49 protein-coding genes, 11 tRNA genes, 1 rRNA gene and 1 pseudogene (1 of these 62 only partly in view) are annotated in these 57,671 nt (G+C 52.8%); 6 read left to right on the top strand and 56 right to left on the bottom strand.

Going from position 1 to position 57,671, the window contains the following annotated elements:
* The 15 genes from NST08_RS08085 to cymR all read right to left on the bottom strand — a co-directional run.
* A protein-coding gene (locus tag NST08_RS08085; protein WP_007129263.1) for a methyl-accepting chemotaxis protein crosses the window boundary here: on the bottom strand, positions 1-595 show its 5' end (the start). It extends 1,592 nt beyond the left edge of the window; the window shows 595 of its 2,187 coding nt (coding positions 1-595); its start codon is at positions 593-595; the stop codon falls past the left edge of the window.
* A gap of 226 nt (positions 596-821) precedes the next feature.
* Entirely contained in the window at positions 822-2,165 is a 1,344-nt protein-coding gene (locus NST08_RS08080) for a peptidase U32 family protein (protein ID WP_007129262.1), read from the bottom strand.
* 12 nt (positions 2,166-2,177) lie between these two features.
* A complete protein-coding gene (locus NST08_RS08075; RefSeq protein ID WP_007129261.1) occupies positions 2,178-3,110 on the bottom strand; it encodes a peptidase U32 family protein in 933 nt (310 codons plus the stop codon).
* Positions 3,111-3,123: 13 nt separating this feature from the next.
* Entirely contained in the window at positions 3,124-4,170 is a 1,047-nt protein-coding gene (gene mltG / locus NST08_RS08070; RefSeq protein ID WP_007129260.1) for an endolytic transglycosylase MltG, read from the bottom strand.
* Positions 4,171-4,275: 105 nt separating this feature from the next.
* Positions 4,276-4,587 carry a DUF1292 domain-containing protein gene (locus tag NST08_RS08065; protein WP_007129259.1) on the bottom strand — a complete coding sequence of 104 codons (312 nt, stop codon included), beginning with the start codon at positions 4,585-4,587 and terminating at the stop codon, positions 4,276-4,278.
* Positions 4,587-4,889, bottom strand: a complete 303-nt coding sequence (locus NST08_RS08060; protein ID WP_007129258.1) for a DUF1292 domain-containing protein — start codon at positions 4,887-4,889, stop codon at positions 4,587-4,589. Before NST08_RS08060 ends, NST08_RS08065 begins: the two co-directional genes overlap by 1 nt.
* Positions 4,890-4,901: 12 nt before the next feature.
* Positions 4,902-5,315 (bottom strand): Holliday junction resolvase RuvX, encoded by a 414-nt coding sequence (gene ruvX, locus NST08_RS08055; protein WP_007129257.1) that lies wholly within the window; start codon positions 5,313-5,315, stop codon positions 4,902-4,904.
* 11 nt (positions 5,316-5,326) lie between these two features.
* Positions 5,327-5,587 (bottom strand): IreB family regulatory phosphoprotein, encoded by a 261-nt coding sequence (locus NST08_RS08050; protein WP_007129256.1) that lies wholly within the window; start codon positions 5,585-5,587, stop codon positions 5,327-5,329.
* A gap of 201 nt (positions 5,588-5,788) precedes the next feature.
* The gene (gene alaS, locus NST08_RS08045; RefSeq protein ID WP_210095613.1) at positions 5,789-8,416 is read right to left on the bottom strand and encodes an alanine--tRNA ligase; all 2,628 of its coding nucleotides are present in this window, start codon (positions 8,414-8,416) and stop codon (positions 5,789-5,791) included.
* A gap of 430 nt (positions 8,417-8,846) precedes the next feature.
* Positions 8,847-9,914, bottom strand: a complete 1,068-nt coding sequence (locus NST08_RS08040) for an AI-2E family transporter (RefSeq protein ID WP_007129254.1) — start codon at positions 9,912-9,914, stop codon at positions 8,847-8,849.
* A gap of 167 nt (positions 9,915-10,081) precedes the next feature.
* Positions 10,082-10,291 carry a hypothetical protein gene (locus tag NST08_RS08035; protein ID WP_007129253.1) on the bottom strand — a complete coding sequence of 70 codons (210 nt, stop codon included), beginning with the start codon at positions 10,289-10,291 and terminating at the stop codon, positions 10,082-10,084.
* Positions 10,292-10,302: 11 nt separating this feature from the next.
* On the bottom strand, positions 10,303-10,824 hold the full coding sequence (locus NST08_RS08030) for a PRC-barrel domain-containing protein (protein ID WP_007129252.1): 522 nt from the start codon (positions 10,822-10,824) through the stop codon (positions 10,303-10,305).
* A gap of 140 nt (positions 10,825-10,964) precedes the next feature.
* On the bottom strand, positions 10,965-12,110 hold the full coding sequence (locus NST08_RS08025; RefSeq protein ID WP_341034065.1) for a cysteine desulfurase family protein: 1,146 nt from the start codon (positions 12,108-12,110) through the stop codon (positions 10,965-10,967).
* 442 nt (positions 12,111-12,552) lie between these two features.
* Positions 12,553-12,864, bottom strand: a complete 312-nt coding sequence (locus NST08_RS08020; protein ID WP_028405002.1) for a hypothetical protein — start codon at positions 12,862-12,864, stop codon at positions 12,553-12,555.
* Positions 12,865-13,384: 520 nt separating this feature from the next.
* Positions 13,385-13,804 carry a cysteine metabolism transcriptional regulator CymR gene (gene cymR, locus NST08_RS08015; RefSeq protein ID WP_007129249.1) on the bottom strand — a complete coding sequence of 140 codons (420 nt, stop codon included), beginning with the start codon at positions 13,802-13,804 and terminating at the stop codon, positions 13,385-13,387.
* A 302-nt stretch (positions 13,805-14,106) separates the two neighbouring features.
* Between cymR and mnmA the strand changes: the two genes are divergently transcribed.
* A complete protein-coding gene (gene mnmA / locus NST08_RS08010; RefSeq protein WP_186311204.1) occupies positions 14,107-15,216 on the top strand; it encodes a tRNA 2-thiouridine(34) synthase MnmA in 1,110 nt (369 codons plus the stop codon).
* Between the two features lie 1,686 nt (positions 15,217-16,902).
* Here the strand turns inward: mnmA and nrdG are convergent.
* From nrdG to NST08_RS07990, 4 genes are all read right to left on the bottom strand, one after another.
* Positions 16,903-17,403 (bottom strand): anaerobic ribonucleoside-triphosphate reductase activating protein, encoded by a 501-nt coding sequence (nrdG, locus tag NST08_RS08005; protein ID WP_007133193.1) that lies wholly within the window; start codon positions 17,401-17,403, stop codon positions 16,903-16,905.
* The gene (locus NST08_RS08000) at positions 17,400-19,625 is read right to left on the bottom strand and encodes an anaerobic ribonucleoside triphosphate reductase (protein WP_341341668.1); all 2,226 of its coding nucleotides are present in this window, start codon (positions 19,623-19,625) and stop codon (positions 17,400-17,402) included. The genes nrdG and NST08_RS08000 overlap by 4 nt, the downstream gene beginning before the upstream one ends.
* A 359-nt stretch (positions 19,626-19,984) precedes the next feature.
* Positions 19,985-20,521, bottom strand: a complete 537-nt coding sequence (locus NST08_RS07995) for a PCYCGC motif-containing (lipo)protein (RefSeq protein WP_007133190.1) — start codon at positions 20,519-20,521, stop codon at positions 19,985-19,987.
* 140 nt (positions 20,522-20,661) lie between these two features.
* A complete protein-coding gene (locus NST08_RS07990; protein ID WP_341341667.1) occupies positions 20,662-21,969 on the bottom strand; it encodes a replication-associated recombination protein A in 1,308 nt (435 codons plus the stop codon).
* Between the two features lie 464 nt (positions 21,970-22,433).
* On the opposite strand from NST08_RS07990, the gene NST08_RS07985 reads away from it, so the two are divergent.
* Together NST08_RS07985 and NST08_RS07980 are read left to right on the top strand one after the other, a co-directional pair.
* On the top strand, positions 22,434-22,748 hold the full coding sequence (locus tag NST08_RS07985; RefSeq protein WP_007133188.1) for a hypothetical protein: 315 nt from the start codon (positions 22,434-22,436) through the stop codon (positions 22,746-22,748).
* On the top strand, positions 22,735-22,860 hold the full coding sequence (locus NST08_RS07980) for a hypothetical protein (RefSeq protein WP_007133187.1): 126 nt from the start codon (positions 22,735-22,737) through the stop codon (positions 22,858-22,860). The genes NST08_RS07985 and NST08_RS07980 overlap by 14 nt, the downstream gene beginning before the upstream one ends.
* Before the next feature lie 223 nt (positions 22,861-23,083).
* Here the strand turns inward: NST08_RS07980 and NST08_RS07975 are convergent, their stop codons facing one another.
* The 9 genes from NST08_RS07975 to NST08_RS07935 all read right to left on the bottom strand — a co-directional run bounded on the left by NST08_RS07975 (position 23,084) and on the right by NST08_RS07935 (position 34,290).
* Positions 23,084-25,255 (bottom strand): HelD family protein, encoded by a 2,172-nt coding sequence (locus NST08_RS07975; RefSeq protein ID WP_341341666.1) that lies wholly within the window; start codon positions 25,253-25,255, stop codon positions 23,084-23,086.
* A gap of 230 nt (positions 25,256-25,485) precedes the next feature.
* Positions 25,486-26,241 carry a tRNA threonylcarbamoyladenosine dehydratase gene (locus NST08_RS07970; RefSeq protein ID WP_007133185.1) on the bottom strand — a complete coding sequence of 252 codons (756 nt, stop codon included), beginning with the start codon at positions 26,239-26,241 and terminating at the stop codon, positions 25,486-25,488.
* A 31-nt stretch (positions 26,242-26,272) separates the two neighbouring features.
* Entirely contained in the window at positions 26,273-28,048 is a 1,776-nt protein-coding gene (aspS, locus tag NST08_RS07965; protein ID WP_007133184.1) for an aspartate--tRNA ligase, read from the bottom strand.
* 47 nt (positions 28,049-28,095) lie between these two features.
* The gene (gene hisS / locus NST08_RS07960) at positions 28,096-29,349 is read right to left on the bottom strand and encodes a histidine--tRNA ligase (RefSeq protein ID WP_341341665.1); all 1,254 of its coding nucleotides are present in this window, start codon (positions 29,347-29,349) and stop codon (positions 28,096-28,098) included.
* Between the two features lie 692 nt (positions 29,350-30,041).
* Entirely contained in the window at positions 30,042-30,488 is a 447-nt protein-coding gene (locus NST08_RS07955) for a hypothetical protein (protein ID WP_007133182.1), read from the bottom strand.
* 78 nt (positions 30,489-30,566) lie between these two features.
* The gene (locus tag NST08_RS07950) at positions 30,567-31,073 is read right to left on the bottom strand and encodes a type 1 glutamine amidotransferase domain-containing protein (protein WP_007133181.1); all 507 of its coding nucleotides are present in this window, start codon (positions 31,071-31,073) and stop codon (positions 30,567-30,569) included.
* 199 nt (positions 31,074-31,272) lie between these two features.
* Entirely contained in the window at positions 31,273-31,440 is a 168-nt protein-coding gene (locus NST08_RS07945) for a hypothetical protein (RefSeq protein WP_007133179.1), read from the bottom strand.
* Positions 31,441-31,546: 106 nt separating this feature from the next.
* Positions 31,547-31,993 (bottom strand): D-aminoacyl-tRNA deacylase, encoded by a 447-nt coding sequence (dtd, locus tag NST08_RS07940; protein ID WP_007133178.1) that lies wholly within the window; start codon positions 31,991-31,993, stop codon positions 31,547-31,549.
* Positions 31,994-32,109: 116 nt separating this feature from the next.
* Positions 32,110-34,290: a RelA/SpoT family protein gene (locus NST08_RS07935; RefSeq protein WP_007133177.1), complete on the bottom strand. Its 2,181-nt coding sequence runs from the start codon at positions 34,288-34,290 to the stop codon at positions 32,110-32,112.
* 334 nt (positions 34,291-34,624) lie between these two features.
* Between NST08_RS07935 and uraA the strand changes: the two genes are divergently transcribed.
* Positions 34,625-35,926: a uracil permease gene (gene uraA, locus NST08_RS07930; protein WP_341341664.1), complete on the top strand. Its 1,302-nt coding sequence runs from the start codon at positions 34,625-34,627 to the stop codon at positions 35,924-35,926.
* Between the two features lie 330 nt (positions 35,927-36,256).
* Here uraA and NST08_RS07925 read toward each other — a convergent pair whose 3' ends face one another.
* From NST08_RS07925 to NST08_RS07900, 6 genes are all read right to left on the bottom strand, one after another.
* Complete coding sequence (locus NST08_RS07925) at positions 36,257-36,772, bottom strand: adenine phosphoribosyltransferase (protein ID WP_007133175.1); 516 nt, start codon at positions 36,770-36,772, stop codon at positions 36,257-36,259.
* Between the two features lie 26 nt (positions 36,773-36,798).
* Positions 36,799-39,198 carry a single-stranded-DNA-specific exonuclease RecJ gene (gene recJ / locus NST08_RS07920; protein WP_007133174.1) on the bottom strand — a complete coding sequence of 800 codons (2,400 nt, stop codon included), beginning with the start codon at positions 39,196-39,198 and terminating at the stop codon, positions 36,799-36,801.
* Between the two features lie 60 nt (positions 39,199-39,258).
* On the bottom strand, positions 39,259-40,227 hold the full coding sequence (locus tag NST08_RS07915; protein ID WP_007133173.1) for a cation diffusion facilitator family transporter: 969 nt from the start codon (positions 40,225-40,227) through the stop codon (positions 39,259-39,261).
* A gap of 96 nt (positions 40,228-40,323) precedes the next feature.
* Positions 40,324-41,244, bottom strand: coding sequence for a protein translocase subunit SecF (gene secF, locus NST08_RS07910; RefSeq protein WP_007133172.1), 921 nt, complete (start codon positions 41,242-41,244; stop codon positions 40,324-40,326).
* The gene (gene secD, locus NST08_RS07905; protein ID WP_007133171.1) at positions 41,234-42,484 is read right to left on the bottom strand and encodes a protein translocase subunit SecD; all 1,251 of its coding nucleotides are present in this window, start codon (positions 42,482-42,484) and stop codon (positions 41,234-41,236) included. Before secD ends, secF begins: the two co-directional genes overlap by 11 nt.
* Positions 42,485-42,615: 131 nt before the next feature.
* A complete protein-coding gene (locus tag NST08_RS07900; protein ID WP_007133170.1) occupies positions 42,616-42,876 on the bottom strand; it encodes a post-transcriptional regulator in 261 nt (86 codons plus the stop codon).
* Between the two features lie 204 nt (positions 42,877-43,080).
* Between NST08_RS07900 and spoVB the strand changes: the two genes are divergently transcribed.
* Positions 43,081-44,679 (top strand): stage V sporulation protein B, encoded by a 1,599-nt coding sequence (spoVB, locus tag NST08_RS07895; RefSeq protein ID WP_251537947.1) that lies wholly within the window; start codon positions 43,081-43,083, stop codon positions 44,677-44,679.
* Here spoVB and NST08_RS07890 read toward each other — a convergent pair.
* Positions 44,676-45,623, bottom strand: coding sequence for a DUF421 domain-containing protein (locus tag NST08_RS07890; RefSeq protein ID WP_007133168.1), 948 nt, complete (start codon positions 45,621-45,623; stop codon positions 44,676-44,678). The genes spoVB and NST08_RS07890 overlap by 4 nt on opposite strands.
* Before the next feature lie 408 nt (positions 45,624-46,031).
* Positions 46,032-47,328: pseudogene (locus NST08_RS07885) on the bottom strand (IS110 family transposase).
* Between the two features lie 546 nt (positions 47,329-47,874).
* Here NST08_RS07885 and NST08_RS07880 point away from each other — a divergent pair.
* Positions 47,875-48,264 (top strand): TIGR04086 family membrane protein, encoded by a 390-nt coding sequence (locus NST08_RS07880; protein ID WP_007133167.1) that lies wholly within the window; start codon positions 47,875-47,877, stop codon positions 48,262-48,264.
* 87 nt (positions 48,265-48,351) lie between these two features.
* Here the strand turns inward: NST08_RS07880 and yajC are convergent, their stop codons facing one another.
* From yajC to rrf, 20 genes are all read right to left on the bottom strand, one after another.
* The gene (gene yajC, locus NST08_RS07875) at positions 48,352-48,654 is read right to left on the bottom strand and encodes a preprotein translocase subunit YajC (protein WP_007133166.1); all 303 of its coding nucleotides are present in this window, start codon (positions 48,652-48,654) and stop codon (positions 48,352-48,354) included.
* A 48-nt stretch (positions 48,655-48,702) separates the two neighbouring features.
* Complete coding sequence (gene tgt / locus NST08_RS07870; protein WP_007133165.1) at positions 48,703-49,842, bottom strand: tRNA guanosine(34) transglycosylase Tgt; 1,140 nt, start codon at positions 49,840-49,842, stop codon at positions 48,703-48,705.
* A 19-nt stretch (positions 49,843-49,861) separates the two neighbouring features.
* A complete protein-coding gene (gene queA / locus NST08_RS07865) occupies positions 49,862-50,893 on the bottom strand; it encodes a tRNA preQ1(34) S-adenosylmethionine ribosyltransferase-isomerase QueA (protein ID WP_007133164.1) in 1,032 nt (343 codons plus the stop codon).
* A gap of 6 nt (positions 50,894-50,899) precedes the next feature.
* Positions 50,900-52,981, bottom strand: coding sequence for a SpoIID/LytB domain-containing protein (locus NST08_RS07860; protein ID WP_028404990.1), 2,082 nt, complete (start codon positions 52,979-52,981; stop codon positions 50,900-50,902).
* A gap of 57 nt (positions 52,982-53,038) precedes the next feature.
* Positions 53,039-54,046, bottom strand: a complete 1,008-nt coding sequence (ruvB, locus tag NST08_RS07855; RefSeq protein ID WP_077569201.1) for a Holliday junction branch migration DNA helicase RuvB — start codon at positions 54,044-54,046, stop codon at positions 53,039-53,041.
* A gap of 34 nt (positions 54,047-54,080) precedes the next feature.
* The gene (gene ruvA / locus NST08_RS07850; RefSeq protein WP_210095745.1) at positions 54,081-54,698 is read right to left on the bottom strand and encodes a Holliday junction branch migration protein RuvA; all 618 of its coding nucleotides are present in this window, start codon (positions 54,696-54,698) and stop codon (positions 54,081-54,083) included.
* On the bottom strand, positions 54,695-55,198 hold the full coding sequence (gene ruvC / locus NST08_RS07845) for a crossover junction endodeoxyribonuclease RuvC (protein ID WP_028404989.1): 504 nt from the start codon (positions 55,196-55,198) through the stop codon (positions 54,695-54,697). The genes ruvA and ruvC overlap by 4 nt, the downstream gene beginning before the upstream one ends.
* 339 nt (positions 55,199-55,537) lie before the next feature.
* The gene (locus NST08_RS07840; RefSeq protein WP_007133158.1) at positions 55,538-56,251 is read right to left on the bottom strand and encodes a BofC C-terminal domain-containing protein; all 714 of its coding nucleotides are present in this window, start codon (positions 56,249-56,251) and stop codon (positions 55,538-55,540) included.
* A 135-nt stretch (positions 56,252-56,386) separates the two neighbouring features.
* Positions 56,387-56,460: transfer RNA gene (locus tag NST08_RS07835), tRNA-Pro, on the bottom strand.
* A 10-nt stretch (positions 56,461-56,470) separates the two neighbouring features.
* Positions 56,471-56,550 (bottom strand) — tRNA-Leu (locus NST08_RS07830).
* 49 nt (positions 56,551-56,599) lie between these two features.
* Positions 56,600-56,676 (bottom strand) — tRNA-Arg (locus NST08_RS07825).
* Between the two features lie 3 nt (positions 56,677-56,679).
* Positions 56,680-56,754, bottom strand: a tRNA-Gly gene (locus NST08_RS07820).
* Positions 56,755-56,776: 22 nt separating this feature from the next.
* A tRNA-Lys gene (locus NST08_RS07815) sits at positions 56,777-56,852 on the bottom strand.
* A gap of 13 nt (positions 56,853-56,865) precedes the next feature.
* Positions 56,866-56,942 (bottom strand) — tRNA-Asp (locus NST08_RS07810).
* A 29-nt stretch (positions 56,943-56,971) separates the two neighbouring features.
* Positions 56,972-57,048 (bottom strand) — tRNA-Met (locus tag NST08_RS07805).
* Positions 57,049-57,117: 69 nt separating this feature from the next.
* Positions 57,118-57,193: transfer RNA gene (locus NST08_RS07800), tRNA-Val, on the bottom strand.
* A gap of 4 nt (positions 57,194-57,197) precedes the next feature.
* Positions 57,198-57,272: transfer RNA gene (locus NST08_RS07795), tRNA-Glu, on the bottom strand.
* 17 nt (positions 57,273-57,289) lie between these two features.
* A tRNA-Ser gene (locus NST08_RS07790) sits at positions 57,290-57,381 on the bottom strand.
* Positions 57,382-57,386: 5 nt separating this feature from the next.
* Positions 57,387-57,462, bottom strand: a tRNA-Asn gene (locus NST08_RS07785).
* Between the two features lie 9 nt (positions 57,463-57,471).
* Positions 57,472-57,588, bottom strand: a 5S ribosomal RNA gene (gene rrf, locus NST08_RS07780).
* Positions 57,589-57,671: the final 83 nt, after the last annotated feature.

Here is a 57,671-nt window from a genome sequence, read left to right as displayed (position 1 = left end):
GCTCAAAGACGGTCTGCGATGCCTTCGAGGATTGTCCTGCCGAGAAAATCCGCTCCCCTTGGGCTGGAATCAAATACATCGCCCGGATTGAAGAATCCGAATTGATCTGATTGGAAAGCTTGTCCCGGATTTCCCGCTCCATCGTAAATCGATCATAATCGCTCAGATTCGTGCCCGATACTTCATCAAGCAGCTTCTGCAGTTCAACATCGTAGAATATCGACCGGCCTGCGCTCTCATACTTCTCCAGGATGATGTCGATCTTCTCCGAGGTCTGAATGATGGTCTGCTGGTTGGCATTCGCCGCATTCTTCTCAATCGTGCTTCTCGCCTTGTCATAGGACAACCAGCCTAATACGATAACGAAGAAGACGATGGCCGCAAAAAAGATCAAAAACAGCCGGATCCCGACGGATTTCGATGGATTGACCGGCATCCGCGCTACGGCTGCCCCCATGGAAGAAAACATGGACTTGGCATTATGTATTCCTTGTGAAACCGAAGGGCTCTTCTTGGTCTTATCCCCGTTCTTCTGCTTCCCTCCGGGTTTCTTATCTTTCTTCGGCTTCTGTTCATGCTGTTCTACTCCTGACATTTTGCTGTTCACCTACCACAATCATAGTATTAAATCTTGGATACGTTATCAAAAGGATCCGCGTAACGTATTCGTTACTTTATATTTCGTCAATTGGGGGTGTTTTCCTTTGGCTTTTCGCAAAAAAATAATCTGTTTTTCCTAATTATTTTTAATAAAAAAGAATCCAAGGTCCGTCTAACGACCTTGGATTCTTTTTTGTGTAGTTCCATAGAACCATAAAATTCTAATTTTTGCGTTTTCGCATCATGTCAAAGAAGCGCACCGGCTGATCCACTTTCATCCGCACCAGCTGCAGCGGATGGCGGGCTGCATCCAGTTCTTGACCGTGCTGGTCTTCGATCCGGCCAACAGCCTGTTTAAAGAACGTTCCGTCCGGACCGAAAAACTCGATTTCGTCGCCCGGCTTGAAATGATTCCGCTGCTGGATCACGGCAATTCCGGTCTCCTCGTCATACTCCATGACCAATCCGGCGAAATCGTAAGGGACGGCCTTTTCTTCCGGCTCGTAGATATGATCCTCATGATCCGGCGTGTCGTAGAAAAATCCGGTATTGAGCGGGCGGTTGGCCGCCTTATTAATCTCCTCGATCCATTCCGGCTTCAATACATAATTCTCCGGATCGGCCATGTAGGAGTCGATTGCCTGCCGATAGACGTTCACGACCGTGGCTACATAGTGAATGGACTTCATCCGGCCCTCGATCTTAAAGCTGTCGATCCCCACTTCAATGAGATCCGGAATATGCTCCAGCATGCACAGATCCTTCGATCCCATCGTAAACGGATTGTCCTGCGGCTGAAACAGCGGAATCTGGGTCACTCCCGGCTTGAACGGGGCAGGCGCAGGAGCGGCCTGCTGCATGAGCTGGTCTTCTTCGGATACCCAGCCTGCCGCATCCTCTCTTCCGTCTTCGAACAGATCGTATTTCCAGCGGCAGGACTGGCAGCAGCCTCCGCGATTCGAATCCCGATCGGTGAAATGGTTCGAGAGCACGCAGCGGCCGGAGAACGAGGAACACATCGCGCCATGGATAAAGGCCTCGATTTCGATATCGACATGCTCCTTGATCGTCGCGATCTCTTCAAGGCTCGTCTCCCGGCCCAGAACGACGCGGGGGAGCCCTTCATCCTTCCAGAATTTCACTGCCTGCCAGTTGAGCGTTGATTGCTGGGTGCTCAGATGAACCTCCAGCTTCGGTGCAGCTCGCTTAGCCACCTCTATGATCGCAGGATCGGCGGCGATAATGGCGGCAATACCCGCATCCTGCAAGCTCCGCAAGTATTCCTCGATTCCTTCAATATCTTCATTATGGGCATAGATGTTCGTTGCAACGAACACTTTTGCACCATACTTGGCCGCAAACTCTACGCCTTCCTTCATTTCCTCAAAGCTGAAATTATCCGCATTGGAACGAAGGCCGTATTTCTGTCCGCCAATATATACAGCGTCTGCACCGTAGTGCACCGCAAATTTCAGTTTCTCCAAATTTCCGGCCGGGGCGAGCAGCTCCGGCTTGTCCAGGCGATAGCGTTTGCCTTTGTATTTTGGCTGTGCCATAGCTTCCATGCTGTCCACTCCTTAATAAACTTGTTCCTTATAGAAGAATCCAAACGACAATTCCCGCTCCGGATCCTGCACCTCACGAATCGCATCAAGCCATTCCTCCTGAAACGCATAGCTTGACGGATCGGCTGCGTACGTATCGATTGCCTTGCGATACGTACGGAGGACAATCTCATTGTAGTGTCGGGGTTTCAGCAAAGTCTCTACCTTGAAGCTGTCCACCCCTGCTGCCATCAGCAGATGCAGGTCCTCAAGAATACATATATCTTCGGAACTCATAATATGCGTGCCGTTCATATCCTCATAGATCGGATACTTCTCGTCCTGCCGCTCCGCTTCAATGAGGAACAGCCCCCGCTCTTTGCCGAGGTTCCCTTCCTCCACCGGTCTTCCCTGATGAGCCATGTAGCTCTTGACCAGACGGCGTTTGGAGTGGTAAATATTCGTCATGCCATGAATCTGCACCTGGGCCTCAAGCTCGAGGCGGGGCTTCATTTCGGTTACCTCATCCATATTCAGTTCACGCGCAAGGATGACGCGTGAAGCGCCTTTGTTTCCCCAATAGTTGGCTGTGGAGTAATTGGTCGCCGTCATTTCGGCGTTCCAATGAAGCTTGACCTTCGGAGCATGCTCCTTGACTGCGGTCAACACCGATGGGTCGTTAAATTCAACAGCATCGATCCCGATCTCTCCCAGCGACCGGATATAATCCGGCAGATCATTCAACAGCTCATTGGTCATTAGATTGTTCACGCACACATAAATGCTGCTGCCGCGGCTGTGCGTCAGCTCGGCAGCCTCACGGATTTCCTCTAAGGTCATGCTCCCCGGCAGCCTCATGCCGAAGCGATCCTCGCCTACGACGACAGCGTTCGCCCCTGCATCCAGGTAAGCTCGCACTTCAGCCGTCGAACCGGCTGCAGCCAGTAATTCGGGTTTGTTACTCATTTTAGGATTCCTCCTATTCCTGTTGTCCCATCTTCTTGCTCGTCTCGATGTTCTTCAAATGCTCCTTATACGTCTTCGCAAACAAATGCTCCTGGGTCCCGTCCTTCTTCGTGACATAGAACAGGTAATCGGACTTCTCCGGGTTCAGCGCCGCCTTGATCGATTCCAGACTCGGGCTTGCGATCGGCCCTGGAGGGAGACCTTTCTGGCGATACGTATTATAAGGGCTCTTGACCTCCAGATCGGCATAAAGCAGCCGCTCCTTCGGTTTATCCAGCAAGTACTGCACCGTAGCGTCAATCTCCAGCTTCATGTCCTGCTCCAGGCGGTTATAGATCACGCCGGCCACAAGCGGACGCTCATGATCGACGACCACCTCGCGCTCGACCAGCGAAGCGATCGTCATCAGTTCATGGAACGTCACGCCGCGAGCCTTCAGCTGCTCCTCCCAATTCGGGATTTCTTCAAGACGCTTTTCGGTCTCCTTCAGCATGGTCTCCACGATTCCTTTGGCCGATAATTCCTTCTTCGGGAGCTCGTACGTTGCCGGGAACAGATAGCCCTCCAAATGATGCTTCAGCTCCGGATCCTCAGGAATTTCGGCCGCCACCGGAATGTCCCATCCGGAGGATTGGTCAGCGAGGTCCAGAATTTCTTTCTCATCGATCCCGCTTTCCTCGGATATCTTCTCCGCCATTTGGGCGACCGTGAAGCCTTCCGGTATTGTAAAGCGGACCATCTCCTCCGGCTTGACTTCGCCGTTATTCATCATCGTCAGCAGCTCCTGAAAGGGAGTGCCGGGCGTTGCCTCGTAGGTGCCGGCCATTAACCGGCTCCCTTCATTCGTAAGCTTCAAATAACCTTTAAGTAGTAGGGCGTTCTTAATTAATCCCTTGTCCTCCAGCAGATCGGCAATGGATGATGTGCTCATGCCCGGCTCCACCGTAAATTCTACCGGGGCATCCGAGCTCTGAACAGGCTGAAGGCCGTTCCACACATAGAATGCAGCCCCGCCGGCAATGAGGATCAACGCCAGTGCTGCTATAGCCAGTTTCTTCAATCTACTCATCCCTTCACACCAAAAGGGGCGGACAGGTCCGCCCCTTCCATAAACTCATTTGAAATCAAATCGAGAGAATCCGCGTAAGTAACGATTCAGCTGCCCTTAATCCTCGTCTTCCTCCGGAAACGTCAGCTCATCATACAGCTCCGACACATTTTCCCACTCTTCATCGTCGTCAATGGTCGCCAGCTGCAAGCTGCCGTCTGCGTCCGTCACGATCCGGAGCACCTCGTACTCCTCGTCCATCCGGTCCGGCTGCACCAGAATGGCATAGCCTTGGCCATCTACTTCAAATTCGGCGGCAATATCATAGACCTCGACTTGACCCTTCTCGTCCTCAAGCTCGATGCTTTCACCGAATGCTTCCTTGAGCACCTGGGTCCACACGATATTCTCAACCGAAAAATCCGCCATTACTCGTCGCTCCCATTCAGCTCATCCACGAGCGTATTGAAGGTTTCTTCGACGATCGCCCATTCCTCGTCATCCTCGATCATGAACAGCTTGAGATCATCTCCGTCTTCCTCATAGCGGAAGGCGTACACTTCATCGGTCTCCTCATCGGCTGCTTCACGCGGCACGACCATCATGTATCTGGCGTCGGAGCCGTCCACCTCGAATTTCATGATGACTTCAAACTCTTCCTCATTGCCCTCGTCATCGGGAATATAAATAATTTCCGGTTCTTCTTCCATGCCAATATGCTCATTCGCCATTCGTAATCACCCTCACCTTTTAGAATCCAAGTAGTTTTGTAATATCAAACTTGCGGCCATTTTGTCCACGACCTGTTTTCGCTTTTTTCGGCTGACATCGGCTTCCAGCAATGTCCTCTCAGCGGATACTGTTGATAGCCGTTCATCCCAAAGGTGAACGGGTAAGTCTAGGGAATCCCGCAGCGTGCCTGCGAATTCCATGCAGATTTCACCCCGGGGACCAATCGTGCCGTTCATATTTTTCGGAAGGCCGACCACGATCTCACCAACCTCATGCTCTTTTACAAGCTCGGCGATTCGGTTCAGCTCGCTCCCGTCCCGGCGGCGTTCGACGACCTCGAGCCCTTGGGCCGTCCATCCGAATACGTCGCTTAGGGCTATCCCGATTCTGCGGTCCCCGTAATCTAATCCCATGATTCTATGCATTCCCTATACTCCTAACGGTGACTGGCTAAGTAGAACCGGACCAGTTCTTCAATCAATTCATCTCGCTCTTTCTTCCGGATCAAACTTCTGGCATTGTTGTGCCGAGGTATATAAGCAGGGTCCCCGGACAAAAGATATCCCACGATCTGGTTAATCGGATTGTACTCCTTCTCGACCAACGAGTCGTATACCGAAAGTAAAATGTCCTGAGCGGAAACCTCCTTCTCATCACCTTTTACATTGAACTTGACTGTCTTATCCATGGAGTCCATGTGTGACACACCTCGCTTCTTCAAAGAACATGTAAACCATGCCTCGTCGAAAATTTACCAGCTTGATCTTGTTATATCATACCATACTCCGTCGTCTCTACGGAAATCCAAAGCGAAATATTTAGAGGGTACTCCAAAAAATTCAGGATAGTGTACAGCGAATGCGTCCCCGCCCGCTGTACACCACCGAAGGACAAAGCATTAAACGCCTTGGGCGACAAGCTCCTCTGCCCGCTGGAGAGCCTGGGCCATCTTGGATGCATCCTTGCCGCCAGCCTGGGCCATATCCGGACGGCCACCGCCTCCGCCTCCGCAAACCGAAGCGACTTCCTTCACCAGCTTGCCTGAATGATAGCCCTTCTTCACCAGATCCTGCGGCACGGCTACGACGAAGTTCACTTTCTCGCCCGCTTTGGAGCCGAGTACGATGATCGCATTCGGCAGCTTGCCCTTCAGCTCATCCGCAATGCTGCGGAGTCCGTCCATGCCGCCTGCCTGAACTTCAGCCGCCAGCAGCTGGACTTCACCCACTTGCTTCACTTTATCCGTCAGCTGACTGGCCTCAATCGCTCCCAGCTTGCCTTGCAGCGATTCATTCTCGCGGGCCAGCTCCTTAAGCTGTTGGTTCAATCCCTCGATTCGCTTCGGCACGTCAGAGATGTTGCTCTTCAAGAGGCTTGATGCCTGCTTGAGAAGATCAAGCTGTCCTTCCAGGTACTCATAGGCATGGCGCCCGGTCACAGCTTCGATCCGCCGCACGCCGGAGCCGATGCCGCTCTCTCCGAGCAGCTTGAAGATGCCGATTCGGGACGTATTGTCCACATGACATCCTCCGCACAGCTCGATGCTGTAATCGCCGACTTGGACGACGCGGACGATATCCCCGTATTTTTCCCCGAACAGCGCCATCGCTCCCATAGCCTTCGCTTCATCAATCGGCTTGAGGTCGATGACCACCGGGATGCTCTTCCACACTTGCTCATTGACGCGGCGCTCGATTTCGGCCAGCTCCTCCTGGGTAATGCTGCCGAAATGTGAGAAGTCAAAGCGCAGCCGCTGCGGCTCGACAAGGGAGCCCGCCTGGTTGACATGCTCGCCAAGCACTTCTTTCAGCGCTTTATGCAGCAAGTGGGTTGCCGTATGGTTCTTCACGATATCATTTCGAAGGCTGGCATCCACCTTGGCGGCTACGACGTCGCCTACCTTCAGTTCGCCTGCCTCCACGGTTACAAAATGCACATGCTGTCCGTGAGGGGCTTTGAACAGGCCTTCTACTTTTGCGCGTACCGTATCGCCCTCAAGCACGCCTTGGTCGCTGACCTGGCCGCCGCTTTCGGCGTAGAACGGCGTTGCATCCAGAATGACCTGGGCGGACTGTCCTTCGCCGATTCCATCGGCAAATTGATCATCCGTAATGATGGCCAGCACCTTCGCATCGCGAACGGTGTCATTATATCCAACAAATTCGCTTTTAACCGTATAATCGGACAGAACCCCGCCTTGAACCTTCATGCTTTCCGTTTCGTGGCGGGCTTTGCGCGCACGCTCGCGCTGCTCCTTCATCGCCTCGTCGAAGCCTTCGCGATCGACGCTCAGGCCGTGCTCAGCCGCATAATCCTCCGTCAAATCGAACGGGAAACCATAGGTATCGTACAGTTTGAACGCATCGGCGCCGCTAATGACCGATTGGCCTTGCTTCTTCGCTTCCGCGCTCATCTCTGCCAGAATCGCCAGCCCGTCGGAGAGCGTCTTGTGGAACTGCTCTTCTTCCGTTGCGATTACCTTCTCGATGAACGCCTGTTTCTCCACAACCTCCGGATAGTAGGCGCCCATAATGTCGCCGACCGTGCCGGTCAACGTGAACATGAACGGCTTGTCAAGACCGAGCACCTTCCCGTATCGAACCGCACGGCGGAGCAAACGGCGGATGACATAGCCCCGTCCTTCATTAGAAGGCAGCACGCCGTCGGCAACGGCAAAGGCGACGGTGCGGATATGATCCGCAATGACCTTGAGCGCCACGTCGTATTCCGCCTTCTCCTTGTATTTCACACCGGCAAGCTCAGCGGTCTTTTGAATGATCGGCTGGAACAGGTCGGTATCGAAGTTGGAATCGACATTTTGCAAAATGGAGGCAAAACGCTCAAGTCCTGCACCCGTATCGATGTTCTTGTTCGGAAGCGGCGTGTAGCTGCCGTCCTTGTTATGGTTGAACTGCGAGAATACGAGGTTCCATACCTCAAGCCAGCGCTCGTTCTCGCCGCCCGGGAACAGCTCTTCTTCCGGCGCTCCGTGCCCATACTCTTCCCCGCGGTCGTAGAAAATCTCGGTACATGGTCCGCATGGCCCTTCCCCGATATCCCAGAAGTTGTCCTGCAGCTTGATAATCCGGCTCTCGGGCAGGCCGATCTTCTCGTTCCACAGCTTGAACGCTTCCTCATCCTCCGGGTATACCGTGACGGACAGGCGCTCCGGATCGAACCCGATCCACTTCTTGTCGGTCAGAAACTCCCATGCCCAGGTAATGACTTCTTCCTTGAAGTAGTCTCCGATAGAAAAGTTTCCGAGCATTTCGAAGAACGTGTGGTGACGGCGAGTCTTGCCGACATTCTCGATATCATTGGTGCGAATGCATTTCTGCGAGTTGGCGATTCTCGGATTGTCCGGGATCACCCGGCCGTCAAAGTACGGCTTCAGCGGCGCCATGCCTGCATTAATCCACAGCAGCGACGGGTCGTTGTGCGGGACAAGCGAAGCGCTTGGCTCAATGTGATGGCCTTTCTCGGCGAAAAACGCCAGCCATTTGGATCGAATTTCACTTGCTTTCATCATTAGCATCCTCCAGTCATAATATAACGCCCGGGCCAAATTAACCCGAACACAAAAACGCCCCTGAAATAGTTCAGGGACGATGTTCTCGCGGTACCACCCTGGTTATCGTGCAAGAATCCGTCCGGTTGGTTAACCGAAAAGACATGCGACGATCGCCTCGTTGCAGCTGGATAACGGCAGCCACCCGGTGAATTTTGTTCACACTCAAAAATTAGCATTTCAGCTTGGACGCTTCCAGGTTCTCGCAGCCATTCGTATTGGATCGCATCGATCCGCCGAAAGGAACCTGTTCTCTGGGCAAGGTGCACGAAGCTTACTGGGATTTTCTCATCGATTTGGACGAATATTCGTTTAATATTTCAAGTATATCCACGGAAACGGCATATTGTCAATCCGTCGCCACCGATCGTCAACGTCTGCTCGGATCTCAGCCCGATTTCCGCCTTACATAATAAGCGAACACATGCTGCAAGAGGACCTTCAGCACTGCAAAGACAGGTACGGCGAGAATAAGGCCGACAGTTCCCGCGATCTGGCCTCCGACAAGCAGGGCGAATATGATAAGAAGCGGATGCATATGCAGCTTCTTCCCAACCACCTGCGGAGAGATCACATTGCTTTCGAGCGTCTGGCACACCATATTGACGAGCGCGACCATCAGCACCATTTTCCATGAAAGGGTCGAAGCCATAACAAGCGCCGGAGCGGCGCCCAGAAAAGGCCCCAAATACGGAATGATGTTGAACACGGCCACGATGCTGGCAAGCAGCAGCGCATACGGCATGCCTACGATCATATAACCGATGTATGCGAGAATACCGATAATGAGGCAAACGAGAAACTGCCCCCGGACATAATTGCCAAGGGCATTATCAATGTCCTTAAGCAGGATAACGATCGACTTGCGGTGGCTTCGGGGCAGATAGGAAACGGTCGTCCGCTGAAACACCTCGAAATCTTTTAATATGTAAAAAATGAGGAACGGCACGATCATGACATTGAACAATATGTTAATCGCATTGCCGATATTGTCCATAAAGTCCGAGATGCCTCCGGCCAGCCTCGATTCGATGGTCAGAAACCAGCTGTTCACCCCGGTTCGTACGCCCGGCGGCAGCAGACGGCTATCCAGACTGGTCATCAGCGACTGCGCGTTCATCGTCAGCTCAGGCAGATGCTCGTTTAATTCCTCCAGCTGCCGTATCAGCATCGGAATCAAATTGATGAGAATGACGGCAAGTGCGGCCAAGAACACCGCATAGATCAGGAGCACCGCAGCGCTTCGCGGGACCTTACGGTCGGACAGCATGCATACAATCGGATTCAGGACATAGGATATGATCATGGCTATCAGAAACGGAGCAAGCACCGCTTTGACAAAACGATAGACATCGAGAAATAAAGGCCTAAGAAGCCATACAAAATAAAGGGTAATCAGTCCAAGCAGCAGCCATATTAAAAAGCGAAACCACTTGCTCTCGGTCAGCTGTTCCACAGGGCACTCTCCTTTACGGCAAAAGCTTACCCTGTAGTATATGTCCAAGCTTCCGGATTTAATCTAACATTCAGTTCCTCTGGTTCATAGAAAAAGGACCTCCCTCGCGGAAGATCTCCATGGATCCGGCGGGAAGGCCCTATTCTCTGAGAATATGTACGCGCTCTTTAGGAAGAGGCGTGCAAATGCGGGAACTCCGGCTGCATCTCATCGCCGAAGAATAAATCATCCAGCGAGCTGAGCGTGCCGTCCTCTTCAACCTGGTATACGGACATCTTCTCCCCGTTCACCGTCAATTCAATAAAGCATCCCCAGCAGTAAAACTGGTGGGAGCCGATTTTTCCGATATCTTTGGAACTACAGTTTGGACATTTCATCCTACTTCACCCTATCCGTTCACAGAATTAATGGCTTTTTCCAGACGCTGTTCGCTCATCGGGGGGACCATTACGGCATGTTCACCGACAGCCATTTCCGCTGTGCAAGGCAGCCATTTGCGGCCTTCGATCAAATCCGATACAAAACCGTCGGATATTTCCAATCCTAATATTGTATTGCCCTGTTCCTGCTCAAAATAAACATCCGAAACACGTCCGAGCAGAACTCCGTCCTCCGTCAGGACCTGCATTTCTTTCAATTTACGCTTGCCTGTAAGGTAAGTTAAGCCAATTTCGCCCGTTCCTACCTTCCGTACGGCCTCTTGGCTCCGGATCATGACGGCATCTTCTCCATAGGCTACGATGTCTTCCCATGCAACGCTTTTCACATGTGTGGAGAACAAAGCTCTGCCTTCAAGTTCCAATCCGGTTATCAGCCAGTTATCATCTAGTATAAAATCGTGGATTTTTCCGATTTCTTTACCGTTTTCCACGTCGAATACAGCCAGTCCGATCATTTCCTGAAGCTTCATTGCTAGATGGATACCTCCTCATCCTCCGCTTGTTTGAAACCGGCAATCCAGCATGGCATGCAGCCAGCCCCTCGGCTTCTAAGGATGAAATGGATGAACGCATACCCCCTTTATTAGCGAAAAGAGAAATCCCTCAACATTTATTTACGCAGCCGTTTAAGGATGGTTTCAATTTTTTGGGCCGTGAACTCCATTTCTTGAGTAGTATTACCCAAACCGAAACTAAATCGAATCGCAGATCGCAAAATCGGGTCCGGAAGCTTCATGGCCTGAAGCACATGAGAGATTTCCAGCGAGCCCGAGGTGCAGGCCGAGCCGCTTGCAGCCGCTATGCCTTCCATATCCAGATTCATCAGCATCGTCTCGGTGCTCACATCAGGAAAGCTGAGATTCAGCACATGCGGGAGGTAGTACTCCTGGTTTCCGTTGATCGCAAAAGCCTCCTCACCGATCAATCGGCGAAGCTCCTCGAGCAGCGTGTTCCGCAGCAGCCGATAATGCGCAAGCCGCTGCTCAATCCCGTTAACGGCGAGCTCCGCTGCCGCCGCAAATCCGGCAATTCCCGCCATATTCTCGGTTCCGGCACGGCGCTTCTTCTCCTGCAGCCCGCCAAATAGACGCGGTGACAAGCTCAATCCCCGTTTGACCACCAAAGCGCCGACACCTTGCGGGCCGTTAATTTTGTGAGCGGAGAAGCTCCACATATCGACGGGGAGGTCACGGCAGGATATTCGAGCAGATCCCAGCGCCTGCACGGCGTCCGTATGAAATACGACGCCACGGCTTGCGCACAGCTCGCCGATCTCGGCTATCGGCTGGATGGTGCCTACTTCGTTATTCCCATACATAATCGTAACAAGCACGGTGTTCTCCTTGATGGCGCCGGCGATGTCCTCTACCGAGACGCGACCGGTATGGTCGACCGGAATGTAGGTAACCTCGCAGCCTCTCTTCTCCAGCTCTTGGCAGGCATGAAGCACCGCATGATGCTCCACCGCGGAGGTAATGACATGCTTGCCGCTTACCCCAGCCGCCTCAACGATGCCGAAGATAGCCAGGTTATCGCTCTCGGTGCCGCCGGAGGTAAATACCAGCTCATCCGATTGGCATCCCAAAAGGGACGCGATTCGATCCCGCGCCCCGTTCACAATCTTCTTCGCTTCCCGTCCATATGCATGGACGCTCGAAGCATTGCCGTGCCAGTTCGTCATGATGTCCATCATTGCTTCCGCGACGGCCGGATGCATCGGTGTCGAGGCCGCATGATCCAAATACACGGTTTTCATGTTTATTCACGCACCTTGATATTAGTCGAGTATTCACATTTCCGGCGATTAAGGAGATTAGGCGGTTAGGCGATTCGTCATTTCATCGTGATCGCGCCCATATGCCGGAATGTGATTTTTATGCTAAAACATTAAGGAAGCTTTACAGCAAAAATGTGGTCTCTTATCCGCAGCTTATCGATGAAAACCTCATTGGCTTCTGTCATGGATTCTAAATAAGCTCAGGAGGGCTGTTCATCCCTTTGGCTCGTGGAAGTTCTTTTTATCACAACCCGATAATAGCATATACGATGAGCCCCAGCTCTGCAACTTCTCATGAAAAATTTCTGAAACAAAACAACAACAAAAAGGTTGTAATTATACCCCCCTTCCAGGCATACAAAAACAGAAGTCAACGGATCAAGAATAACGACCAAGGAGCCTATTCTCTATAAACTGTTTTCTATAAACTTTCTTTCTTAAAACTCGTTTCTCCAAAGCTCCAGCTGCTCATAGTATTCAAGCTTCCCTTATTCAATGGAAGAGACACGACTAATTGCAATTTAATCAACGCTTGCTCAAGAATCTCCAGGGGGTCATCGGACTCCGTCATGCTTTCGCAAATGTCGATGGCTTCTTTTACTGCGTTATTGAGCGTATCCGCCCTTTGTTTCTCTGCTGCTGCTTGCTCAAGCCAGTATTTTAACGCGGCAGATTTACTTTCCTCATCAACCGAATGGCAAAGATTCATATCCTCTTGCCAGCTTCTACTCATAATTTCTCCCCTTTTAGTCTAAGTTCACTTGCCTACATCATTAGACACCGACCAACCCATATTGTTACCCCTTCTATTTCATTTAAAGCCTTTTTGTTCAGCAACGAGCTGTCAAGCTTATGTTCTTGGGATTTCGTTCCGCTTGTCCCGATGTTCCCTTATGCTAACTCATCTTTTTTCTTCACCGAGTTTTGGTGATTTCGATTTCTCCGGCACATCGCATGCCATATAAGAAAGCTACCTGGCATGTCCGGGGAAGGCGGGTTCTAATCATGGAGCGAAAAAGCAATGAAACGGTGAAGATGTCGGATACAGCTACAGATGGAATGAGATTACCCCATTCGGAAGGCATATGGAGCGATCGATCAGATCAGATAACAAAGGAGTTCAAACTTCCAAGTTGACGCGGAGGCGATCTGTAGAAAACGTGGGATCATGTTATAGATCAAGGGATACCACAGAGAGACGCAATACCCCTTGATTATATGTGGCTTAGCCGGTTAATGCTTCAGCCTTCGAATTAAATATAGAACATGTAATTGTCCGCAGCGGACTGTTCCTGGAAATTGATGAGGTTATCAAGCGTCGTGGAATCCAGTACCTCGGCGATGCTGTCGCGGATACGAAGCCACAAATCCCGTTTCGCCGGATCGTCTTCTTCCGTAAAATCCACCGGTGAGATCGGCCCTTCGAGCACGCGGATGACGTCCCCCGCCGTAATCGAAGCCGGCTCGCGGGACAGGATGTAGCCGCCGTATGCGCCGCGAATGCTCTTGACCAGACCTGCGTTCCGAAGCGGCGCGATCAACTGCTCCAGGTAATGCTCCGAGAGCTGATTCTTCTCCGCTATGCTTTTGAGCGAGGTCGGGCCTTCGCCGAATTTGGCGGCCAGCTCCATCATAATCGTCAATCCGTACCTTCCTTTAGTTGATATCTTCAAAGGTGACACCTCTTTCGAATATTTGTATATGATGTCCATACTTGAACATGCTGTTAGGGGAATCGGATAACACGATAAATACGGTACACGTATGCTCGATTCCTGCTAATTCTGAGTTTTCTCCGTATTCCGATCATTACCCTCAGCTTATGGTACCATATCCTGAATGCCAATGGCTAATAATCCGGATCAAATCGTAAAAATTTGTTCACCCTGAGTGGACATATCCAAGCATGGGAACCTTGGCGAAAGTATGTTAAAATACGTCATGGGCACAATTTAAGATGAAAATGGTGATAACGATGTCTACAGATAATAAGAACACTCGGATCGTTGTCGGCATGTCAGGGGGAGTCGATTCCTCCGTAACGGCGCTGCTGCTCAAGCAGCAGGGCTATGAAGTAATCGGCATCTTTATGAAAAACTGGGACGATACCGACGAATTCGGCTACTGCACCGCCGAAGCGGATGCGGAAGACGTGCGCCGGGTATGCGAACAGCTGGACATTCCCTACTACACCGTCAATTTCGAGAAGGAGTACTTCGATAAAGTATTCTCCTATTTTCTTGATGAATATAAAGCCGGAAGAACGCCGAACCCTGATGTCATGTGCAACCGTGAAATCAAATTCGGCGAGTTCCTGAACAAAGCGCTCGATCTCGGAGCCGATTATGTGGCAACCGGCCATTACGCGCGCGTCACCGAGGAGAACGGGCAATTCCATCTTCTCCGTGGTGTCGATGGCAACAAGGACCAAACCTATTTCCTGAATGCACTCAACCAGGAGCAGCTGTCTAAAGCCATGTTCCCGATCGGGCATTTGCCTAAACCGGAAGTGCGCCGCCTCGCGGAGGAAGCCGGTCTGTACACCGCGAAGAAAAAAGACAGCACCGGCGTTTGCTTTATCGGCGAACGGAATTTCAAGGAATTCCTGAGCCAGTACTTGCCGGCCCAATCCGGCGACATGGTGGATATCGTCACCGGAGAGGTGAAAGGCCGTCATGACGGTCTCATGTACTATACGCTCGGCCAGCGCCAAGGTCTCGGCATTGGCGGATCCGGCTCGGGCGAACCTTGGTTCGTGGCTGACAAAGATCTGAACAACAATATTCTGTACGTTGTGCAAGGAGATCATCCAAGCTTGTATTCAACAGGATTGATCGCCTCGGGAGTCAACTGGATTGCAGGCGAGGACGCTATGCCCAAAGCCGCCTTCACCTGCACCGCCAAATTCCGTTACCGTCAGCCAGACCAGGAAGTGACGCTTACGCCGCGTGAAGACGGCACGGTGCATGTGGCGTTTGCAAAGCCGCAAAAAGCCATTACGCCGGGACAAGCCGTCGTGTTCTATCAAGGCGAAGAGTGCCTTGGCGGCGGAACGATCGAATCCGCGGATAAAATCCCGTATTAATCTGGCGGCTAAATTAGGAAGCATTTGATTGTCGGCTAATTCGACCTCAATGCAACATAAAAATGCACCTCTGTCATACCTCACTGGAAAGTGGTGAGGTGACAACGGAGGTGCATTTTTTCTGCCGGAACGAGACTGAAATGCCCAGCTGTCTCTAAGGTGAGTAGGAAGATTCTATGGTAGGCAGGCATTTTTCTATGTGGGCAGGATGATTCTATGGCATGTTCTTTAGTAAGTAATTCTTTGGGCGGCAGCCACGTTTCTTTAGTCGGCAGCTAAATTTCTAAGGGCCTGCGACCATATTTCTATGTGCGGTAGCCATATCAAACATCCCCGGACCCGAACCGTGCACAAGAGAAATGTGCTTACGGGAAGCATGTGCTTACAGAGAGTATGTGCTTTAGAGAGAGTATGTGCTTTATAAAGAGTATGTACTTAGAGGAACCATGTTCGTACGGGAAGCAGTGCATCGAGGGGAGAATGTGCGTACGTTGAAACCTAGCAGGTGAAGGGGATCCGCCGATGGACGTCCGTAAACCCCAAAGGCAATGACGTTGGACATACCACCCCAACCGACTTGGGGGGCGCCGGGGTAAGCAAGTCCCTAAAAGGGTCTTGTGACGACGGTTCGGGCCCCTCAGGAGCGAACAAGTCCCTAAAAAGGGTCTTGTGACGACGGTTCGGGCCCCTCAGGAGCGAACAAGTCCCCGAAAGGGTCTTGTGACGACGGTTCGGGCCCCTTGGGAGCAAACAAGTCCCTAAAAGGGTCTTATGACGACGGTTTGAGCCCCCTGGGAGCGAACAAGTCCCTAAAAGGGTCTTGTGACGACGGTTTGAGCCACTTGGGAGCGAACAAGTCCCTAAAAGGGTCTTGTTCCGCTGGTTCGGGCCCCTTGGGAGCGAACAAGTCCCTAAAAGGGTCTTGTTCCGCTGGTTCGGGCCCCTTGGGAGCGAACAAGTCCCTAAAAGGGTCTTGTGACGACGGTTCGGGCCCCTTGGGAGCGAGCAAGTCCCTAAAAGGGTCTTGTGACGATGGTTTGAGCCCCTTGGGAGCAAACAAGTCCCTAAAAGGGTCTTGTGACGACGGTTCGGGCCCCTTGGGAGCGAACAAGTCCCTAAAAGGGTCTTGTGACGACGGTTCGAGCCCCTTGGAAGCGAACAAGTCCCCAAAAGGGTTTTGTGACGCCGGTTTGAGCCCCTTGGGAGTGAACAAGTCCCTAAGAGGGTCTTGTTCGACGGCCTACAGCAGCGTATCCAAGCTGCAATGAAACCCAAAGGGCATGCTCCAACACCCACGAACAAAGACTTCAACGGAGCAGGCGGAATCATGCCGGAAAAGCGTCAGCGCTCTCCTTTGTCCGCTAATTTTTACGACATTGGAGACAATTCCAAGAAAATTAGTGGACAACAGAGATTGGAGGCATGATCCGCATGCGGAGTGATGATTGCGCACCGGGACTTTGTGAGGCCATTTCATGCCTCATTTGGAGGCATGATCCGCATGCGGAGTGATGATTGCGCACCGGGACTTTGTGAGGCCGATTCATGCCTCATTTGGAGGCATAATCCGCACGCGGAGTGATCCCACACAACCGGACTTGTGAAGATACTCATCCCCATTGTTGCATGATCCACATGCGGAGTGATTGCGCACCGGGACTTGTAAAGCCACTTCAATGAACATGCTCACAACGCATACTCCGTGATTACCCCTCTGCACACGGTCTCCGCCACATCGATGAGCCGCTGGTTAGAGCTGCCGCGAAAAGGCAGCGACACATCCTTCAGCTCAAGCACGAACCGTCCGTCGATAATGACATCGCACAGCAGCGCCAGCTCGCGCCGCTTCGGGTGCCGCATGAGTGCCTCGAATGTAAAGCCTGTATAAGCCCATACGGTTTTGTCCTGACAGTGTGAACGGAAACTCTCGACAAAGGCAGTGCACTCCTCCGGCGAAAAGAACGGGTCGCCTCCGCATAAAGTCAATCCATCGATCAGAGGATTGGAGGCGATATCCCGAAGGATCCGCGCGGACACTTCCTCCGTGAAAGGAACCCCTGCCTCAAAATCCCAAGACGCCGGATTGAAGCAGCCCGGACAGGCATGCCGGCAGCCGCTGATGAAGAGCACTGCCCGGAGTCCCTCGCCTTCGCTAATGCTTTCCGGAACATAGCCGATCAGGTTCACAGATGCTTCACCCGGTCTCTCACTTCCGCCTGCTTCGCGGAGTTGAAACGCTCGGTATAGCTGCCGGTTAAATATCCCGTCACCCTCCGCAGCCGCTGGAAGCGCGCCTCCCCTTCGGAGATCCCGCACTGCGGGCAAATGCTGCCGATTACCCCCTCATGCCCGCAGCTTAGACAGCGGTCGATCGGATGGTTCACGGAGAAATAGCCGATATCGGCCTCCAAGGCAAAGCGGACGATGTCTTGGAAGGCCTTCGTGTTCAGCCTTGCGCTGCCGTCCAGCTCCACGTACGAGATCGCTCCGGCGTTGCACAGCCCATGAAACGGAGCCTCCAAGCGAATTTTTCGATAAGCGGGCATGCTGTAATAGACGGGAATGTGAAAAGAATTCGTGTAATACTCCCGGTCGGTAACACCCTCAATTACGCCGTACTGCTTACGGTCCAGCCTTGTAAATTTCCCGGACAAGCCTTCAGCCGGCGTGGCAAACAAGGTGATGTTCAGGTTATGGGTTTCGCTGGCTTCATCGCATCGCCGCCGCATATGGCGGACAATCTCGAGGCCGAGCTGAAAGGCCGCCTCATCCTCGCCGTGATGGCATCCGGTCAGCGCCTTCAGGCATTCGGCCAGCCCGATGAAGCCCACCGCCAAGGTGCCGTGCTTGATGAGTTCCCTTACGCTATCCTCCGGCGCGAGCTTCTCTCCGCCTTCCCATACGCCCTCCCTCATCATGAAATCGGACGCCTTCGCCGGCTGTTCGGCTTGGATCCCGAAGCGGTGAACCAGACCGGCTACAGCGATCCTTATGCAATCATCGAGCCTGGACAAAAAGCCCTCAAGATCCGGCTTCCCCCGCTGCTGCAGGACGATGCCATGCTCGATCCCCAACTTGACCAAATTGACGGTGTTGAAGGACAGATTGCCTTTGCCGCTCAATCGGTTTCGCCCGAAGCGGTCGGAGATCGTCCGGGTTCGGCATCCCATCGTGGCAATGATGGTATCCGGGTCGTCCGGCTTGTAATACGGCAGGTTGAATGAAGCGTCCACATTGACGAAATTCGGGTACAGCCTGCGGCTGGAGCATTCGACCGCCTTCAGGAACAGGTCGTAGTTGGGCTCGCCCTCCGCCTGGTTCACTCCCCGCTTACACTGGAAAATATGCTGCGGAAAAATCGGCGTCTCCCCCCGCCCGAGTCCGTTCATCGTGGCATCCAGGAGCGCATGGGATACCATGCGGCCTTCCGTCGATGTGCACATGCCGTAATTGAGCGACGTGAACGGGATTTGCCCCCCGGCCCGGCTGCTCATCGTGTTCAAATTGTGGATTAGCGATTCGGCGGCCTGCCTCACCTCATTCAGCGTTTCTTCATAGGCATACCGGTAAATTCGCGGAGCGTTCTCCTTCAGTTGCTGGTTGTCGATGTACAGCTCATCGTCATTCCAATCGGCCGTCCCTGGTGAAGATTCGGCATCTCCGAGATAAGCCGCACCCTTGCGGAAATGCCGCCGGAACGTTTGGCCAACGTACGGTGCGAGGTCCCAATCGATTTTGTTCGCGGAGACGCCGCCGTACTGGCTGTTCTGCTGGGATTGGAAAATGATCGCCACGAGCGCCATCGCCGTCATGATGCTTTTCGGCGGCCGTACCGAACCGTTACCCGTATTAAAGCCTCCGGCGAGCAGACGGTCAAAGGGGATGAAGATGCAGTTGGTCGTGCCGAGCGCGTACTGATCCAGGTCATGGACGTAAATGGATCCTTCCCGTACGGCATTCGCAAGCTCTGGGGGAAGCACAAAGCGGCTTGCCATCCACTTGCTGTATTCCGAGCCAATCCTGCTCATTTTTCCACTGAACGATTCACCGTTCAAATTCGCATTCTCCCTCAGCAGATCGGGATTGGCCGACAAGAGCACGTCGCTGCTGATTTTGTACAGCTCGCCCCGCCTAATCCGCTCCAAGTCCCGGGACTCCCGGTACTTCCGGTAAGCCGCAGCCACTTCCCGAAATCCCTCCTGCTGCAAATGCCGAATGACCAGATCCTGAATCTCCTCGACCGTAATCCGTTCCTTCCCCCGCAGCGCTTCGGCTACGAATCCTGCGATCCGAACGGAGGCCTCCTTCCGCGCGTTGCCTTCAACGGCTGCAAAAGCTTTGTCCACCGCATTCACGATCCTGCCTGCCTCAAAGGGCGCCCCGCTTCCATCACGCTTGATCACCTTCATGTGACGTCTCAGCTCCTTATCCATCTATCACTTTGAATACTATATATGGTGTACGAATAATAATTTATAATCTACATATAGTATTAAGCTGTGACTTCGATCACGGTACGTTGAAAAATCGGTTAACAATGCAGGGTATCCTTCTTTCGAGAAGGACCGTTCCATCAATCCATTAAGGGATCTGTCAAGCTGAACGGGACCCGTAATCATGCAAAAAAAAAAAAGCGCCTCTTCCGATCCTGTATGATCGTGAATAAGCGCTTCAAGGGTTATAGTCGTCAATCAGCCCAGCATCTCCTTATACAAACCATTAGATCACACACAGATCTCAGTTTGCACGGTGCACACCAGACAGCCAATCAGCTCTCCGCTGGCGGCATCGGCGTAGGGGTCGGTTTTGCATAGCCGGTACCATATTTATCGTCGATCGTCTGGCGAATATGCGTTAAGCTCTTGCCCTCACTGCTCATTTTTGCCGATTCCACCGCAATGTCAAGGCATACACCGCAACGGGTGCCGTGATCATCCCATACGACGCTCCCGTCTTCGCGAATTTCATCAATGAAGCAGTTTAGATTGCTTTGATGCCCGGCACTTTCCCCGCACCCGCAATAGCAGGGTATATGCTTCAGCACGTCGCTCACCTGAGCGGACAATGCATAAATGGTCTGAATTTCGCTCGTCTGGCCCTTCAAAAATTCAGGCAGCACATCGGCCGAAGCTGTCATTTCCTGAAGGTCTCCGTTGGCCAACTGCGTCTGGTGTCCATGGGCATGCGCAGACTCCGCAGCCTGTCCGTCAGGCGCCTGCTCCTGGCCGCTCTTGGCTGAACAACCGCCCAGCACAACACCAATCGATAACAGTAATATGACAAAGCTTCTTTTCCCTATTCTCATCTTCATCCTCCCTTAAATCATTAGTGCCCGCCCAGGACGAGCTGCTCATACCTGCATCCCTGCATCCCTGCATCCCTGCATCCCTGCATCCCTGGATTCCTGCTTCCCTGCATTCCTGCTTCCCTGCATCCCGAAAACGCCTATTGTTCACGTCTCAGCCGCTGATTGTGGGCAATCTTCGCCTCGTTCCCCTGTTCCGTCGCCTGATAAAACACCCGATCGGATAGCTCCTTCGGCAAATACTCTTGCTTCACGTAATGCCCTGGATAATCATGCGGGTATTTATATCCGACATGTCCAAGCTTGATTGCCCCTTGATAATGGGCATCCCGCAAGTGCAGTGGAACCTCCGCCGACTTCACCTCGTCCATAGCTGCCATGGCGCGGGAAATGGCCTCGACGACCGCATTGGACTTCGGACTCTCTACCGCGAACACAATCGCTTGGACAACGTTCAGCTTCGCTTCGGGCCAGCCGTTGTTCCTGTAAGCCTCCAAGGCGCTGACAGCCTGAACCATCGCCTGCGGGTTGGCAAGGCCGATATCCTCGCTGCTTGCGGCGATAAGACGCCGGATGAACACCATCGGGTCCATCCCCAGCTTTTCGACGGCGTACAGGAACCAGAACACCGCCGCATCGCTCGAGCCCCGAATGCTCTTATGGAAGGCGGAGAGCACGTCGTACTGCGTGGATTCATCCGCCTTCACGAGCGGCTTGCGGATCGATTCCTCGGCCACATCTAGCGTAATATGAACGGTGCCGTTTTCATCCGGGGGCGTGGTCATGGCCGCCAATTCAAGGGCGTTCAAGGCCCGGCGAATGTCGCCGTTAGCCATCGTTGCAATATGCTCAAGCGCCTCGTCATCCGCGATCAAATCCATATAGCCAAGTCCCTTGTCGGAATCGGTCAGCGCGCGCCGCATCGCAATCAGCGAATGCTCCTTGGTTAAAGGCTGCAATTGAAACAACGTGGACCGGCTCATCAAGGCCCCGTTCACGTAATGAAACGGATTTTCCGTTGTCGCTCCGATGAAGATGATGGTTCCGTTCTCAACCGCCGGCAGCAGCGCATCCTGTCTGGAACTATTGAATCGGTGCACCTCGTCCAGGAACAGAATCGTCTTCGTTCCGTACAAGCTGCGGTTGCTCTGAGCCTGTTCAATGACTTCCCGCACATCCTTAACCGAGGCCTCAACCGCATTAAGCCGGACAAAATGGCCCTTGGTCTGCTGTGAAATAATATGGGCGAGCGTCGTTTTGCCGCATCCGGGAGGACCGTACAGCAAAATAGATGATACCTGGTCCGCTTCGATGGCTCGCCGGAGCAGCTTCCCCGGCCCGATGATATGCTCTTGTCCTATATATTCATCCAGCGAAACCGGCCGCATTCGGTCGGCCAGCAGCCTGGAATCCCGGTCAGCTTCGCGTCCGTAACTGAATAAATCCATTTGCTACACTTCCTTGTCCCTAGATCAGTCGTCGGCCAGACCCTGGCCCCTTAAAATCTATCACACCTTATCATATCATATATGCAGCAGGCGTGCCCGCACTGCCGGCATGATGGACGGCGGCCGTTCGTTCCCTCACTGCCCCGAGTGATGGTCGGCGACGGTTCATTCCCTACACTGCCCCGAGTGATGGTCGGCGGCGGTTCATTCCCTACACTGCCCCGAGAGATGGGCAGCGGCGGTTCATTCCCATCCCCGAGAGATGGGCGGCGGCGGTTCATTCTCTCACTCCCAGAGAGATGGTCGGTCCGGTTCGTTCCCACACGATTCGGGGCTGACGTCGAGCATTTGCTTTTTGATTCATCCTCCCGTTTTAGATTCATTTTAGATCTATCCTAACTTTTTTCTACTTGTGAGCGTTAAATATATATAAAGCCGTTATTAAGGGGAGAGTGGAAGCGGGCATGAAGATCCGGAACGCCAAGCGGAAAATGGTTCATGCGGCCATCGGAATCGGGGCGAGTCTGCTCATAATGTGCATTCATGCCCAGCACAATCAAGTGCTCTTCGAAATCTATGAGCCTGAAGCTTTGACAGAGCATCTTCTCGCCTTTCGAATGATCTATATCATTCTTTCGCTCCAGCTTTTGTACTCCCTGTACGTGTTGATCCGCTCTGCTATTCGGATATGGGAATACAAGCAGGAAATCCGACGGGCGAGGGCCAATCCTTCCGGTAATTCGATAGGCATCGACGGAGGTTGTTATGAAAAGAAATAAAGTGCGAATTGCAATTCTCTCGGGAACGCTGCTGGCAGCTGCTGCCCTCATCGTGTGGACGCTGCTTCGGTATATCGGCCATCTCGGTGATTCGTACCGGATGCTGGGATAGAATACTTATTCCGTGCGTTTATTTGCGTGTATTGGCGTGTATTGCGCTGTATGGAATAGACAAAGGACGAATTCCCCGCCATAGGAAATAGCCCCTGAAGAAACGGTGCATGCAGCAACCGCTAACTTCAAGGGCTATCCCTAGTCTAGCATTTTTATTTCCGCTCGTAGTCAATCCCTATGCAATCGATCCATATCCGGCCATGTATCCTTGTATCACGACGTCACGGCCAGCCAATGGCTGTAATATCCGATGCCTCCGCCGTCACGTAAGAAGGACGCGCTTCCCCATGCAGCAGCCACAACTCGTGCAGTGCCCGGGTACAGCCAACATACATCAGCTTGGCATCCCAAGCTTTCTCCGCGTAATGTCCCGCATCTGCATCCGCAACGATGACCGCATCGAATTCGAGGCCCTTGGACAAATAGACCGGCAGCACCGAATATCCGCCCTGGTACGTACCTTCGCTGCCGTCGATCAGGTTCAGCTCCGGCCATGCCGAACGCAGCTCTTCGTGAAGCGCCTCCGCCTCGCGCAGCGTCCGCGTCAGAATCGCCACCGTACGATAATCCTTCGCGATCAGAGACTCCATCGCCCGCTTCAGATCCTTCGTCCTTGAGCTTCCGGAAGCGTAAGGGATCAAACGCACCGCATCCCCGCTCCGGAACACCGGAACCGCAAGCAGATCGCTGCCGACACCCTTTTCCAAAATACCGTTCGCAAATTCGATGATCTCCATCGTCGACCGATAGCTGCGCGTCAGGGCAAAATAAGCGGTCTCCTCCTCCTTGAATAAGGAGCTCATTTCCTCCCAGGCATGAACGCCGCGATAGGCATGAATGCCCTGCGACAGATCGCCGAGGATGGTGAAGGAATGCCCCCTGACGAACAGATCCAGTACGGCTACCTGAAATGGGGAGAAATCCTGCGCCTCGTCGATGACGATATGGTCGAAGCGCTGCTCGCCCGTAATATCATTGAGCAGGCAGTGGAAATATAACAGCGCCGGCAGATCCTCTTCCCGAACGATATTTTGCTTCAGATCCTTCCGCGTTGCCTTGAGCACATCGGCCGGAATTTCCGCCGACAGCTCCTCGACCCATGCTCCAGCTGCCTTCGATGCCCCAAACAGCTGTTTATACAGGGCAAGCGGCTCAAATTTCGGCCACCGGTTCGCGTACGCTTTTTCCCGCTGGGACGCTTTCTTCTTCCGTTCCTTCATGACGGCCCCGGATGGCGATTTCTTCAGCTCCATTTCGATCCAGCGATGCAGCCGGGCAAGCAGCCGTTCCTTCCGCTTGGCAAGCGGATAAGGCTTATATTCCTGCTCGAACCACTCGGCGATCGCCTCCCGCTTCAGAACGGCCCCGTCCCAAGGCGAGAAGTCCTCGTCCGGGAGCGCATTGCGCTCCATCCGTTCGACAAAGCGGCGGATCAGCCCCATAAGGCGCAACGAGCCTTTGTAACGGCCGCTGACCTCATCGTTAACATCCGGGGTCCCGCGCCCCGGCTCGCTCTCGAACCACCGATGAAGCGTCTGCGCGTGGTCTCCCGAGAACAGCTCGATTCCAAGCAGCTCGGCTGCCCAGTCGCCGAAGGTGCGCTGCTGGATATCTCCAACCCCCAGCTCCGGCAGGACGTCGGATATGTAGTCCAGAAACATCAGGTTCGGTGCAAAAATAATCATTTTTTCCGCATGGACCTGCTCCTTGTACTGATACAGCAAATAAGCAAGCCGATGAAGCGCTACCGTGGTTTTTCCGCTTCCCGCAACCCCCTGGATGATCAGCGCCGTGTTTTTCGCCGCCCGAATAATCTTGTCCTGCTCAGCCTGTATCGTCGAGACGATATCCCGCAGGCGGTTGTCCTTGTTCTCTCCTAGACGGTAGACCAGAAACTCGTCATTTACGGCCGGACCGCCGCTCTCGCGATTGTACGTATCTGATACCCGCTCCAGTATTTGCTTCCGGATGACGACATTGCGTTTGAGATATACCAGCCCTTCAATCAACCCCTCCGGCGCCTCGAAGGATGCAGGCTCCGTTCCGCCCGTAAACGAATAAAACAGGCTTGCGACAGGAGCGCGCCAATCGATCACCATCGGATGATCCCCAGCCTCTTCCTTATCGAAGCCTACCTTCCCGATATACAGCGGTTTCTTCTCTCCGGTCCCGTTCTCCTGAAAATCCAGCCTCCCGAAGTAAGGCTCAGGCAAGCTCTTGGCCAGCGCCTGCCGCTTCTCTTCCCTCCCGGCCTCGAGCACCTGCTCCGTAAAATCATGTCCGGTATACACCGGGATGCTGCGCAGCCGTTCAAGCTGCCGGTCGATCTCGACGATCACCTCGCGAAGCCTTGACTCCTCTTCTTGATAGGCACTTTGAAAAGATTGTGACACTTTCAGTTACCTCCTAAGAATTCTAATTTTTTCGCATCGAAAAGCCTGGCTTTGCGAGCCGTGACACAAAAAGGAGTTCTATTGTAACATACCTCCAGCCGTTATACCAGATCATACCGCTTACACTAGTACCCTGTTACGTGCTGCGTGATCCGGCCGACGAGTTGCGTTTGCCAAAAAAGCAGCATCCCGGCCATGGGATGCTGCTTTTGCCTGATCCATTTTTTCGGTTATACGGTGACGCCGCCCTTTTCCAGCAGCTCTCTTACGGTCACGCTCACCATGATGAGTCCGGCTACCGGCGGCACGAAAGCATTGCTTGCCGGCGGCTGCTTCGCCTTACGGATTTCCGGCGCATTCTCCGGAACGATCTTCTCCGTGACGTCTTTGCGGGGCTTCATCGGCTCTTCGAGCGAGAAGACCACCTTGACGCCTTTCTTGATGCCGTCCTTGCGCAGCTTGGTACGGACAACGCGGGCAATCGGATCCATCGAGGTTTTGGAGATGTCGGCCACCTGGAACTTGGTCGGATCCATTTTGTTGGCAGCTCCCATGCTCGAGATGATCGGAATCCCTCGTTTCAGACATTCCTTGATCAGATGCACCTTGTAAATGATCGTATCGGAGGCGTCGATGACATAATCGAGCTCATACTTGAAGAGCTCTTCATAAGTTTCCTCCGTGTAGAACATGTTCAGTGCGATCGCTTCGCATTCGGGATTGATGAGCTTCACTCGCTCGACCATCAGATCCGCCTTCTTCTGACCGATGGTCGTCGTCAGCGCGTGGATCTGACGATTGATGTTCGTAATATCAACGACATCCTTATCGATCAGAATGATGCGACCGACACCGGTACGGGCCAGAGCCTCTACCGCTATGGAGCCGACGCCCCCGATCCCGAGCACCGCGACCGTGCTGTTCTTCATGATTTCAAGGCCCTCAGGGCCAATGGCTAGTTCCGTCCGGGAAAATTGATGCAGCATGTATGCAAATCCTCCTTTATCGACAGACGGCTTACTTCTCGTCGCCCGGCTTCTTGGCCAGCTTGATATGCAGCTGCTCAAGCTGTCCGCCGTCCACTTGGGAAGGAGCGTCCATGAGCAGATCCGTTGCGCTTGCCGTCTTAGGGAACGCAATCGTCTCCCGCAGGTTGTTGCGGCCGGCCAGCAGCATCACCAGACGGTCGAAGCCAAAGGCGATCCCGCCGTGCGGAGGCGTACCGTACTCGAACGCATCCAGCAGGAAGCCGAATTTCTCATGCGCCTCTTCCGGCGAAAGGCCGAGCGCTGCGAACATTTTTTCTTGAATTTCGCGCTTGTAGATCCGCATCGAACCGCCGCCGACTTCATAGCCGTTCAGCACCAGGTCGTACGCTTGAGCGCGCACGGCAAGCGGATCGGTGTCCATCAGTTCCAGATCCTCGTCCTTCGGACGGGTGAACGGATGGTGCTCGGCAACATAACGCTTCGCCTCTTCGTCATAACTGAGCAGCGGGAAGTCAAGCACCCATGCAAACTTGTATTCATTGTCGTTGATGAGACCGAGCTGACGTCCGATTTTCAGACGGAGCGCCCCAAGCACATCAGCCACAACCTTCTTGTTGTCGGCGGAGAACAGCAGCAGGTCGCCTTCCTCGGCGCCGGTGCGCTCGCGTACCGCTTCGATCTCCTGCTCCGTAAAGAATTTCACGATCGGTCCCTTGAATTCGCCTTCCTTCACTTGAATCCAGGCCAGACCCTTTGCGCCGTAGCGAGCCGCATATGGTCCCAGGTCATCGATCTCTTTACGGGTCCAGGTACCGCAGCCCTTCGCATTCAAGCACTTCACTTCGCCGCCTTTTTCAATAACAGAGGAGAATACTTTGACACCGCTGTTTGCGACGATATCGTTCATCTCGATCAGCTCGAGCCCGAAACGAAGATCAGGCTTGTCGGAGCCGTATTTGCCCATCGCTTCGGCATAGCTGATGCGTTGGAACGGAGTCGCAAGCTCTACGCCGATCGTTTCCTTGAACAATTTGACCATGAGCTGCTCCATCATATTCAGAAGATCATCGCGCTCCATGAACGACGTTTCGATGTCGACCTGAGTGAATTCCGGCTGGCGGTCCGCCCGCAGGTCCTCGTCCCGGAAGCAGCGCGCGATCTGGTAATAGCGCTCGAGACCGCTGACCATCAGCAGCTGCTTGTAGATTTGCGGAGATTGCGGCAGAGCGAAGAATTCGCCCGCATGTACGCGGCTCGGCACGAGGTAATCCCGCGCGCCTTCCGGCGTGCTCTTGGTCAGAATCGGCGTCTCTACATCGACGAAGCCTTCGCCGTCAAGGAAGTCGCGGAATACTTTGGCCGCTTTGGAGCGGAGCATCAGCGTCTTCTGCATTTCCGGACGACGCAGGTCCAAATATCGGTATTTCAGGCGAAGCTGCTCATCAACCTCAACCCCGTCCTCGATGAAGAACGGCGGCGTCTTGGCAGCGTTCAGCACCTCGATTTCAGTCACTTGAACTTCGATTTCGCCGGTCGGCAGATTTGGATTGAACGTCTCCGGCGCGCGTTTAACGACTTTACCGGATACGGCAATAACATATTCGCTGCGCACTTTGTCTGCAACCGCCAAGGCTTCTCCGGAGAAATCCGGATTGAATACAACCTGCATAATGCCGCTGCGGTCGCGCAGGTCGATAAACAATACGCCACCCAAGTCGCGGCGGGTCTGTACCCAGCCGTTCAGCGTTACGGTTTCTCCAATGTTCGCGGTCGTCAGCAGACCGCATTGATGCGTCCTTTTCATCTTGTTATCATTCCCCTTTAGTATAATTAGCCGCTGATCGCGGGTGGTTAAACAAGTTCTTCAAACAGCTGTTCCAGCTTCACCGTGCGCTGCTCGCCGCTTTCCATGGATTTCAGCGAAATTTCCCCGCGGGCAAGCTCGTCATCACCCAATATGGCCGTATAGCGCGCGTTCAGACGATCGGCGGATTTCATTTGAGCTTTCATTTTCCGCCCGAGATAGTCCCGTTCTGCGGAAATGCCTTTGCCGCGCAGCTCGTAAATGATCTTTACGACTTCCCGCTCGGCTGCTTCGCCGAGGGCCACCAAGTACACATCCAGCGGTTTTACGCCCGAGAGGTCTATGCCCTGGTGTTCCAAAATGAGCTGTATGCGCTCGAGGCCGATCCCGAAGCCGATGCCCGGCTGATCCGGTCCGCCGATCTGGTCCACCAATCCGTTAAAGCGTCCGCCCCCGCCGACCGTATCGATAGCGCCGATCCCCTGCGCCTTGAATTCGAAAGCGGTATGCGTGTAATAATCGAGGCCGCGAACAAGACTCGGATTAATCTCATACTCGATGTTCATTGCATCCAGATAGCTCTGCACCTTACCGAAGTGAACGCTGCATTCCTCATCCAAGCTGTCCAGGATGGAAGGCGCATCCGTGAATTTGTCCTGGTCCTTCTTGCAATCCAGCACGCGAAGCGGATTGCGCTCCATACGGGATTGGCAGTCCGAACAAAGATTGTCCTTCATCGGTTCCAGGTAAGCAAGCAATCGGCTCCGGTAAGCCGCCCGTACCTCCGGCGTACCGACAGAGTTAATCTCCGCCTTCACGCCTTGAAGTCCAAGCTCCTTATAAAAGGTATAGCCAAGCGCGATAACCTCCGCATCCACAGCCGGATCCGCCGTGCCGAACACTTCGACGCCGAACTGATGGAACTGCCGGTATCTCCCGGCTTGGGGCCGCTCATAACGGAACATCGGACCGATATAATACAATTTGGTAATATCCGGCTCCCCATAGAGCTTGTTCTGCACGAAGGCCCGAACGACGCCTGCCGTTCCCTCCGGACGAAGGGTCATGCTGCGATCGCCTTTGTCCTTGAAGGTATACATTTCCTTCTCAACGATATCGGTCGTCTCTCCGACTCCGCGCTCGAATAATTCGGTCTGCTCGAAGATCGGCGTCCGGATCTCGCGGTAATTATATCTCCGGCACAAATCCCGGGCCTTCTCCTCGATCAGCTGCCATTTCTCGACCGTTCCGGGCAGAATGTCCTGCGTGCCGGTCGGCTTCTCAAATTTTTCGTTTGCCATCTTCATCCCTCCACATCCTACTGCTTTTTTCTTTTACAAACATCGCTTGAAATTAAAAAATCCCCCGCCCCGGCTGTCCAAAGACAACTGGGACGAGAGATGTTCATAAACGTATATCACCCGTGGTACCACCCACATTCCGGATCGGCCCCGCCCAGGCGTACATCATGTACTCTGTGCAAATCCTGCATCCGCTTCAACCGCGTAACGCCCGGCCGCGCAGATCGGCTACTGTTCCTGCCACCGGGGCTGCCGGTGCGAAGGTTCGCCGTCTGTTCTCGAGGAAGTCATTCGTCCATTCATCAAGAGAATCCTTACAGCCAAAGGGATTCCTCTCTGTTCTTGTGGGGATGGAGTACTTGGTCCCGTCATCAAATCCGATATGATGTTATCAGTATACCCGAAACATTATATTTTTAGATTCTAATGAACCGCCGAGCTAAAGTCAAGCAGCTTTGTAGAAATAACCCGAAAAAAGAAAAAAACCTACTGGCCGAATGCCGTAGGTCCAAAACATATATTATATAAAAAAGGGGGTCATGCTGTTATTATAAGCATCTAATATTAAAGAAAGATTGAACAAACATTACAGTTATATTACAAGCAAGAAAACGCTTTAAAAGGTTGTCGGGTCTCGTCACAATCAGCCGGTCTTGCGCTATCGCAACAGAATAAGCCTGATTGTCTCGTAATTAATCGAATCGTTCCACGTACGCATGGTTCGCCCGAAGCTTATGGACAATCGCGTCGTAATCCTCGTCTCTTACCTTAACGGACAACGCATACTTCAATTCTCCGTAATCTCTGTCCGTCACGTCCGCTTCCCGCCATCCGTCTGAACGGTCGCCGTCCGCGCGGTCCTCCGCGAGGTCCCCGGTCAGCGCCCTGTCCCCTCCGATAACGACGCCGGGTGCCCCAATGACGCCGCCGGGCGCGGCCGCCGTACCGGCTCCCATCGTCGCGCCAGCGGTGCCCGAATTGTTCCAAGGCACTAGCGGCACCAGAATATTTGCCCCGCTGCGGATCGGGTCTTGCAGCTGACCCACCTCAAGCTGCTCGGTGTGGTAGGTCAGCAGCGACGTTCTGGCACCCTCTGCTTCATCTTCGGTCCTGAAATAAGCTTGAATTTGTTTCGACATGTCCATTCCTCCTTTTTTTCAAAAGCTATCGTTTTGAAAAGACTGGTCTTGCATGGACAAACTGCCTCCACTGCCGAATCAGAGAGCCTTCAGCAGCTCGCGTACAAAGGCCGGCTCATCCTTCGGCGTGCGGGATGTAATGAAATTCCGGTCCACTACAACCTCTTCATCCTTGAACTGCGCTCCGGCATTCACCATATCATCCTGAAGCGGCGGATACGATGTGATCGTTCGACCCTTCAGTAAATCGGCGCTTGCCAGAATTTGCGGTCCGTGGCATATGGCGGCAATCGGTTTGCCCGCACGGTCTGCCGCTGTGACAAACTGCAATATATGGGAATCCAGACGTAGATTCTCCGGTGAGGAGCCGCCTGGAATAACCACCGCATCATAATCCTCTATATTTGCATCAGCAATCGCTTTATCGGTCGTATACGAGGCCTTGCCTTGTTTCCCCTTCACTTCCTGACCCTGTTTCAAGCCGATAATCTCCGCCTCATGCCCCGCTTCCTTCACGGCGTCATAAGGGGTCTTCATCTCGGAATCCTCAAACTGATCTGCTAGCAGAAATGCAACCTTGCTCATCTGGCATGTCTCCTTTCACGATTGGTCCTCGATTTGTTATTACCCTGCCGCGCTTCTTTTATAACAACGAACTTCCGCAAGAATGAAGGGGGATGCCGGCTTAGACTCGCATTGAATATAACCCGCTTCAACATAAAAAAGCCCGGAGGACATCCCCCGGACCTTCTATCCATTCATGTATTCTTATTCCATAAAGAAGCTACCATCTCGGCAGCAGCCTTCGGTATTGCCCCTTCATTCTCAACGCCAGCACAGGATCCTCCGGCGAAGCCGAAAGCCGCTCCACTCCCGTACTCTCTCTTATGCCGCTAGACGGCTCACATGCTTTCAACCCGCTGCAAAGGGAAGACTTGGGGGATTGACGCATCGGTCGCATCACTCCTTCATTCGCTTGGTTGTGCAAGCAGAACCATTCCCCCACAGGTTGCCCAAAAATTCCGGGATCATGCATGAAAGGTCAGCACCGATAAGAGCTAGGAGGCACGGCTGTCGATGATAATCGTTACGGGCCCCCAGTTCGTAAGCGACACGTCCATCATCGCTCCAAATTTTCCGGTTTCCACGGTTAACCCTTTTGCCGCCAGCTCCTGGTTGAACGCCTCGTACAGCGCCTTGGCCGCGTCCGGCTTCGCCGCAGCCATGAAGTTCGGACGTTTACCCTTGCGGGTGTCGCCGTAAAGCGTAAACTGGGAGACGGACAGCACGGCTCCGCCGACATCCTGGACGCTGAAGTTCATTTTCCCTTCCTCATCCTCGAATATCCGGAGTCCGGCCACCTTGTCGGCTATATATTTTACATCCTTCTCGTCATCTTCATGGGTCACGCCCACGAGCACCATAAGCCCCTCTCCGATCCGGCCCACAACCTCCCCTTCAACCGTAACCTCCGCATGCTTGCATCGCTGAATGACAACTCTCATAACACTTAGCTCCCTCTGTCAAAAAATAAGTTACCACAATAATAAAAGGCCTGCTCCCTGAAGGGCAGCAGACCGTGAATTGCATCAGGCAACCGGAAGCCCGCACGAAATAAGAATCACTGCATGATCCGGTGAACGGTATATACATCCTTTACCCGTTTAATGCGCTCGACGACCGAATGCAAATGATCGGTATTCCGAATCAGAATCGTCATATGAATCATCGCCATTTTGTTCTTGTCCGAGCGGCCCGTGACGGCGGATATATTCGTCTTGCTCTCCGAAACGGCCTGCAGCACTTCATTCAAGAGCCCGTTTCGATCATGCCCGGTCACCTCGATATCGACACTGTAGTTAGCCTCCACCGAGGATTCCCATTCGACCTCGATCACCCGAGCGGCATCTTCGCCTTCGCCTGTAGCCGGAAGGTTCGGACAGTCCGAGCGATGGACCGAGACGCCGCGGCCCCGTGTAACATAACCGACGATATCGTCTCCCGGAACCGGGTTGCAGCAGCGGGCAAAACGGACCAGCAGATTATCGATCCCTTTGACGCGAACGCCGTTCGTCGGACGGCTGCGCTTCTCGGCCGGTTTGATCTCCTTCATCTCGGAGGTCATCTCCAGCTGATTGGCTGCTTCCTCCTGCTCCCTGCGCATCTTCTCCGTTACCTTGGTACAGATCTGGGCGGCGGTAATGCCCCCGAAGCCGATGGCCGACAGCATATCCTCGATATCATTGAAAGCGAATTTCTTCGCCGCTTCCATCAGCTTATCATCGGTCGTCCATTCGGACACGTCAAGGCCGAGGCGCTTAAACTCCCGCTCCAGCATTTCGCGTCCCTTTTCCACGTTCTCTTCGCGCTTTTCCTTCTTGAACCACTGCTTGATCTTGCTCCGAGCATGGGAAGACTGGGCGATCTTGAGCCAATCCTGACTCGGCCCATAGGAATGCTTGGAGGTTAGGATTTCGACGATATCGCCCGTTTTCAGCTGATGGTCCAGCGGAACAATCCGTCCGTTGACCTTGGCCCCGATCGTCCGGTTGCCGACCTCGGTATGAATCCGATACGCAAAATCCAGGGGCACCGAACCGGATGGCAGCTCGATAACCTCGCCTTTCGGCGTGAATACAAATACCAAATCCGAGAAAAAGTCCATTTTTAACGATTCAACAAACTCTGATGCATCCTTCGTCTCATGCTGAAGCTCCAGGATTTCACGGAAAAATGTCAGCCGATTGTCGAAGCTTCCGCTGGAACCGGAAGAGCCTTCTTTATACGCCCAGTGGGCGGCGATACCGTATTCGGCCGTGCGATGCATCTCCCACGTCCGGATCTGAACCTCGGTAGGCTCTCCGTTAGGCCCGACGACGGTCGTATGCAAGGATTGGTACATATTCGTCTTCGGCATAGCGATATAATCTTTGAATCGACCGGGCATCGGCTTCCACAGAGTGTGGATAATGCCCAGCGTAGCATAACAATCTTTAATATTGTCGACAATAATCCGAATGGCAAGCAAATCGTAAATCTCATTAAATTGCTTGTTCTTCACCGTCATCTTCTTAAAGACGCTGTAAATATGCTTCGGTCTTCCAGACAGATCCGCCTGAATGCCCATTTCATCCAGCTTCTCGCGGATGCAGACGATAACGTTGTCGATGTACTGCTCGCGCTCCGCCCGCTTCTTATGCATCAGATTCGCGATGCGGTAATACTGCTGCGGGTTCAAGTAGCGCAGCGCAATATCCTCCATCTCCCACTTGATCGCGGAAATACCGAGACGGTGGGCGATGGGACAGAAAATCTCCAGTGTCTCATAGGAAATACGACGCTGGCTTTCCTCGGACTGGTACTTCAGAGTCCGCATATTATGAAGTCGATCCGCCAGTTTGATCACGATGACCCGGATATCCCTTGCCATGGCGATAAACATTTTGCGGTAATTTTCGTTCTGCTGCTCTTCCTTGGATCTGAACTGGATCCGCTCGAGCTTGGTAAGCCCATCCACCAGCATGGCGCAGGTATCCCCGAAGCGCTCCCGAATCTCGTCAAGGGATACGGTCGTGTCCTCAACGACATCATGCAGCAGCGCAGCGATGATCGACAGCGTATCCATCTGCATATTCACCACGATGTCGGCAACCGCGAGCGGATGAAGAATATAAGGTTCTCCCGATTTCCGCACTTGTCCGTGGTGGGCTTGTTCCGCAAATTCATACGCTTCCCGGATGCGGAGAAGATCGGGTTCTTTAATATAGGCGCTGGCCTTTTCGAGTAATCGCTCTATGCCCATTTTGGAGTCCTTCTCTTCCCTTTCTATATAAAATGGAACCCGCCCTTGTCAAAACGTGCAGGTTCCCTCTTGATGGTTTTCCTCTCATTATGACGCTTGTGGCGGTTTACGTCAACCGTATGCGGGTTTCTCCAATCACGGACAGCGTTTCGCTAACAGTTACATACATTATGCCCTATTCCTGGCGGATAGACATCTTGGATTCGACAAGGCTTGCATCTTTTTTGACGGACTGCAAAAAATATTGTTGAAAAAACGAACGATTGTATTTAATCTATTAAAGATCGTACGCGAACGGTCCTATATTTAAAGTCCTATAGAGGAGTGGAATAACTTGCAACGCGAAATTCAGGTTGATGAAAAGCTTCCGCTTGGCCCCGGTTTCCTGCTGAGCCTTCAGCATTTGTTCGCCATGTTCGGAAGCACGGTGCTCGTTCCTAACTTGTTCGGTGTGGATCCCGGCATGATCCTGCTGATGAACGGGATCGGCACGCTGCTCTACATTTTTTTCTGTAAAGGGAAAATTCCTGCATATCTCGGCTCAAGCTTCGCCTTCATTGCGCCGGTTCTGATGGTGCTGGATGGCAACCCGGATGCCAACTACGGAAAAGCACTCGGCGCGTTCATCGTAACCGGGGTCATCTTCTGCCTGGTTGCCCTTATTGTCAAGTACGCAGGAACCAAGTGGATCGACTTTGTGTTCCCTCCGGCTGTCATGGGCGCCATCATCGCCATGATCGGTCTGGAGCTCGTTCCGGTCGCCGCAGACATGGCCGGCTTACTCCCTGCAGAAGGAGAGTCCATCAATCCGACAACGGTAACGATCTCGCTCGTAACGCTCGGCGTAACCGTGTTCGGATCGGTGCTGTTCCGGGGCTTTCCCAAAATCATTCATATCCTGATCGGGATCGTGGTAGGTTATGCGCTATCCTTTGCACTTGGCGTTGTAGAGACGGAAAAAATCGCCGAGGCCAGCTTCCTCTCCATGCCTGAAATTACGACGCCGGTATTCGACGCTACAGCCATCTTCAGCATTATTCTGGTCTCGCTCGTCGTGATCGTGGAGCACATCGGGCACCTGCTCGTAACCAGCAATATTGTAGGCAGGGATTTAGCGAAAGACCCGGGGCTTCACCGCTCCCTGCTCGGCAACGGGGTCTCCACCATTTTGTCCGGCTTCGTCGGCTCGACGCCGAACACGACCTATGGGGAGAACATCGGCGTCATGGCGCTGACGAAGGTATACTCGGTATACGTCATTGCCGGAGCGGCCGTCATTGCGATTCTGCTCTCGTTCTCCGGCTCGTTCTCGGCCGTCGTGGCCAATATTCCAACGCCGGTTATGGGCGGCGTATCCTTGCTGCTGTTCGGTGTAATCGCGGCTTCAGGCCTGCGAATTTTCGTTGAGCAGAAGGTCGATTTCTCCAAGGCAAGCAACATGATTATGGCGACGCTGGTATTCGTAACCGGCATCAGCGGCGTTTCCTTGAAGATCTGGACGGTAGAATTGAAAGGTATGGCTTTGGCAACGATCGTGGGCATGTGCCTCGCTATTCTCATCAAACTGTTTGAAATAACGGGCCTCTCTAACGAAAAGAATAACGAACAGCCTATCACCGAGAAAACGCCGGACTAAAGCTGTCTAAGGAGCATCATGAAAAACAGCCGCAAACCTGCGGCTGTTTTTTTATATTCAATTGCGGGATTCTCTGTTGCAATAGCCTTTTAGTGCCCTTGTTATAAAGACATTGATCGGATGGACATGAAGTATATTTCAATCAAGGGCTTGAACCCCTTCTCCGTACCGCCTTCTCAATGGCATCGAAGGTTATTATTCCGGGAGAGCTATATCTCAATGTAGATCAAAGAGAGCTAACGGCTGCATATTCTTCAGCCTCCTGAACCAACACAAAAAGGTCCTGAGCCATCGCTCAGGACCTTTTTATTTCCCGGGAAAATTTGTCGTTTACTCGTATTTCATAAGCGTAAATACGTCGATTCCATCCAGCTTCGAACGCCCGTTCAGATCTGCAAGCTCGATCATAAATGCAGCGCCGACCACATTGCCGCCCAGCTGACGAATCAAGTTAACCGATGTGGAAATGGTGCCGCCGGTTGCGAGAAGATCATCCGCAATCAGTACATTCTGCCCTTTCTCGATGGCGTCGGTATGCATAGCCAGACGATCTTTGCCATACTCGAGGTCATATCCTACCTCAATCGTTTCGTAAGGGAGCTTTCCGCTCTTGCGAATCGGCGTAAAGCCGACGCCAAGCGCATAGGCCAGCGGTGCGCCGACAACGAAGCCGCGCGCTTCCGGGCCCGCGATCACGTCAATTTTGAGGTCGGATACCATCGTTTTCAGCTCTTCGATCGCTTTGCGGTATACCTCACCATTTTTCAGAAGCGTCGTAATGTCTTTAAAACTGATTCCTGGCTGCGGAAAGTCGGGAACGACGCGAATATAATCTTTAAAATCCAACTTAATCTCCTCCTGTATCATTACGGCTAAGAAACATCTTTAGTACGGGACATCATCCACTGGGTTAATTGTTCAGTACCGGCATGCAGCAAATGCTGTTCCATGTCCGCAAGATTGCTTAATTCCCGGAAATGCCGGGAAGCATCAAGCGGTTTCTTCTCCGGTTTCGGAACAAAGGTAATCCATCCCTTGGCCCGCTGGATGAACACCAATTCCTCAAATACATCCAGCGCTTTGGCAAGCATGCGCGAGGACAGCGAAGTTCGCCGCTTCAGCTGCGCCACCGCTTCCTGCTCCGGTACCGGCGAGGATGCCATGCCGGCAAGCAGAACATATAGCTGCTTGAACTGTTCGCGGCTCGGGATCAGCAGTCGTTCACGCTCATTCCGAGTCGGATGCAGCATGAATATATTAGGAACGTTGTGGAAGGCCTCCATCATCGCATCCAGCTGTTCGGCGCTCTCCGGTATGTCCAGCACGAACAAAACGGAAGTGTCTTCTTTAGGTTTGCTCTCAGCAATATCGTTATCCGGCATAATGCCAGCATTCCTATCATATACCCAAAGGCACATATCATACAATTGACTTTTTATTTCAGGATGTGAATCTTTTGCATATACGACGGCGGACCTGTCGGCTGAGCACTGCAGGTATGGCGCAAGCTCCGCTCTCCACCGTTTGATGGCACTTAGAGGCTCAGAAATCCCGCGGAAATCAAACACCTGTCTGGAAGACACCCGAAGGTCTTGAATCAAGAGCTGGAGTCTGCGGCTGCCGTTCCATTCATTCACGGACAGCTCCCCAAGAACATCCAAGACCGTGCCAGCCGGCAGCAGATCGGCCAGATGGCCGCTCCCGAAGAAGAGAGCATCGATCTGCTGACCCTTCTGCGCAATCCGCAGCTTCAGATGCTTGCCTTCCTTGCCGATTTTCCGTACTTCCTGTACGGTAACATCCCGAAAAATGATCTTGGGAACGGCGTTGGCCATCCCGAACGGTCCAAGCAGCTCCAGCTGTTCAATGACGGGAAGCGAGACGTCCGACATGCTGCACTCCATATCCGCTTCGCAAACTGCGGTAAAATGCTCTTCCCTCAGCACTCCATCAGCGAATTGCTGGAGCGCATGTTCAAATTCGTCCAGCCGGTCCCGGTGCAGGCTCATGCCTGCAGCCGAAGGGTGACCGCCGAAATGATCCATGACGTCCCGGCAGGAGCTTAAAGCTTCATAGATGTCCAGCCCCGGTATGGAACGAGCAGAGCCCTTGCAGTTGCCTGTCTCGGGATCGATACCAAGAATGACAACCGGCCGGTAGAACCGCTCCAGCACTTTGGACGCTACAATGCCGACAACCCCCACATTCCAGCCTTCGCCAGCCAGTACAATGACGGATGGCAAGCGCTCGCCCCATTTGACGTTAACCATTTCAATCGCTTCCTGTACGATCGTTTCTACGACCTGCTGCCGGTCCTTGTTCAAGGCGTCCAGCTCAAACGCCAGCCGCTCTGCTTCCTCCCGGCTCTCCGTCGTAAGGAGCGTAACCGCCCTGCCGGCATGATCCAGCCGGCCGCTGGCATTAATCCTCGGGGCCATGGCAAACGCCACGTTGACAGCCGTCACCTGCTCGACCTGGACCCCCGATACCTCAAGCAGGCAACGAATGCCTTCATACCGGGTTGACCGCATCGATTCGATCCCTTGCTTAACGAGCACGCGATTCTCGCCTGTCAACGGCATCAAATCGGCAATCGTCCCGATCGCAACGATTTCGAGCCATTCCTTTGGCGGCTCTCCGACGAGAGCCTGTGCCAGTTTGTAGGCTACGCCGACGCCAGCCAAGCCCTTAAACGGGTAGGGGCATGCCTTGATTTTCGGATTGATCAGCGCATAAGCATCGGGCAGCCGCTCCGGCGGTTCATGGTGATCGGTAACAATCACATCCATGCCGAGCTCATTCGCATATGCAATCTGATCGACCGCGCTGATTCCTGTATCGACCGTGATCACCAGGCTCACGCCTTGCTGGTGCGCCCAATCGAGCGCATGATTATGTAGACCATAACCTTCATTCGCACGGTGAGGAATGTATATATCGTAGGAGGCTCCCAGCTCACGCATTAGCTGAATCATGAGCGAGGTGCTGGAAACCCCGTCGGCATCATAATCGCCGTAGATCAGAATATGCTCCCGATCCTCCAGCGCTTTTCGAATACGCGGAACGGCCTCACGCATTCCCTGCATGAGATAAGGATCATGGGTAAGCTCAAAAGAGCCGTACAGGAATCTGTTCCCGTCTTCCAAGGATAAGACTCCCCGCGTCGCCAGCAATGATGCCACAACAGGCGATAGCGACATTTCCTTTGCGAGCCATTGTGCCGTATGGTGATCCGGGGCTTTTACCCGCCATTCATATTTGGAATACAGCACAGGATAATCACCTTCCTCTCTCCTGCCGCTTTCCTGCTGTCTTAAGTATAGATCACTTGATTACTGCGGCAGTGTTGGCGAATCATTGTCCAACAGGTCAAAATTCGACTTATACGGATAACCGGGATCATACGGAACAACGGAAACCTTGACATCCGAAACGAGCATAAACCGATGGGTCAGAAGCTTGCGAATGCGTTCGGCAATTTCTTGAGCCTCCAGCACCGACGTGCGCGGGTTGACGCTGACCATAACCTCCAGATTGACTTGGCGAACCTGGCCGTACTCCTGAACTTTAAGTTTCTCGACCGTAATGACGCCATGAACGCGCTGGATCGTATCCATAAATTCGGGCTCGAATTCATGCCGCTTCTCTTCCGTCAGCGTACCGTATACGGAATGAATGATGGAGATATACCCTTTGCGAATCACGAGGCACGCCACAATCAGAGCCGCCACGGAATCCATATAAATAAGTCCGTACCCGTCAAAATACACCCCCGATATGAATGACAAGAAAACGCCGATGATGACCGTGATCGAGCAATATAACGCAAAGCGGTGGTTCTCCAATATCGACTGCAGTCGATGGTCTCTGTTCTTTTTCATATGATGATACTGGTACTGAAATACCGCTTCATTGATGGCCAATGAGATGAGCACGGCAAGCAGCGCCGTTTTATCCGGTGCTTCCGGGACTCCGGAAGCAAACGTTTGGATCGCGGAAACTCCGATTTGAAGGCCGCCCATCATAATCAATACAGCGATTAGGATGGAGATCACAGACTCAGACTGCATGGATGGACCTTGCTTATTTCGTTCAGCGCTGCTTCTCCCGAATACCCGGAGATGCGGCAAACGGTCCGCCAGCAGCGACGCAGCGCTTGCTGACGAATACATGGCATCTGCCATCAAAGCCTTACTGTTTAACAGATAGCCGGCAATGCCTTTGAAGACTGCCAAGGCGAAATCTGTCACAATGCCTGTCCAGAGGACAGCTTCCGTTTGGTTCGATCGTCCGTTCCTCACTTGAGGTCCCCCCCAATCATGCACGCTATAAGGCAGCTAACTTTTGAAAGCCGCGTCGCCTGCGACGCGGCTTTCATGTGTATAGGATCGATGTGATTAAATCTCGATTTTATCTTTGTTCGGCTTCACTGCTTTTTGCGGCTTGTTGCTGACATTTTTCCCTTTAAGCACAAGCCACAACGGGCTTGCGATGAAGATCGACGAGTACGCACCGATCAAGAGACCGATACAGATCGCCAAGGAGAACATCCGAATCGATTCACCGCCGAGTATAAGCATGAACAATGCAGCGATAAACACCGACAATGCGGTATAGATCGAACGCCCAATCGTCTGGGACAAGCTTTTGTTGACCAGCTCGACCAAATCGGAACGGCGTTTAATTTTGGCAAAGCGCAGATTTTCCCGGATCCGGTCAAAGATAACAATCGTATCATTGATCGAATAACCGATAATGGTCAGCACCGCGATAATAAAGGTAAGGTCGACCTCCAGCCCCAGAATCGAGAATATGCTGACGACGACAAAGGCGTCATGCAGCAATGCTACGATGGCTGCAAGGGCGAACCGCCACTCGAACCGAATGCTGACATAAATGATAATCCCGATACAGGACAGCAGCACCGCATAGATAGCGTTGCGTCCAAGCTCCTTAGCCATCTCGGGATCTACCGTGTTGACTTCAAAGGTAGCCGAGGGGTCCAGCTTTTGAACCGCCGTCCGCAGCTTGCTGTCCTGATCCTCGCTCAGCACGTCGCTGAACCGGATATTGATGCGGTCTGTCCCTTCCGTGATGCTGGCATCCTCGCCGATCCCGATTTCATTCAGCACCGGCTGAACCTGTTCGCTCGTCAGCTGCTGCTTAAAAGATATGTCTACGTTCGAACCGGAGCGGAAATCAACGCCGTAGTTCAGCCCCCGCATCAGCAGGAATACCAAGCCCAGAACGGTTATGACAATAGAGAAGATAAAGAAGATTTTACTTTTGCCGACATAATTGAAGTTTTTAAAGCTCACGAATGTCACGCTCCTTTACACCGTAATGGCTCGGTTTGCCGGCCCAACCTATTCTCACAAGTAGATTGAGCAAGAAACGGGAGAAATAAACGTTCGTGGCGATACTGATAAGGATCTCCAAAATCAATACGATGGCGAAGCCTTTAACGGCACCCGTACCGAATGCGAACATGACAGCCGCAACGAGAATCGTCGTCACGTTCGAGTCCATGATCGCGCGCAGCGAAGACTTGCCTCCGGCTTTTACCGCAGAAGCGACGCTCTTACCTGTTCTAATCTCTTCCCGGATCCGTTCATAGGTTATGATGTTGGCGTCAACCGCCATACCTACCCCGAGAATGAACGCTGCAATCCCCGGCAGGGTCAAGGTAAAGTCTGCCCATACAAACACGAGAATCAGCAGCCATGTATGCAGAATGAGTGCAAAGCTTGCCAGCAAGCCAGGAATGCGGTATCGGATGATCATAAACAGCAGGATTGCAACCGACGCCAAAAGACCTGCCTGAAGCGTCTTCGTTAGAGACTGCATGCCAAGGGTAGCCCCAACGCTCTGCGAATACTTCTCAACCAGCTTGAGCGGCAATGCGCCAAGGTTGATCGTATCGCGGATTTGCTTCGCCTCATCCAGCGTATAACTACCTGTAATTTGAGCGGAACCATCCGTCAGCACGGCTTGTACCGTCGGAGCGGACAGCAGCTGGTCATCCATAAAGATTGCCAATTCCTGACCGAGCAGGCGTTCCGTAATTTCAGCAAACTTTGCTTTGTCTTTCACCTTAATGTCTATCATAGGCTGATTCAGTTGGTCATAGGCAATGGATGCGCCATTCTCCACAAAATCATTGCCCCGAAGCTCGATTTTACAGAACTCCTCGCCTTCTTTACAGCCGTCATTGCTTCGGAATGTAAGGTTTGCAGGTTCCTTCATCGTCTTCCGAACCTCGGCCTCATCCGTCACGCCGGCCACTTTCAAACGAATGCGGTTGGTTCCTTCCGGTGTAACCTCCGGCTCTGTTGTGCCGAGCGCATCTGCGCGCTTTTGCAAGCTCTTCGCAGTTTCCTGCAATGCTTCTTTCGTGACTTGCTGCCCTTCCATCAACGGCTCCGCTTCATAAAGTATTTCAAAGCCGCCCTTCAGATCTAGACCTAGGCGGACATCTTTCAGCAAGCCTGGAGTTGTAACGGCCATTATAATGGTAAGCCCGAGCACGGTAACGATGAAACTGATGATTCTTTTCATGCCGTCCCTTTTTCCCCCTTTTTACTCAATATTCCTATTATAGCGATGTCATAAAACCCAGTCAATTTATCAAAATTTGTCGGGATGAGGATCAATCATATATACGGCAAGTCAAAAAGGGACCTCTTTCATTAATCGAAAGACGATCCCTTATATGCTGATATTGTCATATAATTCATTAAGCTCATTGCCTTTAAAGATAAGATATCGTTGACCAGTTTATGGAGGGACGGAACGCCTTCCTTCTCATATTTGCTATTGACGCAGTTCCAGATATCATCCGTCGTCACGTGCTCGTAGCCTATGAGGTGCATCTCCTCGACTTTGCTTTGGCATACCATTTCGATGGTGCTCATCAATTCGTCCTCAGTCATAGGTGTCAGTTGTTCCATGACGTATAGCCTCCTCCCTGTCGTCTCCTTTGATAGATTCGACTCCTAAAGCCTGTTTCCTTCTATTCGTACCATGACCGCGTCAAAAAGTAAAGTCATCATATGGGACAGGTAGGGCATATCCATAAGAATAACGTTAATTTGGCGGTTCATACAGGAAAACAAGCCCTTAAATTCAGCCTCAACCAGGGAGTGGGATGGACAGTGAACAAGCAATCGTTTATCAAAGGAACATTAATCTTACTAGCTGCAGGCATACTGAACCGTATCCTCGGTTTCATTCCCCGCATCGCCCTGCCACGAATCATCGGTCCGGAAGGCGTTGGCATTTACCAGCTCGGTTATCCCTTCTTTATCGTTCTTGTTACGATCATTACCGGCGGAATTCCGCTTGCCATTGCCAAAATGGTCGCCGAAGCGGAAGGCGCCGGAAAGCGGGATGCTTCCAAGCAAATTCTCCAAGTCAGCCTGATGCTGACGCTGACAGCCGGAACGCTCTTTATGGCATTGAGCCTGCTGCTGGCTCCTTGGGTCACGGGGGTCCTTCTGCCGGACGAGCGGGTGTTCCAGACCTTCATCAGCATGACGCCCATGCTTATTATCATCGCGGTCTCTTCCGTATACAGGGGCTACTTCCAGGGCAAACAAAACATGATTCCCTCCGCGAGCTCCTCCGTCATCGAGACGATCGTCCGAATCGTATGCATGCTGTGGTTTGCCCATCTCCTCATGCCTAAAGGCATCGAGTACGGAGCGGCTGGAGCAATGCTTGGCACTGCCGTAGGCGAACTGATCGGGATGGTTGCCCTGCTGCTGCAGTATGCCGGCGAAGAGCGCCGAAACGGCAAGCTCCTGCCCAAATCGCCTCCTCCGGACACATCCGGGTTAAAAGAATCAGCGGATACAACCCGAGGGATTCTGAAGCGGCTGGCAGGAATCGCGATTCCGGTCACCGGAGGCCGAATGGTAGGCTCCTTCTCCTACCTGCTTGAAACCATTCTTACGAACCGCAGCCTTGCTCTGGCCGGCATCGCTACAACCGTCGCGACCGCCCAATACGGCGCCCTTCAGGGGATGGTCATACCGCTGCTGCTGCTTCCGGGGGCGCTCACGGTATCACTCGCCATCTCCCTGGTTCCTTCTCTCTCGGAGGCCTCCGCGCGTAATGACCGGGTGACCATACATAAACGGATGAACCAGTCACTTCGACTGGCTCTCGTATCAGGCGCCCCCTTTGCCGTTGTTATGTATGTCCTGGCCGAACCGCTGTGCCTGCTTCTGTACGATAACCGGGAGGTCGGAACCATGCTTAAAATAATGGCTCCCTTCGCGCTGTTTCTTTACGTGCAGTCCCCGCTACAAGCAGCGCTGCAGGCGCTGGATCGGCCAGGAAGAGCCCTTGTCAACACTTTGATCGGAGCCCTGATTAAAATGAGCCTGATCGTCTATCTGGCATCCAATCCGGCCTTCGGCATCAAGGGGGCGGTCATAGCCATTCTCGTGAACAGCGTTGCGGTCACCGTGCTGCACGGCTTCAGTCTGTCCCGGCTGATCGGATTTCGCTTCCGTTGGCTCGATTACATCAAAACGGCGGCCGTCATGCTGATCATGGGGGCTTCGATTCTCTATGGATATAACCATCTGCCGTTTAGTACACAGCCATGGCTTCAATTTCTTACGTCCGTTACCGTAGGCTTCGCCGTCTATTTGGCCGTCATCTTTATGACCAGACTGGTGACGCCGCGCGATCTGGAGCGCGTTCCCGTGGTGGGAGCTTGGCTCAACCGCAGCAGCCGCCGTTAATCCTGCTCTTTCCCGTCGAGGTAGATCCGTCCCTTATGATCAATGGAGCAGAGGAATACATCCTCGAAATCGTTAAAACCATACTTTCGGATTTCGCCTTGGAGCCATGGCCGGTTTTTGTCGATGAGCTTCAGGTTTTCATCTTGCACCTTTCCGTCCATGATCAGCGGGATCGGCATCCCTTCATAGGTAACCTTATGGTAAGGAATATCGATAATTGCCTCTTGTGAAGCACTGCGGGTGGACATGGTTTGCCCGTTGCCGTTACCAGAGGAAGCACCACCGGTGGAGGTGGAAGAGCCGCTGCCGGAACTCGAAGGGTTGCTGTTGGATCCGGAAATGCCCTGCTGACTGCCACCTACGGAAGCCTCCGCATCGGACCTGGAAGCCGTGCTGCTGGATCCAGAGCTGTCCTGCTCGCTGCCGGACACGACAACCCCGCCCTGATCATCCGAGCCTGAGGAGCTGGCCGAGGAGCCTGCTGCATCCTCTTTGTCTTTAGGAATAATGGTTAGCTGACCGGTCGTTTCCAATATTGCAAACTCTACATCGGCCAGGCTGTCTATATCCTTGCCGCGAAGCTGCTGCATCAGATCATCCAGATTGTAGCGGAGCCTCGCCATCTCCTTGCGGTGAAGCTTCCCCTTGGATACTAGGATGCTAGGCTTGCCGTCAGCCAACAGACGGATATTTCGAAATTTTAATCCAAGATAGGCCAGCCCCACTTGAATCCCAACGAGGACGATAATCGGGGCGAGACCTTCCCAAATCGGCTTGTTGACATCCTCCAGAACAAACGCTGCAATCTCTGCAATCATAATCGAGATGGCAAGATCGAATATGGACAGCTTTCCGATCTCTCTTTTTCCCATAATGCGCATCGTCACAAAAATAACCGCATACATCAGAATCGTCCGCAGTATCAGAATCGTAATATGAGACATAATCAATCCCTCCCACTATTATTTAATGTTTTCTCGCGTTTTCTCACTCGTTCTTAGATTTTCAACCATCGACCATCCTGAAAGATGGAGAAGTCATGTAGCTATGACATAATTTTCTGGAGGAGCCGGAGGCGGGAATAGAGGTTGGGACGCTGTTCCCAATCTATGGATGAGTCGTATGACCGCACTCTGGATATCCACTCTATTCCCCCAACGGCTTACCCTCCCATGTCACGCTGGGTCTTAGCCCTTACATTCCTTCGTTCTGCCTCTCGAGGTGTGGACGCCGTTTCCTTGCTCCTTTACTGGGTCGTTGCCCTTATGGAAATAGATCCTACGGCTGCTCCGTGCTTCAATTGTCGTTGGTTTATTTTAAGTTCTGTGTGAGAAACGTGAAAATGGTTTGAATTAAGCTGCCATCTGTAACTGGGCCTGACGTACCGGCCCCAGAACATCGGATGGCTGGTACGGAATGCGTTTGGTGCCTATCGTGTACAATACTCGGATTAATTTACCACAAAGCGCCACAATGGATTGCTTCTTTTTCAGCGGGTTGTGACTTCGCTTCGTGAAGTACTGGTGCAACGCCTTAAACTCGGCGTTCTTCGCCACCATCGGCATCACCGCTCGGAACAACAAAGCCCGAAGCCTGGATCTGCCACGCTTTGTAATCGTCGATTTGCCTTTCTTCTTGCCAGAGCTGTTTTCTTTTAGATTTAAGCCAGCGAGCCGAATAATCTGCTGGCCGTGGTCGTAACCACTAAGGTCCCCGACTTCAGCCAGGAAGCCGGCGAGCGTCACGATGGCAACACCAGGGATGGTCAGCATTTCTTTCGTTCCCGGAATTTGAGCTAACAAACGCTCCACTTCTATCATGATGTCCTCAAGCTGCTTGGCGAACATCTCGTATTGCTCCAGAAGAGTCTTCAGCTCAATTTTCGCTGCTGCCAGTCCTTGTTTAAGGCCGATGGAGGTTCTCGCCGTTTCAAGCAACTGCGACGCTCGTTTGGGACCGACGGCGCGCTTTACGTCTTCTTTCCAACGACGCACGATTGCGCCCACACCTAGCGCCACAATCTCGCTCGGAGTCGGGAATTCACTCAGCGTAATCAGCGAAGCCTTGCCCTCCCAGTCCTTAAACACCTGGCCATACTCCGGAAAGAAGCGGTCTAACCAATTCTGAATGCGGCGCTGGACTTGGCCGAAGTTAACCATGACCTTCTCCCGAAGATTCATCAGGATCCGAAGATCTGCGTAGACGTTCATCGGCAATTTAGGCTCGCTGTATTTCCCATTGCGCACCAGATCGGCGATAACCTTGGCGTCTTTGTAATCGTTCTTGGTCGGTGAGTTGTCCTCAAGCTCTTTGCTCTTGTTTACGTGATGCGGGTTAACAACGACGACTCTTACGCCTTCACGCTGCAGATATTCAGCCAGTGGAAACCCAGTAGTGTCCGGTGGGCTCGATCCCCAAGACGATTTCCGTCTTGTGATGTCGCCGCTGAAGCTCCTTCATCCACGTTACAAGTTTCGTTAAGCCTTGATGGTCATTGCCGAACACGCAGTCTTTACCGAGCTCGATTCCGCGGAAATCGACGGCTCTGGCGACATGTGTTTTCTTGGCAATGTCGGCTCCGACAACAAGAGTTGATTCGGTAATTTGTTGAATTCGTTGATTCTGTTTCCTGGCGTGTTTATACTTCATTGTAGAGTGCCTCCTGCGCTGGGATTTGTTCTTTGGTCGGAACGTTCCCCAGTATACAGAAGGTACTTTTTTCATTCAAACCTCGAATTCATTCATTACAGGAATGGCTCCTAGCTGGTCGAACATTCTCATGTACAGCTATTCTGACCTTCGGCATCCATTCCCATTCGAAGATTGACGATTAATTAATGGCAATCTTACAAATATCGAATTTGGCGGTTTCCGTTGTACTATCTGACCAGGCTTGGCCATACAATATTTACTAATAGAGGTTGTTCAAAAAGTCGTCTTTTGATCACGCAGTGAATCAAGAAGTACCCGGCATCGAATCTTGAATTCGGCCGGGCCTTCCGATGCTCACGTACCCAAAACTAGCAGATGCTTTCGAAGACGTTTTCTGAGAAAACGTGTAGCTCCGCTCCTCAGGCCCTAGCTTTATCTAACCTAAAGCGTTTTGAAAAAACGCACTTCGGAAGCATAAGCTTCGGTGCTGAAAAACCGACTTTTTGAACTCGCACTAATATATTCGTTAAGGGGGAACGATTCATGGAACCGATCCGGCGAGTATTCACCTTTCGCGTTACCAATCCCATTCTTTCAGGTCTTTTGTATTCATTTTTTTGGATGTTTCTTGGCGCGCTGGCGCTCTCCCTCCTGCTGTGGAGCAGCGGCTTGACGGAAGAGGATTTATCGTTCTACACCTTTCTCGTACATGCTCTTTCCGCGTTTATCGGAGGCTGTGTTGGCGGAAAGCGTGCAGGAAACAGAGGCTGGTATTACGGCTGCTTAACCGGGCTTCTGTACGGCGTTACGCTGCTTGCTATCGGATTCCTTGCGTTGGACAGCTCGCTGGCGCTTGGAGACCTGACCCTGCTGGCCACCGTCTTTATCGCCGGTGCGATCGGAGGCATGTTCGGCGTTAACTTGAAAAAATAAAAGCAAGCAAAAAGGCCGGCTCCAGAATAGAGTCGGCCTTTCGCTTGCAAATCAAGTCCCTCGAAGGACATATGTATGCCTTGAGGATTACGTATTGTTTACACTATGGCTGATCGAATTGCGATCGAACGTCAACTTCGTTACATCATTCACTTTCAAAACGACGATATCATCGGTAATTTCCACAATCGTACCGTGAAGGCCACCGATAGTTACCACTTTATCGCCTTTCTGCAAAGCGCTCAGCATTGCAGTTCTCTGCTTCTGCTTCTTCTGTTGCGGACGAATCAGCAAGAAATAGAAGATGACGAACATCAGAACGAACGGCAGAATCAAGCCAAGAAGACCTCCGCCGCCTTGATTCGGTGCTGCTGCGAGTTGATCAAGCATATTTCTTTCCCCCCCTTCAACGACAAACCCCATGGGTCATTAGCTTACTTAGAAACCTTTTTCATTATCATGAAGGCCGTACTTGTCAAAAAACTCATCGCGGAAATCAAGCAGACGGTCTTCCATAATACTTTGACGCACTTTCCGCATCAGATCGAGCAAGAAATGAAGATTGTGATACGTCGTTAAACGAAGCCCGAACGTCTCGTCACTCTTGATCAGATGACGCAGATACGCACGCGAGTAGTTACGGCAAGTGTAGCAGTCACATTCCGGATCCAGCGGTCCAAAATCCCTGGCGTATTGAGCATTTCGAACGACAAGACGGCCTTGACTTGTCATCGTTGTTCCGTTACGGGCAATCCGTGTCGGAAGCACGCAATCGAACATATCCACGCCACGAATCGAGCCCTCGATCAAAGCGTCGGGTGATCCGACTCCCATCAAATAGCGCGGCTTATTGTCCGGCAGCAGGGGCACCGTGTAATCCAGCACTTCATACATCAGCTGCTTCGATTCTCCCACACTAAGTCCACCAATAGCATAACCCGGGAAATCCATGGAAGTCAAATCAGCGGCGCTTTGCCGGCGGAGATCTTCGTACATCCCTCCCTGGACGATTCCGAAGAGCGCCTGATCCTTCGGTCTGGCATGGCTTTGAAGGCACCGCTCGGCCCAGCGTGAGGTCCGTTCAGTGGATTGTTTCACGTATTCGTATTCCGCCGGGTAAGGCGGACATTCATCAAATGCCATCATAATATCGGAGCCGAGCGCATTTTGAATCTCCATCGCTACTTCCGGGGAGATGAACAATTTGTCTCCGTTTAAATGGGATCGAAAATGCACGCCTTCCTCCGAAATTTTTCTCATTTCCGCAAGGCTGAATACCTGGAATCCGCCGCTGTCGGTCAGGATGGGCCGGTCCCAATTCATGAATTTGTGCAGCCCGCCTGCCTCCTTGACGATCTCATGCCCGGGGCGAAGAAAAAGATGGTAGGTATTGCTCAGAATGATATGGGCATCCATCGCCTTCAGCTCTTCCGGGCTCATTGTTTTGACGGTTGCAAGCGTGCCGACCGGCATAAACGTCGGCGTATCGATCACGCCGTGGGGGGTGTGAACCCTTCCCAGCCTCGCTCCCGACTGCTTGCAGGTTTTTATATGTTCGTACGTAACAGCAGCTGCCATGTCCAACCAACCTCCGAAGTTAATAAATAAACATTGCGTCCCCAAAGCTGAAGAAGCGGTATTCCTGCCGGACTGCTTCACGGTAAGCTTCCAGAATATGCTCGCGTCCGGCCAGCGCGCTTACGAGCATGACCAGCGTCGATTTGGGAAGGTGGAAATTCGTAATGAGCGCATCCACCACGGTAAATGAGTATCCTGGATAGATAAAAATGCTAGTCCATCCGCTGCTCTCGCTGAGAGGGCCTCCCTTATGAGCTTGGCCCACGGTTTCGAGCGTTCGGCAAGACGTCGTTCCTACCGCGATTACTCTTCCTCCCCGACGCTTGGTCTCATTGAGGAGCTCAGCCGTTTCCTTGGAGAGGGAATAGTATTCTTCATGCATGACATGATCCTCAACCCGCTCAACGGACATCGGGCGGAAAGTTCCAAGCCCGACATGCAGCGTAATAAAAGCGATATTCACGCCTTTGGCCTTAATCTCGTCGAGAAGAGCCTCCGTAAAATGAAGTCCTGCCGTCGGAGCAGCCGCGGAGCCTTCATTCCGGGCATACACGGTTTGATACCGGTCACGGTCATCGAGCTTCTCCTTAATGTAAGGAGGCAGCGGCATCTGGCCCAGTTCATCCAGGATCTCCTGGAAAATTCCTTTATAGGTGAATCGAAGCGTCCGAGCGCCCATTTCCCCCTCTTCTTCAATAACGGCTTTGAGCTTCCCGTTTCCGAAGGAGATCGTGCTTCCCCGTCTCAGCTTCTTGCCCGGCTTGACAAGCGCTTCCCAGCGGTCTTCCCCAAGGTTCTTCAGAAGCAGCACCTCAGCTTTCGCACCCGTCTCCTCTTTCTCGCCGAACAATCGGGCGGGGATGACCTTGGTATCGTTAAGAACGAGGGTGTCACCCGGATTCAGAAAACCAACGATATCGGCAAAGGTCCCGTGGGACATCGCTCCATCCTCTTTATTCAAGGCAAGAAGCCGGGAAGCGCTGCGTTCCTTTAAGGGAGTCTGCGCAATCAAACGCTCCGGCAATTCAAAATCGTATAAATCCACATTCATGATCGGTCATTCCTTCGTAATAATCGTGTCGCGGTAATAGTGTTGCAGGATCTGCTTATAATCATACCCTTGATCCGCCATTCCTTTGGCGCCCCATTGGGACATGCCCAGGCCGTGGCCGTTCCCTTTGCCCGTAAATTTAAAGCCAGCCTTGCTGTCAACGGCTCTGGCTTGTCCTTCACCGCTCAAAATAACGGTACCGGCGCCCTTTACGCTGGCGCTTCCGTTGCCTGAGACAACCGTAACGCTCTCTCCGGACGAAACCGTTGATTCTGCACCATTCGCGCTCAATACAGTATAACTTCCGGTCGGTTCAATATCAAACAAGGTGCTGGGCAATCCGTTAAATGCCGAACGGTACACATCCGGGTACTTCACATCCAGCTGCTGGCCATTGGCGTTGACGGACAAAACCCGGCCTGAAGGACCGCGCTCGGTCACCGTCAGCGACGTTATGGCTGAAGGGAGGGCGCTAGACGTCTTCCCTTTCAGCGAAGCCAGCAGCTGCTCGGACGTGAACGGGCCCCGAATCCACGCATAGCTGTTCGATTCCGCCACCTTGTCCAGAACGACCGCCGTATCGCCCGGATTCATTTGGGCTACAGGCTTAGCATCGGATTGAATCAGGGGCAGCGGACGCACATTCGTGTCCTTAGACGTAACGGTCATATAAGGGAGGCCTGCAGCAGTCTTGCTGCCTGTCTCCTTCACGTTATCTTCCCGGACATAGCCCGTGAGCCCGCTGGGCAGAAGAACGTGGTACCACGATTTCAACGCGGCTTGTGCCGACGTATCGCCCGGACTCTCGACTGCCGCGAATACATTGTTGGCATTGCCCCATACCTCTGCAGGGTCAGAGGTCATGCCTCCCGCGTTGGAGGAGAACACCGTCTCGACCAGCTTGCCGTCCTTCATGACGACTTCTCCCTCAGTGGCGTCCACCGCCTGCACGACGCTCGGATACTCGTAGGCCGTACCGTAGTAAGCCTGACTCAGCGTTGTATCGACGACATTGGCGACCTCAAACTTGGTTCCTTGGAACAGCGCATAGGTTCTTGCGGCAACGGCTTGTGCCTTCAAAGCCTCGGCCCCCCATGAGGAAGGCACTTCGGCTCCTACCACCGAATATAGATACTGCTGGAACGGCAGCTCATTAACCAAATACAATTGCCCGTTCTTCTTGCCGATCTCCATCGCTCCGCGGTAAGTTCGGTCGGAACGTTCTTTCACATGGATTCCGGTGCCCGCTGTCCCCGACACCTTGAGCGTGGCCAGCTCACCTGACAGCATAAAGTGCTGAACTTCTTGAGCAGCCGCCAGGTTCAGACCGGCGTCCCTGCGGAGGATCAATCCCGGGGTCTTGGTATTCGTCTCAACAAGGGGATTTGGCGCTGCAGCAGCGGCTTGCTGCTGGACAGCGGCCAAAGCCGATGCATTGGCAGCCTCCCCGACCCAGACCTCATAACCTGCCTGGGTCATGACGTTAAATGCGTCAACGCCGGCAGCAGCATAGGCTGCACGCGCTGCTTCCGCCTGCGCTTCCGTTGCGAAGGAGCCTGCGGACAGATGGAGTCCGCCTCGTACCGAAGGGGTCTGACCGTTCAAATGGGCAGCCGCCGTCTTGGCTGTTCTCGCTGCCGCATCGGATGCAGCCTTCTCCGATGCATACATGCCCGTATACAGCTTGTACACCTTGCCGTCCACAAACAGCATTGGTTTATCGCTCGTTGCCTGCAGCTTTTTGGCGGCTTCGGCAGCCGTTTTCCAATCTGTCGTCTCCAGTACCTTCACCCGGTAAGAATCGACGCTCATGCGCGTTTGTTGGTTAGCCGGTATGCTTGTCATCGCGTCCTGGGCTCCGGCATTGTCTAATGCAACCGTCAGGGCCTCCTCGGATTGCAGGGTAACGGCATTCACTGTGGATCTGTACTGGCTTCCAAGATCCAGGAACATCGCTACCCGAATCGTGTCAAGTGACGGGGCGGCAGCGTGCGCGGCAGGTGCGGCCCAAATGCTTGCGGCAAGAGCAGCTGCCGCCATGCCTGCGGCAGTTCTGCGGAGAAATGACTTCTTCCCCTTTATATTCATGTCTACAAACCTCCTGGAGCTGTAAGGATAGAATGATAAGCTATTGTCCAAAAACTTCTAACGGCGATCCTCCGGAACCGGGATGCCTAAATGATGGTATGCGTTCGGTGTCACGACCCGCCCCCGCGGTGTACGCTGCAGGAACCCGATCTGCAGCAGATACGGCTCGTACACGTCCTCGATGGTCTGGCTCTCTTCGCCGATCGTAGCCGCGATCGTATCCAGGCCGACCGGCCCGCCGCGGAAGCTCTTGATCATGGCATGAAGCATTTTATGATCGATCAGATCAAGCCCCATCGGGTCGATCTGCAGCATTCTCAGCGCTTCCTTTGCTATGTCGGTCGTAATCATCCCGTCGCCTCGTACCTGTGCGAAATCGCGGACCCGCTTCAGCAGCCGGTTTGCAATCCGCGGCGTCCCCCGCGAACGAAGGGCAATTTCCTCTGCGGCATCCCCTAATATTTCGATACCTAAAATGTCCGCGCCGCGGGACACGATATAACTTAGCTCATCCACCGTGTAAAATTCCAGCCGGCTGACAACCCCGAAGCGATCGCGCAGCGGGGCGGAGAGCAATCCTGCTCTCGTGGTGGCGCCTATGAGCGTGAAGGGCGGCAAATCCAGCCGGACCGAGCGTGCGCTCGGCCCTTTGCCGATCATGATGTCCAGCGCAAAATCCTCCATTGCCGGATACATGACCTCCTCGACCGTCCGATGCAACCGATGGATTTCGTCGATAAAAAGAACATCGCCCTCCTGCAGATTCGTAAGAAGGGCAGCCAAATCGCCGGGACGCTCGATGGCGGGTCCCGAGGTCGTACGCAGATTTACGCCAAGCTCATTGGCGATAATGTTCGCAAGGGTTGTTTTCCCCAGTCCCGGGGGACCGTACAGCAGCACATGGTCCAGCGCTTCCTTGCGCATCTTCGCTGCCTCGATATAGATTTTCAAATTCTCTTTTACCTGATTTTGTCCGATATATTCGGCCAAATACCGGGGACGCAGGCTGAGCTCTACCGCCTGGTCCTCCATCATTAAATTCGCAGTAATAATTCGATCGTCCATCTTAAGTTAAACTCCTCTCCTGCAGACGACGCTATTAACCGGCATACAGCTGCTGCAGTGCCCGTTTCATCAATACATCGACCGATTCTCCGCTGCCTATGGAATCCTTAATCTTCAGCCATACTTTATCCAGTTCGCTGTCCGTGTACCCGAGCGCCTTCAGCCCCTCGCGGGCTTCTGTCCAAGCCGAACCGCTTTCTTCCGGCTGCTCCTGCTGCAGGGCGAACAGTCCTGTCGCCATGGCGGCATCGCTGAAGCCGTCCAGCTTGTCCTTCAGATCCAAAATCATGCGTTGGGCGGTCTTCTTCCCGATGCCCGGCAGCTTGATCAGAAATGAAATATTCTCTTGGAAGATGGCCGATACCACATGATCCGGCGAGCCGCCGCCCAATATTCCGAGCGCCACCCGCGGGCCGATGCCGGATACTTCGATGAGCTTGCGGAATAACCGCTGCTCTTCCCGTGTCGGGAAGCCGAACAGCAGAATCGCATCCTCGCGTACATGATGGTGGGTATACACCGTGACGACTCCTTCCATTTTGGCGAAGGCATACGGGTTCGGGCAGAAGATGCGATACCCTACATCATGAACATCCAGCACAATATATTCACTCTCGAGATGGACGACTTGTCCACGTAAAAAATCAATCATTTTCGCAATACCTCGTTTAATCTGGAATTTAACGTATAGGAATGGGCGTGACATATAGCGACAGCAAGCGCATCAGCCACGTCGTCGGGCTTCGGTATGCTCGCAAGCTTCAGGTACATCCTTACCATCTCCTGTACCTGTTTCTTCTCCGCCTTCCCATAGCCTACAATCGCCTGCTTAACCTGCATAGGCGTGTACTCGGCAATGGGAAGTCCCCGCTGAACGGCTGCGAGAATGAGCACGCCTCTTGCTTGGGATACCGTCATCGCCGTCGTTACATTCCGGTTAAAAAAAAGCTTCTCGAAAGCCACGGCTTCCGGCTCATATTTATCAATCAACTGCAGCATGCCCTCATAAACCTGATGAAGTCTTTCCTCTTCGGGCGTATGCGCTTCGGTCTGGATACAGCCGTACTGCACCGGCGACACCTTGCTCCCCGTCTTATCAATAAACCCGAAGCCAACGATGGCAATCCCCGGGTCAATGCCTAAAATACGCAATACTAACCTCTCCTCTGATGAAGCGAACATATGTATCGTTCTCCCATTATAACAAAAGATCGACCTTTAGTTGAGGAAAAACTTTGAACCTTTTCTTGTGCCTATTTTCACATTGTTTCCCTAAGCTTATGATTCCTTTTTTAAGGGAGGCTTCTATTAGGCTTGTGGGCGGATAAATTGCACTCCGTTCTTGACCGCATGGCCTGCTGCGCGCAACTGAAAAAGAAAAACTGCCCGGTGCAAATCAGCACCAGACAGTTGCGGTGTTGCAGTGTAACAATAGAGCAGCAAAAATGTGGCATTGTCGAAAAACGGTCGACCCGGTTCGCCCGGATTCGCTCAGGAGCTGGGCTTCATCACATTTTCAGCCATATCCCGCGCATAATCACTAAACGTCGACAAGACGCTGTTGTATTCATCCATATCCTGAATCCGGATCCCCTCCTGAAGCTGCTGGATGACATCCTTTGGCAAGGAGGACTCCATCGAACCGATATCTAATTGGAAAAAGGTGCGGAGAACCTTCTCTTCTTCGGGAGGTCCCTCAAACAAAGTTAAATTTCCGCTTGCATCCACGCTCATGTACGCTTGCTTCTTGCAGTTGGGGGAGAGATCGGATACCGTTTGCTCCAGCCAAACTTCCCCTTTGTCATCCAGGCGGCCCTGCCATAATGGGTTTTTATTCATCAGTTCATAGATGCCGTCTGCATTCAGGCGCCCGATATTCTGCTCTTCAACCCCGCATACATAGGTAGTGCGCAGATGTACTTTCTTCTTCCCCTTTGATGCGTTCAGTTCCTGCATAAACTTTCTCTGCTCGGAAGTCCGCTCTTCTTGCTTCTCTTCTTCCATCTGCAAATAATGCATCGTCTCGAGCGCGAGCGGTTTTTCGCCGCGGCTATCGGTGAGCAGCATATTCATTTGATCCTTCAGCGTCTGGCCAGACCAAATGAAGATCATGGCCGCTGCAAGGATCGAACTGGACCAGATGGCCCGTCTCCAGCGTCTCCGTCGTTTGCGGAACACTTTTCTTAGGAATTGAAAAACACTCAAGGTTATCCCCTTCTATTCAATGTTTTTCATATTGTGACCGCAAGGCTGCCAAATTATTCAGACATCCCTTGTACCGAAAGTGCGCAACGACAAAAGGACCATCTTCAGAAATTCTGAAAATGGTCCTTGCTTGAATCGGGACGACACGATTTGAACATGCGACCCCCTGGTCCCAAACCAGGTGCTCTACCAAGCTGAGCTACGTCCCGTTATTTAAAATGCCGGTGAAGGGACTCGAACCCCCACGGTTTCCCTCACGATTTTGAGTCGCGCGCGTCTGCCAATTCCGCCACACCGGCGTAAGGATAATCATTAAGTAAATTCATGATGAATGCGCACATCAATCAATGGCACGCCCTGAGAGATTCGAACTCCCGACCTTTTGATTCGTAGTCAAACGCTCTATCCAGCTGAGCTAAGGGCGCAAATGGAGCGGACGACGGGAATCGAACCCGCGACCCTCGCCTTGGCAAGGCGATGCTCTACCGCTGAGCCACGTCCGCAATATCAAGATTTATGTAACACTGGTGAGCCATGAAGGACTCGAACCTTCGACACCCTGATTAAAAGTCAGGTGCTCTACCAACTGAGCTAATGGCTCCCATTGTTAAAAATGGCGGAACTGACGGGATTCGAACCCGCGATCTCCTGCGTGACAGGCAGGCATGTTAGGCCTCTACACCACAGTTCCATGAGGCTTGATCGCTAATGCGATATAATTGGTTGCGGGGGCAGGATTTGAACCTGCGACCTTCGGGTTATGAGCCCGACGAGCTACCGAACTGCTCCACCCCGCGTCATTGTGTATAAGCTCCCCTAATAAAACCACCTGTAAAGCCTTTGCTTTATCTTTTGGGGATATTTAATGGTGGAGGCTGAGGGGATCGAACCCCCGACCCTCTGCTTGTAAGGCAGATGCTCTCCCAGCTGAGCTAAGCCTCCATGTTGGTGACCCGTAGGGGATTCGAACCCCTGTTACCTCCGTGAAAGGGAGGTGTCTTAACCCCTTGACCAACGGGCCGTATATAAAGTCCTTGCTGGCGGAGAGAGAGGGATTCGAACCCTCGAGACGCTTTTGACGCCTACACGATTTCCAATCGTGCTCCTTCGGCCAACTCGGACACCTCTCCATAAGTGGCTCCCCGAACAGGACTCGAACCTGTGACAACTCGATTAACAGTCGAGTGCTCTACCAACTGAGCTATCAGGGAATATGTACCGCTTGGCGGCGTCCTACTCTCCCGGGACCCTTCGGTCCAAGTACCATCGGCGCTGGAAGGCTTAACGGTCGTGTTCGGTATGGGAACGCGTGGAACCCTTCCGCCATCGCCACCAAACGTTAAATTCAGGATGCGGCATCGCCAAATGCCGTAATCATCTTCATTGCATGTGCAGCTTGTACACCTGCAAATCGGGTTTG

Origin of the sequence: Paenibacillus sp. FSL K6-1566 (assembly GCF_038050475.1) — a bacterium.
Classification (GTDB): Bacteria; Bacillota; Bacilli; order Paenibacillales; family Paenibacillaceae; genus Paenibacillus_AQ; species Paenibacillus_AQ lactis.
This window is presented reverse-complemented; position numbering and strand designations above follow the sequence as displayed.

Coding starts and splice junctions, on each gene's coding strand:
- ruvA (WP_210095745.1), bottom strand. CDS start 54,698: ATGATTGATTTTTTACGTGGACAAGTCGTCCATCTCGAGAGTGAATAT.
- aspS (WP_007133184.1), bottom strand. CDS start 28,048: ATGAAAAGGACGCATCAATGCGGTCTGCTGACGACCGCGAACATTGGA.
- NST08_RS07945 (WP_007133179.1), bottom strand. CDS start 31,440: ATGCGTCAATCCCCCAAGTCTTCCCTTTGCAGCGGGTTGAAAGCATGT.
- NST08_RS07900 (WP_007133170.1), bottom strand. CDS start 42,876: ATGGAACAACTGACACCTATGACTGAGGACGAATTGATGAGCACCATC.
- NST08_RS08050 (WP_007129256.1), bottom strand. CDS start 5,587: ATGGACTCCATGGATAAGACAGTCAAGTTCAATGTAAAAGGTGATGAG.
- NST08_RS08065 (WP_007129259.1), bottom strand. CDS start 4,587: ATGGCGGATTTTTCGGTTGAGAATATCGTGTGGACCCAGGTGCTCAAG.
- NST08_RS08030 (WP_007129252.1), bottom strand. CDS start 10,824: ATGAAGCTTCAGGAAATGATCGGACTGGCTGTATTCGACGTGGAAAAC.
- tgt (WP_007133165.1), bottom strand. CDS start 49,842: ATGGCAGCTGCTGTTACGTACGAACATATAAAAACCTGCAAGCAGTCG.
- NST08_RS08000 (WP_341341668.1), bottom strand. CDS start 19,625: ATGAAGGTGATCAAGCGTGATGGAAGCGGGGCGCCCTTTGAGGCAGGC.
- hisS (WP_341341665.1), bottom strand. CDS start 29,349: ATGGCAAACGAAAAATTTGAGAAGCCGACCGGCACGCAGGACATTCTG.
- NST08_RS08080 (WP_007129262.1), bottom strand. CDS start 2,165: ATGGAAGCTATGGCACAGCCAAAATACAAAGGCAAACGCTATCGCCTG.
- mnmA (WP_186311204.1), top strand. CDS start 14,107: ATGTCTACAGATAATAAGAACACTCGGATCGTTGTCGGCATGTCAGGG.
- NST08_RS07995 (WP_007133190.1), bottom strand. CDS start 20,521: ATGAGAATAGGGAAAAGAAGCTTTGTCATATTACTGTTATCGATTGGT.
- NST08_RS08035 (WP_007129253.1), bottom strand. CDS start 10,291: ATGAAATGTCCAAACTGTAGTTCCAAAGATATCGGAAAAATCGGCTCC.
- queA (WP_007133164.1), bottom strand. CDS start 50,893: ATGAATGTGGATTTATACGATTTTGAATTGCCGGAGCGTTTGATTGCG.
- NST08_RS07980 (WP_007133187.1), top strand. CDS start 22,735: ATGAAAAGAAATAAAGTGCGAATTGCAATTCTCTCGGGAACGCTGCTG.
- NST08_RS07990 (WP_341341667.1), bottom strand. CDS start 21,969: ATGGATTTATTCAGTTACGGACGCGAAGCTGACCGGGATTCCAGGCTG.
- secD (WP_007133171.1), bottom strand. CDS start 42,484: ATGAAAAGAATCATCAGTTTCATCGTTACCGTGCTCGGGCTTACCATT.
- NST08_RS08060 (WP_007129258.1), bottom strand. CDS start 4,889: ATGGCGAATGAGCATATTGGCATGGAAGAAGAACCGGAAATTATTTAT.
- NST08_RS07890 (WP_007133168.1), bottom strand. CDS start 45,623: ATGTCTCATATTACGATTCTGATACTGCGGACGATTCTGATGTATGCG.
- NST08_RS07955 (WP_007133182.1), bottom strand. CDS start 30,488: ATGTCGAAACAAATTCAAGCTTATTTCAGGACCGAAGATGAAGCAGAG.
- NST08_RS08025 (WP_341034065.1), bottom strand. CDS start 12,110: ATGAAAACCGTGTATTTGGATCATGCGGCCTCGACACCGATGCATCCG.
- NST08_RS08020 (WP_028405002.1), bottom strand. CDS start 12,864: ATGAGTAGAAGCTGGCAAGAGGATATGAATCTTTGCCATTCGGTTGAT.
- ruvX (WP_007129257.1), bottom strand. CDS start 5,315: ATGCATAGAATCATGGGATTAGATTACGGGGACCGCAGAATCGGGATA.
- NST08_RS07985 (WP_007133188.1), top strand. CDS start 22,434: ATGAAGATCCGGAACGCCAAGCGGAAAATGGTTCATGCGGCCATCGGA.
- NST08_RS07935 (WP_007133177.1), bottom strand. CDS start 34,290: ATGGGCATAGAGCGATTACTCGAAAAGGCCAGCGCCTATATTAAAGAA.
- NST08_RS07950 (WP_007133181.1), bottom strand. CDS start 31,073: ATGAGCAAGGTTGCATTTCTGCTAGCAGATCAGTTTGAGGATTCCGAG.
- NST08_RS07860 (WP_028404990.1), bottom strand. CDS start 52,981: ATGAATATAAAGGGGAAGAAGTCATTTCTCCGCAGAACTGCCGCAGGC.
- yajC (WP_007133166.1), bottom strand. CDS start 48,654: ATGCTTGATCAACTCGCAGCAGCACCGAATCAAGGCGGCGGAGGTCTT.
- NST08_RS07880 (WP_007133167.1), top strand. CDS start 47,875: ATGGAACCGATCCGGCGAGTATTCACCTTTCGCGTTACCAATCCCATT.
- dtd (WP_007133178.1), bottom strand. CDS start 31,993: ATGAGAGTTGTCATTCAGCGATGCAAGCATGCGGAGGTTACGGTTGAA.
- NST08_RS07970 (WP_007133185.1), bottom strand. CDS start 26,241: ATGCTGCATCAATTTTCCCGGACGGAACTAGCCATTGGCCCTGAGGGC.
- ruvB (WP_077569201.1), bottom strand. CDS start 54,046: ATGGACGATCGAATTATTACTGCGAATTTAATGATGGAGGACCAGGCG.
- NST08_RS08075 (WP_007129261.1), bottom strand. CDS start 3,110: ATGAGTAACAAACCCGAATTACTGGCTGCAGCCGGTTCGACGGCTGAA.
- alaS (WP_210095613.1), bottom strand. CDS start 8,416: ATGAAAGCAAGTGAAATTCGATCCAAATGGCTGGCGTTTTTCGCCGAG.